This is a genomic window from Mycobacterium sp., from assembly GCF_035314665.1.
Classification (GTDB): domain Bacteria; phylum Actinomycetota; class Actinomycetes; order Mycobacteriales; family Mycobacteriaceae; genus Mycobacterium.
On record NZ_DATFZD010000410.1, the window covers coordinates 1 to 57,671 of the forward strand.

Genomic DNA, 57,671 nt, shown 5'->3' on the forward strand with positions numbered 1-57,671 from the left:
CTAATTCATACGTTACCGCAGCCATGACCTCCTGATATCCGGCGATACTGGTTTCAGTAACTACGGATGTGCCCATAAAGCCAGCTAAACCGGCATATACTGGTTTACTGATCTCCGTATCTCCGTGCTTCCTTACTTGCGGACAAATGTCAGTAAAATGCGCACAATGGTTTATTTGTATCTTTGGATTGCCCGCGCGATAGCGAACAATTTGAATGGCGATTTATAGCGCTCTATGATTTAAGTCTGTCTGCAAGCAGCAATGATCGGTAATCGTAAGGGTATAAATTGCCTGGATCGTCCCTACAGCCCAAGCCGCCCGGACGAGCCGGGCCGCTTTCCTGACCACGGCATATGCGCTGCGGACACGCCGTACGCCCGGGCAGCGCTGCGTGACTCCGCTTTGACGGACATACTTAAGTCCTGATCTACTGAAAACTCACGCCGATAAGAAGGTCACTCAGTCGCATGGAACCCAGCGGACCATCGTTTCGAGCCACGCCACCCAGGCGCGCGGACGCGGCGGCGCCCACCGAACGCCTCACCAACATCCGGCAGGCCAACGTCCGGCAGAAACTCGACCAACCATCCCGCGGCCAACGAACGCGACGGACCGTCGATCTGACCCCCGCCACACACCGAGCCCTCGACATCTGGCAGCGAGAAGCCGCCGACCGCCTCGGACTCGCCCGCGTCACCGGACAAGAGGTAATTTCCGCGCTGATCGAGCTGCTGCTGTCCGATGCCAAGCTTTCCGCCGAGGTGACCCGCAGTATCCGGGAACGGCGCTAATCCTGCTAGCTTCGCCGTCATGGCAGAAGCGCAGCGTCCTAATCGTCGCGAGCATGGCGTAGTCGATGAGCGCACCACGTTGGAGTCGTTCCTGGATGACTATCGAGACATTGTGGTGCGCAAGGTTTCCGGTCTGTCCGATACCGATGCCCGGCGCCGGCTCGTCACGTCGTCGACAACCGTGAGCGGGCTCGTCAAACACCTGCGTTGGGCGGAGTACGGCTGGTTCGATCAGTTTTTGCAGGGACGCAGCGACGACAACCGTCGTCCGCACGAACGCTCCTGGGAATTCGAAATCCTCGCGGACGAGTCACTGCCGAGATTGATCACCGAGTATCAGGCCCAGTGCGAAGAGTCCCGGCGGATCGCGGCACGGTATCCGCTCGAGCACGTCCTGCCACATCGCCGCCTCGGGACGACGGTATCGCTGCGCTGGATCTACGTGCACATGATCGAGGAAACCGCCCGCCACACCGGGCAACTCGACATCCTGCGCGAACAGCTCGACGGCACAACCGGGTTCGACGGCTGAGCTAGTCGGCTAGTCGACTTCGAGGTCGCGCAGCTCGCCTTTGAGGATCTTGCCGGTCGGGTTGCGCGGCAATTCGTCGAGGAAGACCACCTCGCGCGGCACCTTGTAACGCGCCAGGTGGTCGCGCACGTAGTGCTTGACGGTGTCCTCGTCGAGGCTGGCGTCCTGCTTTTTCACCACGAAGGCACGCAGCCGGTGACCCCACTCCTTGTCCTCGACGCCGATCGCGGTGGCCTCCACCACGTCGGGATGCCCGGTGATCAGGTCCTCGACCTCGGCCGGGAAGACGTTCTCGCCTCCCGACACGATCATCTCGTCGTCGCGGCCGCTCACAAAAAGCAGGCCGTGTTCGTCGAAGTATCCGACGTCGCCCGACGACAACAGCCCGTCGATGATCTGCTTGGAACCGCCGCCGGTGTAGCCCTCGAACGGGAAGCTGGTGCCGACGAAGATCCGTCCAACCTCGCCCTGCGGCAACACGTTGCCGTTGTCGTCGTAGATCCTGACCTTCACACCCTTGACGACCGGCCCAACGGTCGACGAATTACGTTGCAGGTGCTTGGGCTCGGCGATGGTGGCGAACGACACCTCGGTCGAGCCGTACATGTTGTAGATCACCGGCCCGAGGTCGTCGAGCGCCCGTTCGGCCAGGTCGGATCCGAGTGCCGAGCCGGACACGAAGACGATCCGCAGGCTGGACAGGTCGGGCTTCTTCTCCATCTCTTCCAGCGCGGCGAGAATGCGCGAAAGCATGACTGGGACGACGACCATTGCGGTGGCCTTGTGCTTCTCGATGTCTTCCAGCACCAACGCCGGCTTGAACCGGCGGCGCAGCACCAGCGTCGAGCCGAGGAACATCGCGATGGTGGCATGCAGATAGCCCAGCGCGTGAAACATCGGCGACGGCAACGAGGTCACCTCACCGGCCTTGAACGGGACGTGCGACAGGATTCCGCCGATCGGCGCCAGCGTCGGGGGGGTACTCCGGTTCGCGCCCTTCGGGGTGCCGGTGGTGCCACTGGTCAGGATGATGATCGAGGCGTGCTTGGTGGCCCTAGGTGCCGGTGATTTGCTGTTGCGGGCGACCAAGTCGGCCAGTGTCTCGTCGGTGCTCACCGGAGGCTCTTCGCCGGAGGCGGAGGCCGACGAATCAGTGGCGTCGGGGTTGATGCCCAGCGCCCGCAGTTTGCCCAGCGGCGGATCGGCCTTGCTGACCGCCTTGGTGTATTCGTCATCGTGAATGATCAGCTTGGCGCCCTCGCGTTCGGCGACCTCCTTGATTTGGGGGCCGGAGAACTCGCTGTTGAGCAGGATGATGCGGGCGCCGACCCGCGCACACCCGTAATTCGCGATGACGAACCAGCGATGGTTGCGCGCCAGGATCGCCACCCCGTCGCCACCGCGTACGCCCTTGGCCAGTAGGCCGTGGGCCACCGCGTTGGCGGCCTCGTCGAGTTCCTTGTAGGTCAGCTCGCCCTCTTCGTCGATGAGTGCCGCGCGGTTGGGAGTGCGCCTGGCGTTGAGCGACGGCAGCATGCCGAACTCGCCCCACCTGACGATGTCGGCGGCCAGCGCCGCGTAGTTCTGCGGGGGCTCCAACCGAAACGCGCCCGACTCGATGATCTTGCGGAGGTAATGCAGTTCGTTGGCCCCACGCTCGGCATACTGCAGAACTTTGGCTGCCGCCTGCCCAGGCAGATCGATGAGATTAGGCATGGCTTCACCCTATGTGACCCACGTCGCACCGCGAGGGGGAAACCTGCCCGGAATTACCATCAACCCATGGGGCCGGTGTCACTGGACGTGGGCGGACGCCAGGTCGAGGTGACCCATCCGGACAAGGTGATCTTTCCCGGTCACGGTGCTGACAGCGGGCATGGCGGCCTAACCAAACTGGACCTGATCCGCTACTACCTGGCCGTCGCGGATGGCGCGCTGCTGGGGGTGGCCGGACGGCCGATGATCCTGAAACGCTTCGTCAAGGGCATCGGAGAGGAGGCAATCTTCCAGAAGCGTGCGCCGGCGAAACGGCCCGAATGGGTGGACGTCGCAGAATTGCGCTACGCATCCGGAACCTCGGCCGCCGAGGCCGTCATCCATGACGCCGCCGGGCTGGCCTGGGCGATCAACCTGGGCTGTGTTGACCTCAACCCGCATCCGGTGCTCGCAGACGATCTCGACCACCCCGACGAGTTACGCGTCGATCTGGACCCCATGCCCGGGGTCGCGTGGCGGCAGATCCTCGACGTCGCACTGGTGGCTCGCGAGGTGCTGGAGGATCACGGGCTGACCGCCTGGCCGAAGACGTCGGGGTCGCGCGGCTTCCATATCTATGCGCGCATCCTGCCGGGCTGGTCGTTTCGGCAGGTGCGGCTGGCCGCGCAAACGGTGGCGCGCGAAGTCGAGCGGCGCGCCCCCGACCTGGCGACCAGCCGCTGGTGGAAAGAAGAACGCCAGGGTGTCTTCGTCGACTTCAACCAGAACGCCAAAGACCGTACCGTCGCATCGGCGTATTCGGTGCGGGCGACGCCGGATGCGCGGGTGTCGACGCCACTGCACTGGGATGAGGTCGCCGGCTGCGACCCGGCCGCGTTCACCGTGGCGACGGTGCCGGCGCGGTTCGCCGACATCGGCGATCCGTGGGCGGGGATGAACGACACCGCGGCCGGCATCGACGGTCTGCTCACGCTGGCCGAGGAACTCGGCCCCGCCGAGAAGGCGCCGAAAGGGGCGCGCCGCGGCGATGGGACGGGCCGCCGCCAGTCCGCGATGCCGCTCATCGAGATCGCCCGCACCAAGACCAAGGACGAGGCGCTGGCCGCCCTGGACACCTGGCGAGCGCGCTACCCCGCCGCGGCGGATCGCCTGGAACCCGCCGACGTGCTGGTCGATGGGATGCGCGGACCGAGTTCGATCTGGTACCGGATCCGGATCAACCTGCAGCACGTGCCCGACGACCAGCGGCCGCCGCAGGAGGAGCTGATCGCCGACTACAGCCCATGGCCGACGCGTTGAGCGACAATTACGTCATGCAGGCGATAGATCAAACCCCCGGTCTGCGGGAGCGCAAGAAGATCAGGACCCGCCAGACCATCAGGCGGGAGGCGTTTCGGCTGATCGAAGAGAACGGTTACGCCGCCACCACCGTCGAGCAGATCGCGGAGGCCGCCGAGGTATCGCCGAGCACGTTTTTCCGGTATTTCCCGACCAAAGAATCCGTGTTGCTCGCCGACGACCTGGACCCGGTGATCCTGGATGCCCTGGATGCGCAGCCGCCCGACCTCTCGCCAAGTCAGGCAGTCCGGCGCGCCTACCAGGCCGCTATGGCCAACATGTCAGAGGACCAACGGGAGTTCGAGGACATCCGGCAACGGCTGATGTTCTCGATACCCGAACTCAAGGCGGCCATGTACGACGAGTACTACCGCACCATCACCACCTTCGCCGAGGCGCTCGGCCGCCGAATCGGCCGTGACCCAAGCGATTTCGAACTGCGGGTATTCGCCGGCGCCCTCGCCGGCGCGATGATGGCGGTTTACGAGCCCGGTCCGCGGGCGACCGACACCGTCATCCGCGCGCTCGACTTCGTCGACGCCGGCATGCCGCTGACCTGAGCGAACGGGTTAGGCTCACGCGATGGCAGAGCAGCGATGGAGTCGGCGCGGTTTTCTGCGCGCCGGCGCGGCTGCGGGACTGCTCGCGGTCGGGGCTCCCGCGGCCTGCTCGTCGCACAAGCCGGCGCCCGCCGGCGCTGGCGGCGCCGCCGGGTCGGTCACCATCACGCACGTTTTCGGTGAGACGACGGTCCCCGAGCCGCCCAAGCGGATCGTCAGCGCCGGCTTCACCGGGCAGGACGACCTGCTGGCCCTCGGCGTCGTGCCGATCGCGGTAACGAACTGGTTCGGCGACCAGCCGTTCGCGGTGTGGCCGTGGGCCCAACCCAAACTCGGCAACGCCAAACCCGTTGTCTTGAACCTTGACAACGGAATCCAGGTTGCCAAGATCGCCGGTCTGAAACCCGACCTGATCGTCGCCACCGACGCCGGTGTCGACCAGGACACCTACCAGAAACTGGCCGCGCTCGCCCCCACGGTTGCACAGTCCGACGGCTACGCATTCTTCGAGCCGTGGAAGGACCAGGCGACTACGATCGGCCAGGCGGTTTTTCACCTCGACCAGATGAAGTCACTGATCAACGGTGTCGACCAGGGTTTTGCCGCCGTCGCGAATAAATATCCACAGTTCAAAAACAAGAACGTGCTGCTGCTGCAGGGCACGATGCATCAAGACAACGTGGTCGCGACAACCGGTTGGCGCACCGAATTTCTCACCCAGATGGGTCTGACCATCGCCGACAGCATCAAGCCGTTCGCCGTCGATCCGCAGCGTGCGTTCATTCCGCGGGACAAGATCGCGGCGGCCCTGGGCGCCGCCGACCTCCTGATCTGGACGACCGAAAACGACGGCGACCAAGCGGGGCTGCTGGCGAACCCCGACGTGGCCGCGCTGCGGGCGCGCAGCGTGTTCACCACCAAGGACCAGGCCGGCGCGATCGCGTTCGCGTCGCCGCTGAGCTACCCGATGGTGGCCGATCAGCTGCCCGCGCTGATCGCCAACATCCTGCACTAGGACCGGCAGGCTGAGCGTTGACTAAGGCAGCTCTGGCAGTGCTCGAAAACCTGGTTTCACCAGCCCGCCAAGGGGTTACTGTCGAGTAATGAGTGTGGCAATGGATCTGAGCGTGGCCGCCCGCCGCCAGAGGACTTGATCGCCGACTACAGTCCGTGGCCGAAGAGTTGGGGGTAGTACGAGGTCCTAAACGACGGCAAGCGCCACAGATAATCGCCCTGAGCGATGGTGACGCCCGCCAGCGCCTGCCCTTTGACACGTCCTGGTCAGTGCACCAGTGTTGGCGTGCAGGTTGCCAGAATAGGAGTTCCGCCATGAATGCTACCCCTCAGCAGGAACTGGACGCATGTACCAGCGGGGTCAGCGAGATGGTCCGACTCGCTGGAGCTGCACTGGAGCACGCGACGGCTGGCCTGCTGCAGCAGGATCCGCCGCTGCAGGAGAGCATGGCGGCGTGCGGTCGCGCGCTGCACGCGCTGGACCACGCATTAGAAGACCATGCCGCAACGGTTTTGGCGGCTCGCGGCCGCCTGGGGACGGGCCAACTGCCGATGGTGATCGCGGCGGTGCACGTCAACGCCGAGGTCGAAGCGCTGGGCGCGCTCGCGCGGCAGCTGGGCGATATCGCAGTCGACCGGTGTTCGCGACCAGCGTTCCCGACCGAGGTGTCGGCCGTCCTCCGCAAGATGGAGGACGCGTGCCTCGACGCGGTCGCTCAGGCAGCCGAGGTCATGGCTTTCCCTTCCGGCTGGGCCGAAAGCGATCGGCAGGCCAAGATCGCGGAGCTGCGGCGAGAGCTGTATCGAGACTTGTTGTCTGGTGCGAACGCGGTCGATGTTGCGAGTGCATGCGAGGCCACGCTGGCCGCGCGTTACTACGAGCGCGGTGTCGCGCACGCCGCTTCGGTAATCGAACACGGCGCGTTGCTGACTGGCTATGCAGCACCCGGGTGAGTCCGGGTCACGTGATCTGCCGCCAGGCGCGCCGCCGTCTCCTAAGACACCGAGCGTCGGGACAACCGACAAGCCACACATCACCTGGTAGCAGACCCCGGCAGGAACAGGAGTCACCGTGACCGGCAACCCATCCCTACTAGACGATGAGGAGCACCGGGTGGCCGGGAGGTGGCAGTTTTGGATCGACCGTGGTGGCACGTTCACCGACATCGTCGCCCGTCGGCCGGACGGGCATCTGGTGACGCACAAGCTGCTTTCGGACAACCCGTCGCGCTACGCCGACGCCGCGGTGGTGGGGATCCGCGCACTGCTTGGTCTCGCGCCGGATGATCCGATTCCGGCCGAGCGGATCGAGGCGGTGCGGATGGGCACCACGGTGGCGACCAACGCGCTGCTGGAGCGCAAGGGCGCGCACACGGTGCTGGTCATCACCCGGGGTTTCGGGGACGCGCTGCGGATCGGCTACCAGAACCGGCCGCACATCTTCAGCCGGAACATCATCCTGCCGGAACTCCTCTACCAACGGGTCATCGAAGTCGATGAACGGATCACGGCCGACGGCACGGTGCTGCGGGCTCCGGACCTGGACCGGCTGGCCGACCAGTTGCAGACGGCGTACGACGACGGGATCCGCGCCGTGGCCGTCGTGTGTCTGCACAGCCACCTGCACCCGGCCCACGAGCAGGCCATCGGCGAGGTCGTCGAGCAGATCGGGTTTCCACAGATCTCGCTGTCGGCGGAGGTCAGTCCGCTGATGAAGCTGGTCTCCCGGGGGGATACCACCGTCGTCGACGCCTACCTCTCGCCGATCCTGCGCCGCTACATCGAGCGGGTGGCCGCTGAGCTGCCGGGGGTGCGCCTGATGTTCATGCAGTCCAACGGTGGTCTGGCCGAGGCCGGTCACTTCCGCGGCAAGGACGCGATACTTTCCGGTCCGGCCGGCGGCATCGTCGGCATGGTTCGCATGTCGGCCTTGGCCGGGTTCGACAAGGTGATCGGCTTTGATATGGGTGGCACCTCGACGGACGTGTCGCACTACGCCGGGGAGTACGAACGGGTGTTCAACACCCAGGTCGCGGGGGTGCGGCTGCGCGCCCCGATGCTCGACATCCACACCATTGCCGCTGGCGGCGGGTCGATCCTGCACTTCGACGGCACGCGTTACCGGGTGGGTCCGGACTCGGCTGGCGCCGATCCCGGCCCGGCCTGCTACCGCGGTGGTGGGCCGCTGACCGTCACCGACGCCAACGTCATGCTTGGTCGCATCCAGCCCGATCATTTCCCCGCCGTCTTCGGTCCCGACGGCGACGAGCCGCTGGATGTCGAGATCGTACGGCAGCGTTTCGCCGAGCTGGCACGCGAGATCACCGCGCAGACCGGCGACGACCGTACCCTTGAGCAGGTCGCCCAGGGCTACCTGCAGATCGCGGTCGCCAGCATGGCCAATGCGGTCAAGCGCATCACGGTGGAGAAAGGCCGGGACGTCACCGAGTACGTGTTAACCACGTTCGGCGGCGCCGGCGGCCAGCACGCCTGCGCGGTCGCTGATTCCCTGGGCATGGCCACGGTCCTGATCCCGCCTATGGCGGGTGTGCTGTCCGCGTTGGGCATCGGGCTGGCCGACACAACCGCGATGCGTGAGCAGTCGGTGGAGTGCCTCCTTTCGCCGGAGGCGATGGAGCGCGTGCGCGGGGTGATCGATGCCCTGGACTCAGTCACGCGCGCCCGTCTGCTGGAAGAGGATGTGCCCGGCGAGCGGATCCGCGTGACCCGCCGGGCATACCTGCGCTACGACGGCACCGACACCGCGGTCCAGGTGGGCCTGGACGACCTGGAGACCATGGCCGCCGAGTTCGAGGCCAGCTACCGGCGTACCTACTCCTTCCTTATGCACCGTCCTCTCATCGTGGAGGCCATCTCTGTGGAGGCCGTGGGCCTAACCGAACAGCCTGACCTAAGCGCCCTGCAGGACCCGTCCGGTCCGGACGGCTCGACGTCAGGACACATCGACACGGTCCGGATGTATACCCAGCGGGTCTGGCGCCGGGTTCCGCTGTTCCGGCGCGAGCGGCTCGGCCTCGGCGAGACGGTCACCGGGCCGGCCATCATCGCCGAGGCCAATGCGACGACGGTGGTCGATGACGGCTGGCGTGCTCAGGTGACGGCGCTGGGGCATCTGCTGCTGGAGCGCGTGCGTGCCCGCACCGGCACGGACGAGGTCGGCACCGAGTCCGACCCGGTGATGCTGGAGATCTTCAATAACCTGTTCATGTCGATCGCCGAGCAGATGGGGGTGCGGCTGGAGGCCACGGCCCAGTCGGTCAACATCAAGGAGCGGCTTGACTTCTCCTGCGCGCTGTTCGACCCAGAGGGCAACCTCATCGCGAACGCGCCGCACATCCCGGTGCACCTGGGTTCGATGGGAGCGGCCGTTAAGGAGATCATCGGCCGCAATACTGGCCGGATAAAGCCTGGCAATGTCTACGCGATCAATGACCCGTATCACGGTGGCACCCACCTGCCCGATGTCACCGTCATTACGCCGGTCTTCGGTGGCGGCGAGCGGCTGCTGTTTTTCGTCGCCGCCCGTGGCCACCACGCCGAGATCGGCGGGGTGAGTCCCGGTTCGATGCCGGCGCACAGCCGGGAGGTGCACGAGGAGGGCGTGCTGTTCGACAACTGGCTGCTGGTGGAGCATGGCCGCTTCCGGGAGGCAGAGACACGGCACCTCCTCACTGGGGCGTCCTACCCCTCCCGCAACCCGGAAACCAACCTGGCGGACCTGCGCGCCCAGATCGCCGCCACCGAGAAGGGCGTCGAGGAGGTCCGCAAGATGATCGACCACTTCGGGCTGGAGGTGGTGCAGGCCTACATGCGCCACGTCCAGGACAATGCCGAGGAGGCGGTACGGCGTGTCATCGCAGTCCTGGGGGACGGCGAATACACGTACGAGATGGACAGTGGTGCGATCATCAGGGTCCGTGTCTCGGTAGACCGGGAGAAGCGTACGGCCACAATCGACTTCACCGGGACCACCCCGCAGCTGGACACCAACTTCAACGCACCGACGTCGGTGGTGATGGCCGCGGTGCTGTACGTGTTTCGGACCCTGGTCGACGACGACATCCCACTCAACGACGGCTGTCTCAAACCCTTGCGGGTGTTCATCCCGCCGGGCTGCATGCTCGCGCCGGTTTACCCGGCGGCAGTCGTCGCCGGCAACGTGGAGACGTCGCAGTCCATCACCGGTGCCCTTTACGCAGCGCTCGGGGTCCAGGCCGAGGGCTCGGGGACGATGAACAACGTGACGTTCGGTAACGAGCGCAACCAGTACTACGAGACCGTCGCCTCCGGATCCGGCGCGGGTCCGGGTTATGACGGGGCGGCGGTGGTCCAGACCCACATGACCAACTCCCGGTTGACCGACCCCGAGGTTCTGGAGTGGCGGTTCCCGGTGCTAGTCGACAGCTTTGCGATCCGCCGCGGCAGCGGCGGGAACGGGCGGTGGCGCGGTGGGGACGGCGCGGTGCGGCGGCTGGGGTTCAGGGAACCTATGGCGGTCAGCATGCTGTCGCAGCACCGACGCGTCCCCCCGTACGGGATGGCCGGGGGAGCGCCCGGTGCGCTGGGCCGCAACCTGGTCCGCCGCGTGGACGGCAGCGTCATCGAACTCGCCGGCTGCGACTCGGCCGAACTGAACCCCGGCGACGTCCTGGAGATCCACACCCCCGGCGGCGGCGGATACGGGCGTCGCTGAATCCACTGTGTACGCCTTCATGTCCGTCGCGCTCACGCCCGGCAGCGCGTGCGACAGAATCGCTTCATGCACCGCCAGGCCATCAGGCGGGAAGCATTCCGGCTGATCGACGAGAACCGAGAACGGCTATGCCACCACCACCGCCCGGTCTGCTCGCCGATGTCGCCGAGGTGTCGCCGAGCACCTTCTTCCGGTCCCGCTGAATCGGCTGTGAACCAAACGATTTCGAAGTCCGGGTTCCTGACCCGCGCCATGATGGCCGCTTTCGATCGCGCTCCGGGCGGGGTCGGCACGGTCTACCGCGCCCTGGACTTCGTCGACGCCGGCATGCCGCTGACGTGAGGCCTTCCGCAGTGCAGGAGCAATCGAGTCGGCGTGGATTGTTGCGCGCCGCCGGGGCCGCGGGCCTGCTCGCGGCGGGGATCTCAGTGGCCTGCTCATCACGCAAACCGCCAGCCGGCACACGCACACCAAGGACCAGGCCGGGGCGATCGCCTTCACCTCGCCCTGAGCTTCCCGCTGGTGGCCGATCAGCTGCCTGCGCTGATCGCCGATATCCTGCATTAGGCCCGGCCGAGCGCCGGCCGTCTGAGCGTTGGTTAAGGCAGCTCTGGCAGTGCTCGAAAATCTCGTTTCGCCTCCCCGCCAACGGGTTACTGTCGAGTAATGAGCGTCGCGATGGATCTGGACGTGGCCCACACCGTTCTCGACTACGGCGATCAGGCGCTGCTGCTGCAGTTCGACAGCACCGCTGACGTATTGGCGTGGACGGCTGCGCTGCGTGAGGCAGCGCTGCCGGGTGTGCTCGACATCGTCCCGGCCTCCCAGACGGTGCTGCTGAAACTCGACGGCCCCCGTCATCAGAGAGTCATCCGCCGTCGACTGCGCACGTTGCGGGTACCTCCGGACGCGGTGGCGACCGCTCCACCGGATGAGTGCACGGTGATCGACGTGGTGTACGACGGTGCCGATCTCGCCGAGGTGGCCGACCGAACGGGGTTGACCACCGCGCAGGTCATCAACGCCCACACGGCTACACCCTGGCAAGTCGGATTCGGCGGCTTCGCCCCGGGTTTCGCGTATTTGGTCGGCGGCGACCCGCGGCTGGCCGTACCACGGCGGTCGGAGCCGCGGCCATCCGTTCCGGCCGGTGCGGTGGGCTTAGCCGGCGAATTCTGCGGAATCTACCCGCGTCGATCGCCCGGCGGATGGCAGCTGATCGGCCACACCGACGCGGTGCTATGGGACATTGACTGCCCGAATCCCGCGCTGCTGATGCCGGGCATGTGGGTCCAGTTCCGAGCGACATAGCGGCAGGCGTGCCAGGAGCCCGAAAGGAGAGATCCATGACAACCCTGGAGATCTTGCGCAGCGGACCGCTGGCCCTCGTTGAGGACCTCGGACGCGTCGGGCTTGCCCATGTCGGCGTCACCCGGTCGGGCGCGGCCGACCGGCGTTCGCACACGCTGGCCAACCGGCTGGTGGCTAACCCCGACGACCGCGCCACAATCGAAGTGACCTTCGGCGGATTCTCGGCCCGAGTCCGCGGCGGCGATATCGACATCGCAGTGACCGGCGCTGACACAGACCCGAGCGTCAACGGGATCATGTTCGGCACCAACAGTATTCAGCACGTCCGTGACGGTGACGTGATCTTGCTGGGCACCCCATACTCCGGGCTGCGGAGCTATCTCGCCGTCCGCGGCGGCATCGACGTGACACCGGTGCTGGGCTCTCGCAGCTACGACGTGATGTCAGCGATCGGTCCGTTGCCGCTACTACCCGGTGACGTCCTCCCGGTCGGCGAACACACCGACGAGTATCCCGAACTCGAGCAGGCTCCGGTGGCACCGATGTCCGAGCATCTGGTGGAACTCCTGGTAGTGCCTGGGCCGCGTGACGACTGGCTGGTCGATCCCGACGCCCTCGTGCACACCATCTGGATGGCCTCCGATCGCAGTGACCGAGTGGGTACGAGGTTGGAGGGACGCCCACTGCTGTACCGCTCGCCGGGTCGTCAATTGCCCAGCGAGGGAGCCACCCGCGGGGCGATCCAGGTGCCGCCCAACGGCTTACCGGTGATCCTCGGTCCCGATCACCCCGTCACCGGTAGTTACCCGGTGGTCGGTGTGCTCGCCAACGAAGACGTCGACAAGGTCGCCCAGGTGCGGCCCGGGCAGTATGTGCGGCTGCACTGGTCGCGACCGCGGGGTATACGCGCTTCCGCTGCAAGTTCGGTGACTCAGCTGGCAGAGGGCTAGTCCAGCTGGTAAACCAGCAGTGTGCGCACCCAGGTACTCACTGCTCGCCTGGTTCACACCGCCGACCTCGAAAGCGAGGCCCGGCAGCGTGCCTACGAGATGGTCACCACCGCGTTCGCCGGTGAGTTCACCGACAGCGACTGGGAGCACACGCTGGGCGGGATGCACGCTCTCATCTGGCATCACGGCGCGATCATCGCGCACGGAGCGGTCGTACAGCGGCGCCTGCTCTACCGCGGCGCCGCGCTGCGTTGCGGCTACGTCGAAGCCGTGGCCGTGCGCGAAGATTGGCGCGGCCAAGGGTTGGCGATCGCGATCCTGGATGCGTGCGAGCAAGTAATTCGCGGCGGCTATCAACTCGGCGCACTGAGCTCCTCGGACCGCGGAAGGCGGCTCTACACCTTGCGCGGCTGGCTGCCGTGGCGCGGGCCGACCTCGGTGTTGGCGCCTACCGGGACGACAAGAACCCCCGATGACGACGGCTCGGTGTTCGTCCTACCGGTCAGCATCAGCCTGGACCCCGCGGCGGCGTTGACGTGTGACTGGCGTGATGGGGACGTCTGGTAGCGGCGCCGAGCAACGCGTCAGCAATTGGTCGGTAATTCAGCCGCAATCTGGCTGGCATACATACTTCATATGGGTCACCCAGCCGCGCCGTCACTCGCCGGCTATCGGGTGGCAGTCACCTCTGCGCGGCGCTCCGGCGAGCTCTGCGCGCTGCTGCGCCGCCACGGGGCCACCGTTGTCAGCGCGGCGGCGATCAGAATGGTCGCGTTGCCCGACGATGACGAATTACGCCGCAACACAGAAGCTTTGATAGCCAGTCCGCCCGACATTGTCGTCGCGACCACGGGCATCGGATTTCGCGGCTGGATCGCCGCTGCCGACGGCTGGCAACTGGGCAGCCGGCTGACCGCGGCGTTGTCCGGCGCTCGGATCGTGGCCCGTGGAGCGAAGGCCACCGGCGCATTACGCGCCGCCGGCCTGCCTGAGGAGTGGTCCCCGACAACCGAGTCGTCGCGCGAGCTCGTGCAATACCTGCGGCAGTCCGGCATCGCGGGCTGTCGGGTCGCCGTACAGCTGCACGGTGCTACCGAGGACTGGGATCCGTTTCCGGAATTCCTCGGCGAGCTGCGGGCCGCGGGCGCCGAGATCGTCCCGATCCGGGTGTACCGGTGGAAGCCGGCACCGGTGGGCGGGGAGTTCGACCAGCTGGTCACGCAGGTCGCCCAACGCCAGTTCGACGCGGTCAGTTTCACCTCGGCACCGGCGGTGGCTGCGACGCTGATGCGGGCCGGTGATCTCGGCATCTCCGACAAGCTGCTCAGCGCGCTGCGCGCCGATGTGCGGGCGATGTGCGTGGGCCCCGTCACCGCGCAGCCGTTGGCGCGCCTGGGGATTCCGACGTCGTCGCCAAAACGAATGCGACTGGCCGCACTGGCCAGACATATCGCCGAGGAGCTGCCCGAGCTGCGGTCGCGTACATTGCAGGCGGCCGGCCATCGAATCGAGATCCGCGGTTCCTATGTGGTGGTCGACGGCTCGGTCCACACGGTGTCGCCGGCGGCGATGGCGATCCTGCGGGCATTGGCTCACCGTCCGGGCGTCGTCGTCGCCCGCAGGGAACTGCTGAGGAATCTGCCAGGGAGCGCCAGCGATCCCCACGCCGTCGACACGGCGGTGCTGCGGTTACGAAAAGCATTGGGCGACAGAAAGATTGTTGCGACCGTAGTCAAACGCGGTTATCGGTTGGCGATCGATGAAAGCGTCGACGCGGCATTGGTCTGATCGTTCACTCAGGGCGAACGCGCAGGTGGAACTTAAGCGTGGTCGACTCATGTTTGTATCTGTAGGCCGGCTAAGGAGTCGGCAACCACCAAGCACGAGGAGATACGAATGAGCAACCTGACCCTGTGGTCACGACCCGCGTGGGATGTCGACCGCTGGATGCGCGATTTCTTTGGACCCGCCCCTGCCACCGACTGGCTGAAGCCGGTAGCCGAGGGGTTGCGCCCCGCCGCCGAGATCGTCAAGGACGGCGAGGACGCGGTAGTCCGCCTGGAGCTGCCCGGCGTGGACGTCGAGAAGGACGTCAACGTTGAGGTTGACCACGGCCGCCTGGTCATCCACGGTGAGCGCCGCGACGAGCACGCCGAGCAGAAGGACGGGCGCACGCTGCGCGAGGTCCGCTACGGCTCGTTCCGCCGGTCGTTCCGGCTGCCTGCGCATATCACCGGCGAGGCCATCTCGGCGTCCTACGACGCCGGTGTGCTGACCGTGCGGGTCACCGGTGCTTACGCCGGAACTCAGGCGCAGCGCATCGAGATCACCAAGTAACCTGCCAACTCCCCAACCCACTCGAATCCGGTGGGGCCCAACGGCTCCACCGGATTCGCCTGATTAATCAGGCGAACGCCTGCTCAGCGTCGATCCCGATGACGCGAAGCAGGTTGACCACCTTGTGATCAAGCCCCTCACCGACTTTGGTCACTTCGGCGATGCCGAGGCTGCCGAATGCCGCGCTGGGCTGGTCCATGGTGAAGACCGCGTTGCCGTCGGAATCGCTGTAGACCAGCATCCGAAGCGGCGCGTACAACAGTGCCTTCGGGTCGTGGCGAAACATGGTCTCAGCGATGACATGATTGCCGATCAGATACTCGATCGCCCGGGTGCGATGTCCGGCCAAGCTCAGCAAGTCGGTCCCGCCGACCTTCGCGTAGACCATCAACTCGTTGGGCGCATTCTTGGCCACGGCAGCCCGAATGTCGTTCCAGCTGCCGCCCGCCGCGGCGATCCGCTCCATCGCCGCCCGATCGAGCGGCGGCGCGGCTTCTTCCAATTTCGCCACGAACTCGTCAAACGCCATCCCGGTGGCGATGTCGACGCGGGTCATGTCGTGCTGTTCACGGTGAAAACCGGTCATGATGCCTCCTTCGGCACGTTTAACGAACCGTCGTCCGACTAGCCCCAGCGGGTCAGGATCTCCTTGGCCCGGGATCCCAAGGCCGCCTGTAGAAACGGCCCGAAACTGATCCGCCCCACGCCCAGTGGACCGAATGAGGCGGGGTCGTCCTGATCGGGTAATGCGATCGCGTTGACCGGAAGCGGTAACTCAGTGGCCAAGCGCCGCAACGTCTCCGGATCATGGCGGCCCACGGGATAGAGGACATCGGCACCCGCGGCGGCGGCCTTCTGCAACCGCGCCACCGCCCGCTCGACGCGGTCCGAATCGTCACCGTCCTTGCGCAGGAAAAGGTCAGTGCGGGCGTTGATCACGAGATGGACCCCCGCCTGGTCGGCGGCGGCGCGCAGCGCACCGACCAGTTCGGCATGCTCATCGGCCGAACGCAGTCGCTTGCCCTCACTGTGCACCGTGTCTTCGATGTTCAGCCCTACCGCGCCCGCCGCGAGCAACCCGTCGATCAGCCGCGACGCCGGCAGCCCGTAACCGGACTCGACGTCCACCGAGACCGGGACGTCGACCGCGGCGGTGATCTGCACGACGCGGCTCAGCAGATCGTCGAATGACATGCCCTCGTTGTCGGGTTTGCCGATCGAGTCGGCGACGGGATGACTGCCCACGGTCAGTGCGGCGAAACCGGCGTCGGTGGTCAATCGCGCGGACCAGGCGTCCCACACTGTCGGCAGGATCACCGGATTGCCCGGCTGATGCAGCCTCAGCAGCGCCGCTGCCCGATCGGCCAATCCGCTGTGCGCCGGCATGGCTGGCTGCCTCCCGCTTAACGAGCGTGACCTGGCTCACGCCATCGCTGTGTGCTGGATAGTATCGGGTGACGTAATGTGATCCATAACACCATCATCGGTAGGGAGATCCGTTGTCCAGCACTACTGAACTCGCCGAGCTACACGAGCTCATCGGTGGCCTGCGGCGGTGCGTGACGTCGTTGAGCTCGCGATACCGCGACACCCCCGCGATGCGGCGGGTGGTCAACGACGTCCAGCGAATCCTCAACGACGTCGAGTTGCTCGACATCGACGCCGGTGAGCTGGATTTGGCTCGCCAAGACGTCCACCAACCGGGTGAGAAAATCGGCATCCCCGACACTCAATACGACAGCGACTTCTGGCGCGACGTCGACGACGAAGGCGTCGGCGGCCACAGTCGTTATTGACGCACCCCCCGCGAGACCGGGTGGTCTTCGCTGTGGGTACTCTCCGACGAGGCCACGCGAAGAGGATGACAATACATGAGCGCACCCACGGCGGACCGTACTGCGTCCGGTGTCTTTTCACCTACGCGCGCCCACATCCAGCAACGGACGCTACGCACCGACCGGTGGTGGATGTCGCCGCTGCGGATCGACCTCGGCTTCGCCGCATTTGTCATCTACGCAACCGCGCGCGCGTTCCAGCGTGACTACTTCTTTGTCCCGAAGTACCACTACCTGACGCCGTTCTACTCGCCGTGCGTCAGCAAGGCTTGCGGTGAGGCCAGCGACTTCTGGCCGCAGATCCTGCCGAACATGTGGTGGCTACCGTTCGCGGCGCTGACGCTGCCGTTCCTGCTGCTATTCCGGCTGACCTGCTACTACTACCGCGGCGCCTATTACCGCACGGTCTGGCAGTCCCCCACCGCCTGTGCGGTGGCCGAGCCCCGCGTCCACTACAGCGGCGAGACCAAATTCCCGCTGATCGTTCAGAACACGCACCGCTATTTCTTCTACATCGCCGTCATCATCTCGGTGATCAACAGCTACGACGCGATCGTCGCGTTCCATTCCGATGAGGGACCGGGTGGATTCGGCTTCGGCTTGGGCAACCTGATCATGGTCGGCAACGTCGTCATGCTCTGGGTGTACACGCTGTCCTGCCATTCGTGCCGGCACGTCACCGGCGGGCGGCTGAAGCACTTCTCCAAACACCCTGTGCGGTACTGGATCTGGACCCAGGTCAGCAAGCTCAACACCCGACACAAGCTGTACGCGTGGATCACACTGGGCACGCTGATGCTCACCGACTTCTACATCGCGCTGGTGGCCGGCGGTGCCATCCCGGACCTGAGGTTTGTTGGCTGAGAAGCTTTTTCACGAATATCAGAAAGTTGAGCGAGGTTCCATGACTGAGGTCGAACGGCACTCCTACGACGTCGTCGTGATCGGTGCCGGCGGCGCAGGTTTGCGCGCGGTCATCGAGGCGCGGGAACGCGGCCTCAAGGTTGCGGTGGTGTGCAAGTCGCTGTTCGGCAAGGCCCACACGGTGATGGCCGAGGGCGGTTGCGCGGCCGCGATGGGTAACACCAACCCGAAAGACAACTGGACGACCCACTTCGGCGACACGATGCGCGGCGGGAAGTTCCTGAACAACTGGCGGATGGCCGAGTTGCACGCCAAGGAGGCCCCCGACCGGGTTTGGGAACTGGAGACCTACGGCGCGCTGTTCGACCGCCTCAAGGACGGCAAGATCAGCCAGCGCAACTTCGGCGGGCACACCTACCCGCGGCTGGCACACGTCGGCGACCGGACCGGCCTGGAGCTGATCCGCACCATGCAGCAGAAAATCGTCTCGCTGCAGCAGGAGGACTACGCCGAGCTCGGCGACTACGAGGCGAGGATCAAGGTTTTCGCCGAGTGCACCATCACCGACCTCATCAAAGACGGTGACGCGATCTCCGGAGCATTCGGCTACTGGCGTGAAAGCGGCCGCTTCGTCCTGTTCGAGGCCCCGGCGGTGGTGATGGCAACCGGCGGAATCGGCAAGTCGTTCAAGGTCACCTCGAACTCCTGGGAGTACACGGGCGACGGCCACGCCCTGGCGCTGCGGGCGGGCGCTTCGCTGATCAACATGGAGTTCGTTCAGTTCCACCCGACCGGCATGGTGTGGCCGCCCAGCGTCAAGGGCATCCTGGTCACCGAGGGCGTGCGCGGTGACGGCGGCGTGCTGAAGAACTCCGACAACAAACGGTTCATGTTCGAGTACATCCCGCCGGTGTTCAAAGGCCAGTACGCCGAGACCGAGCAAGAGGCCGACCAGTGGCTCAAGGACAACGACTCGGCCCGTCGCACCCCGGACCTGTTGCCCCGTGACGAGGTCGCCCGCGCGATCAACTCCGAAGTCAAGGCCGGCCGCGGCACCCCGCACGGCGGGGTCTACCTCGACATCGCGTCGCGGCTGACGCCCGAGCAGATCAAGAAGCGCCTCCCGTCGATGTACCACCAGTTCAAGGAGCTGGCCGGGGTCGACATCACCAAAGAGCCAATGGAAGTCGGACCCACCTGCCACTACGTGATGGGCGGTATCGAGGTGGACGCCGACACCGGTGCCGCCACCGTCCCCGGGCTTTTCGCCGCGGGCGAGTGCTCCGGCGGCATGCACGGGTCCAACCGGCTGGGCGGCAACTCACTGTCGGACTTGCTGGTGTTCGGCCGTCGGGCCGGTCTGGGCGCCGCCGATTACGTGCGGGCGCTGAGCAGCCGTCCGAAAGTCTCCGACGCGGACATCGACGCGGCGGCCAAACGAGCGCTGGCTCCCTTCGAGACGCCGACGAACGGCGCCACCGGGGAGAACCCCTACACGTTGCACATAGAGCTGCAGCAGACGATGAACGACCTTGTGGGCATCATCCGCAAGGCCGATGAAATCACCGAGGCCCTCGGTCGACTCGACCAGCTTCGGGAACGGTTCAAGCACATCCACGTCGAGGGACACCGGCAGTACAACCCCGGCTGGAACCTCGCCATCGATCTGCGCAACCTGCTGCTGGTCAGCGAATGCGTCGCCAAGGCAGCGCTGGAGCGCACCGAAAGCCGGGGCGGCCACACCCGCGATGATCACCCCGGCATGGATCCGTCGTGGCGCAAGGTGTTGCTGGTCTGCAAAGCGGCCGGTGGTGACCCCGTCATCCCCGACGTCTCGGTCACTCACAAAGACCAGATTCCGATGCGGCCCGATCTGCTCGAGGTGTTCGAAATCTCCGAACTGGAGAAGTACTACACCGCCGACGAACTGGCCGACCACCCAGGACGGAGAGGCTGATGAGCTACAACGCAACCATGCGGGTATGGCGCGGCGACCAGTCCGGCGGTGCCCTGCAGGACTTCACCGTGGAGGTCAACGAGGGCGAGGTGGTGCTCGACATCATCCACCGCCTGCAACAGACCCAGACACCGGACTTGGCGGTGCGGTGGAACTGCAAAGCCGGCAAGTGCGGCTCGTGCTCGGCTGAGGTCAACGGCAAGCCCCGGTTGATGTGCATGACGCGGATGTCGACCTTCGCCGAAGACGAAGTGGTCACCGTGACGCCGATCCGGACCTTCCCAGTGATCCGGGATCTGGTCACCGATGTGTCGTTCAACTACGAGAAGGCAAGGGAAATACCGTCATTCGCGCCGCCAAAGGATCTTCAGCCCGGTGAGTACCGGATGGCGCAGAAGGACGTGGAGCGTTCTCAAGAGTTCCGCAAGTGCATCGAATGTTTCCTGTGCAACAACGTCTGCCACGTGATCCGTGATCACGAAGACAACAAAGAAGCGTTTGCCGGCCCGCGCTATCTGATGCGCATCGCCGAGCTGGAGATGCATCCGCTGGACACACTGGACCGGCGCAACCAGGCGCAGGAGCAGCACGGCCTCGGGTACTGCAACATCACCAAGTGCTGCACCGAAGTCTGCCCCGAGAGCATCAAGATCACCGATAACGCCCTGATTCCGATGAAGGAACGCGTCGCCGACCAGAAATACGATCCGGTGGTGTGGTTGGGCAACAAGCTGTTCCGTCGCTGACACGCAGCGGGTGTTAGCCGCCTGCCGATCCGGGTATCCAACGCGCAGCCGCGTACAACCCGAAAGGCGGTGGACATGGCTATCGGACGATCCGTCAGCATCAACGACATTCGAACGGCGATCCGTGAGCTCTCGGTGCGCGCCGAACTCGCCCGCAAAGAAGGACGCGAGCAGGACGCCGCGGAACTCGAGCGTCGTATCCAGGCTTACCGCGACGAACTCAGCAAGCGTCCCTAGACTCCCAGCCGACGGAAAACGCTGCGGTGAAAGACGATCGGCGCAACATTCGCGTCGACTTGGACATCGCTGACCCGCAACACCACGATCGTGTGGTCTCCGGCGGGAATGAGTTGCTCGATCGCGCTTTCCAACCAAACACTGGTGCCCTTGATGAACACCGCACCGCTGCTGTTGGACACCGTCTCCAACCCGGCGAACCGGTCGCCCGTTTTGGCGGCCAGCATCCGGACGGCTTCGTCGTGCGCCTCGCCCAGAACGCTGATACCCAGCGCCCGCACCTGCTTGAGCTTCGGCCACGTCGTCGAGGTGTTCTGTACGCAGAACGACACCAACGGCGGTTCCAGCGACACCGGGACAAACGTGCTGGCCGCCAGCCCTTCTCGGACGCCGTCGACTTCGGCCGCAATGGCGATCACGCCGGACGGGAAGTGGCCGAAGGCCTCGCGCAGTGACGACGGTGTCAGCTTGTCAGGTAGATTCACCGGGCTTCATTCGCATCAGGAGATTTTGGTATTCCTGACCCTACCCGCCCGACGAGTAGCCATGCGCGGCAGCGACGTCGGGGTGGGCCCGCAACCGGCTCTTCCACGCATTTCGGCCATACACCGAGAAGATGGGGTCGGAAGGGTCCGCGCGCCGACTCGCCCGAGCCGCCAAGTCCGAAGGCAGCGACAAGGTGGGGATCTGCGCGTCCAGTCGCGGGTTGAAGAAGTACGGCACCGAGAGCCGATCAGCCGTATGACGCAGGTTCACCCGGTGCTCGGTCGCCCGCAGATAGCCGCCGGTCGCTAGCTCCAGCAGCTCACCGATATTGACGATGAATGCCCCGTCGCGCGCCGGGACGTCGATCCAGCTTTTGCCGTTGCGGCCCGACCGCACCTGCAATCCCCGGCTGCCCGGCTCCGCGAGCAGCAGCGTGAGGACCCCGGAATCTCGATGCGCGCCGACGCCCTGCGGGCCGGCCGCGGTCGCCGGATAATGCACAACCTTGATCAAGGTGGCCGGCGTCTCGGCGAAGGCGGCGTCGAACACGTCCGGCGGACTGCCCAGCGAGGCCGCCCAATGCCGCAACAAGCTGCGGGCCACCGCGCCGAGCGCCGCGTCCCACTCCGCGATGATCCCCGGCAGCTCGGGCAGCGCTGCCGGCCACTGGTTGGGACCCTGAAGCCACAGATAGTCCGGCTTGCCCGGGCCGCCCACCGGGTGGCGCTCCGGTCCGATGTCGATCTGCTCGCGCCAGTCCACCTCGCCGCCGGTCAGCTCGCCACCAAGCCGGGTATAGCCGCGGAAATGCGGACTGTGCACCATCGCGACAGCGTCCTTCTCGGCCTGCGGCAGCGCGAACAGCCGCCGCGCCGTCGCCAGCACCCGACGCGTCAGCGCCGGAGGCACCCCGTGGCCGATCAGATAGAAGAAGCCGACCTCGTGGGCCGCCTCGCGCAACCGTTCGCGCAGTTGGCCAGGAGGGTGGCGTAGGTCCACTTCTGGCAGCGCGGTGACGGTCGACACAGTTGTCACCTACCCATCATCGCCGCAGGTGACACCGTATGCCACGGTCTTGATCAGCACGAACCCAACCGGTTGGTTAATTAGGCAATGAAATTTAGCTCACAGTCGGTTGCATCGCGTTACCGATTGGGTATAGCTTTACGGTGTTACTGGTGGGTAACTTAGCCTTAGTACCCAACCACAAGTGGCGTTCTCATCGAGGAGGAACCAGTGAGCCACTACAAGAGCAATGTGCGCGACCAGGTATTCAACCTGTTTGAGGTGTTGGGCGTCGACAAGTCCTTCGGCGAAGGCGACTACGCCGACCTGGACGCCGACACCGCCCGCGAAATGCTGACGGAGATGAGCCGGCTGGCCGAAGGCCCGGTCGCCGAGTCCTTCGTCGAGGGCGACCGCAATCCCCCGGTCTTCGACCCGGAGACCCACTCCGTGAAGCTCCCCGAGAGCTTCAAGGCGTCGGTGCGCGCGGTCATCGAAGCCGGTTGGGACAAGGTCGGCCTAGCCGAAGAGCTGGGTGGCATGCCGATGCCCCAGGCGATGCTGTGGGCGCTGCACGAGCACCTGCTCGGCGCCAACCCGGCGGTGTGGATGTACGCCGGCGGCGCGGGATTCGCCCAGATCTTCTACAACCTGGCCACCGAAGAGCAGAAGAAGTGGGCCGTGCTGGCCGCCGAGCGCGGCTGGGGCTCGACCATGGTGCTCACCGAGCCGGACGCCGGCTCGGACGTCGGCGCCGGCCGGACCAAGGCCGTCCAGCAGGACGACGGCTCCTGGCACATCGACGGCGTGAAGCGGTTCATCACCTCGGGCGACTCGGACGACATGTTCGAGAACATCTTTCACCTGGTGCTGGCTCGCCCCGAGGGTGCCGGACCGGGTACCAAGGGCCTGTCGCTGTTCTTCGTGCCCAAGGTGCTGTTCGACTTCGAGACCGGCGAGCTGGGCGAGCGCAACGGCGTGTTCGTCACCAACGTCGAGCACAAGATGGGCCTGAAAGTCTCTGCGACCTGTGAACTGACCTTTGGTCAGCACGGCGTTCCGGCCAAGGGCTGGCTGGTCGGCGAGGTGCACAACGGCATCGCGCAGATGTTCGAGGTCATCGAAAACGCCCGCATGCTGGTCGGTACCAAGGCCATCGCGACGCTGTCCACCGGCTACCTCAACGCCCTGGCCTACGCCAAGGAGCGCGTGCAGGGCGCCGACCTGACCCAAATGACCGACAAGACCGCGCCGCGGGTGACCATCACGCACCACCCGGACGTGCGTCGCAGCCTGATGACCCAGAAGGCTTACGCCGAGGGCCTGCGTGCGCTGTACCTCTACACCGCGACCTACCAGGATGCGGCCGTCGCCACGGCACTGCACGGCGTGGACGCCGACCTGGCGGTCAAGGTCAACGACCTGATGCTGCCGATCGTCAAGGGTGTCGGCTCCGAGCAGGCCTACGCCAAGCTCACCGAGAGCCTGCAGACCTTCGGCGGATCCGGCTTCTTGCAGGACTACCCGATCGAGCAGTACATCCGCGACGCCAAGATCGACTCGCTTTACGAGGGCACCACGGCCATCCAGGCGCAGGACTTCTTCTTCCGGAAGATCGTCCGCGACAAGGGTGTGGCGCTGGCCCACGTGTCCGGGCAGATCGAGGAGTTCCTGAAGAACGAGTCCGGCAACGGCCGGCTGAAGGCCGAGCGTGCGCTGCTGGCCACCGCCCTGGCGGACGTGCAGGCGATGGCAGCGACGCTGACCGGCTACCTGATGGCCGCGCAGGACGACATCTCCAGCATCTACAAGGTGGGGACGGGTTCGGTGCGCTTCCTGATGAGCGTCGGCGACCTGGTCATCGGCTGGTTGCTGCAGCGTCAGGCCGCGGTGGCCCTGGAGGCGCTCGACGCCGGTGCCAGCGACGCCGACCGGGCCTTCTACGAGGGCAAGATCGCGGTGGCGTCGTTCTTCGCCAAGAACTTCCTGCCGTTGCTGACCAGCACCCGCCAGGTGTTGGACACGATCGACAACGACATCATGGAGCTCGACGAAGCGGCCTTCTAGGCGACGACGATGCGGCCGTGAAACGGCCGAGTAGGAGTCGGCTAATTGGGCTTCTGATCCCCAACAGCGAAATCCCCCGTTCTCGTTGGAGAATGGGGGATTTCGCGTCTTGGCTATTTGTGGGGAGGGGCCGCCGCGGATCCCCTCCTTCCGTCGGCGGCCCCCATCGGCCGACACCTGTGAACAGGCCTTCGGCCGATTCAAGGACGCCCCGCGCTGCCATCGGGTCGGGGGGTCGGACGACAACACGGAGCTATCCGTGAGGTCGCATACCCAGGCGCCGTCGTTAGTAAACGGCACACCGCACCTGGCGTATCAGGCTTCCAGAATGGCGGCGACGCCTTGGCCGCCGGCGGCACAGATCGAGATCAGCCCGCGCACCGGCTTGGCTCCGTTGTGCTGGGCCTTCGCCTCGGACAGTTGCTTGGCCAGCTGCGCAAGGATCCGCCCGCCGGTGGCGGCGAACGGGTGACCGGCCGCCAGCGAGGACCCGTTCACGTTCAGCTTGGACCGGTCGATGGGCCCCAGCGCCGCATCCAGGCCCAGCCGCTCCTTGCAGTACTCCTCGGACTCCCAGGCCTGCAGGTGCGCCAGCACGACCGAGGCGAATGCCTCATGGATCTCGTAGAAGTCGAAGTCGGCAAGGCTGAGCCCATTGCGCGCCAGCAGGCGTGGCACCGCGTATGTCGGCGCCATCAGCAGGCCGTCGGCGCCGTTGACGTAGTCCACCGACGCCGTCTCGGCGTCGACGAAGTAGGCCAGCGGCGTCAGCGAGCGCCCGGCTGCCCACTCTTCGCTGGCCAGCAAGGCCACCGACGCGCCGTCGGTCAGCGGTGTGGAGTTGCCGGCCGTCATCGTGGCGTCGCCGGCCTTCACCCCGAACACCGGCTTGAGCTTGGCCAGCTTCTCCGCCGACGAGTCCGGCCGCAGGTTGTCGTCGCGATAAAGACCCAAGAACGGGGTGACCAGGTCGTCGAAGAAGCCGCTGTCGTAGGCCGCCGCCATATTGCGGTGGCTAGCGGCGGCCAACTCATCCTGGTCGACCCGCTTGATGCCCATCTGCTTGGCGGTGATGGCCTGGTGCTCGCCCATCGACAGGCCGGTGCGTGGCTCGCTGTTCACTGGGATCTCCACCCCGACGCTGGCCGGGAGCTTGCCGACCAGCTTCAGCCGCTCGACGTTGGACTTTGACCGACGCAGTCCCAGCAGTGTGCGGCGCAGGTTGTCGCCCAAGCCGATCGGCGCATCGGAGGTGGTGTCCACGCCGCCGGCGGCGGCGACCTCGTAGCGGCCGGACGCGATGCCGTCGGCCGCGGCGATCGCCGCCTGCAAGCCGGTGCCACAGGCCTGCTGCAGGTCGAAGGCGGGCGTGTAAGACGACAGCGCCGATCCGAGCACGCACTCGCGCATCAGGTTGAAGTCGCGGCTGTGCTTGAGCACCGCGCCGCCGATCACCGCGCCCAAACGTTCACCGGCAAGGCCGAACCGGTCGACCAGCCCTCCCAGGGCGGCGGTGAACATGTCCTGGTTGGACGCCTCGGCGTAGGCGCGGTCCGAGCGCGCGAACGGGATTCGATTGCCACCGAGCACAGCGACGCGGCGCATGGAACTTTCAGAAGTCACGCTTATCTCCGTCGGTTGGGGGTTATCCACCACTAGGGGTCATACTACCTACTGTTCTTACTCTGGAGTAAGTTCGCTCTTCGATACGGTAGTCGACAGATGACACGCTCGATACGGAAGGCAGCTCAGTGGCCCCCAAGGTTTCACCCGATCTATTGTCCCAAGTCGTCAACTCCGGGCCCGGCTCGTTTCTCGCCAAGCAACTCGGCGTGCCGCAGCCCGAGAAACTGCGCCGTTATCGGGTCGGTGATCGGCCGCTGGCCGGGTCGCTGCTGATCGGCGGGGAGGGCCGGGTTGTCGAGCCGCTGCGGGCGGCGCTCGATAAGGATTACGACGTGGTGGGCGCCAACCTCGGTGGTCGCTGGGCCGATTCGTTCGGCGGGCTGGTTTTCGACGCCACCGGTATCACCACGCCCGCCGGGTTGACGGCGCTGCACGAGTTCTTCACGCCGCTGCTGCGCAATGTCGGCCACTCCGGCCGCGTCGTCGTCGTCGGCACCACCCCCGACCACGCCGGCAGCACCGACGAGCGGATCGCGCAGCGCGCGCTGGAGGGCTTCACCCGCTCGCTGGGCAAGGAGCTGCGGCGCGGAGCGACCGCCGCGCTGGTCTACCTGTCGCCCGATGCAAAACCGGCCGCTACCGGCGCAGAGTCGACCCTGCGGTTCCTGCTGTCGGCCAAATCGGCCTACGTGGACGGGCAGGTGTTCTACGTCGGCGCCGCCGACTCCACTCCGCCAGCCGACTGGGACCGGCCGCTGGACGGCAAGGTGGGCATCGTGACCGGTGCTGCGCGCGGCATCGGCGCGACGATCGCCGAGGTGTTCGCCCGGGACGGGGCCCGGGTCATCGCGGTCGACGTGGAGGGCGCCGCCGAGGCGCTGGCCGAGACCGCCACCCGGATCGGTGGGACGGCCCTGACCCTCGACGTCACCGCAGACGATGCCGTCGACCGGATCAGCGAGCATCTGCGTGAGCACTACGACGGCAGGGCCGACATCCTGGTCAACAACGCCGGCATCACCCGCGACAAGCTGCTGGCCAACATGGACGACGCCCGCTGGAACTCGGTTCTGGCCGTCAACCTGCTTGCGCCACAACGGCTTACCGAGGGACTGATCGGCAACGGCAGCATCGGGGACGGCGGCCGGGTGATCGGTCTGTCGTCGATGGCCGGCATCGCGGGCAACCGCGGGCAGACCAACTACGCGACCACCAAGGCGGGCATGATCGGGCTGACTCAGGCGCTGGCACCGGTGCTCGCCGAGAAGGGCATCACGATCAACGCCGTCGCGCCGGGTTTCATCGAAACCCAGATGACCGCGGCCATCCCGCTGGCCACCCGCGAGGTGGGCCGCCGGATGAACTCGCTGTTCCAAGGTGGGCAACCGGTGGACGTCGCCGAGACCATCGCCTACTTCGCCAGCCCGGCGTCAAACGCGGTGACGGGCAACGTCATTCGTGTTTGCGGCCAGGCTATGCTGGGCGCATAGCGCAGAGGAGATACGCAGTGACGCAACCAAGCGGCCTGAAGAACCTGCTGCGCGCGGCGGCGGGGGCGTTGCCGTTCGTGCCACGCAGCGACCACCTGCCCAGCAGGACGCTGACCGTCAACGACGTGCCCATCGACCGCGGGAACGTCGCCGACTATGCAGCGGTTACCGGACTGCGCTACGGCGACACCGTGCCGCTGACCTACCCGTTCGCGTTGACCTTCCCGACCATGATGTCGCTGGTAACCGGATTCGACTTCCCTTTCGCTGCAATGGGATCCGTCCATACCGAAAATCACATTACCCAATACCGGCCGATCAAGGTAACCGATACGGTCAATATCAACGTGCACGCCGAGAACCTGCGTGAACACCGCAAAGGCCTGCTGGTCGACCTGGTGACCGATGTCAGCGTCGGTAACGAGGTGGCATGGCACCAGGTGACAACGTTCCTGCACCAACAACGCACCAGCTTGTCCGACGAACCCAAGCCACCGCCGCAGAAGCAGCCCAAGCCGCCGCCACCGAAAGCCATCCTGCGGATCACCCCGGGCCAGATTCGGCGCTATGCTGCGATCGGCGGCGATCACAACCCGATCCACACCAACCCCATCGGGGCCAAGTTGTTCGGCTTCCCCACCGTGATTGCACACGGAATGTTCAGCGCTGCAGCAGTATTGGCGAATTTAGAGGCCGGTCTCCCCGATGCTGTGACATATTCGGTGCGGTTCGGCAAACCAGTGGTGCTGCCCGCCAGTGCGGGACTCTACGTCGATCAGGTCGAGGACGGCTGGGACATCAGCTTGCGCAACATCGCCAAGGGGTATCCGCATCTGACCGGCACGCTGCGGACGCACTAGCCGGAATCGCGCTCGACAAGTAGTCGGACACCGTATGCGCTAAGGGCGGCAGCCAGGAAAACCAGCAATAGCCAAATCGGCGGCCGGGCAAGTTCCCACACGAAGATCGCCGCCCAAAACGGTGTGCCTTGACTGATCGCGAGCACACCGGCTGCACCGGCCATCGAGATCGCCTGAACGTGAAAGTGGGTCCCTGCGGCCGCATTGATGGTCAGCACCAACAGCGTCCCCGCCGCCGCGCCGGTCGCAAGCGCGGGGGTGATCAATCCGCCCGTCGCGCCGGCGCGCAGAAAAACCGCCGTCAGTAGCGGTTTCAGAATCAAGACCGCCGCCGCCGTCGCCAAGGTCATCCCGCCGGCGAGCGTCGCGCTCAGGATCGATCTGCCGTTGCCGGGCAGTTCGGGCCACCAGTGTGAGCAGACACCGGTCAGCAACCCGGCGCCGGCGATTGCCGGGATCAGCAGCCAGGATCTCCGCACTGCGGCCCGATGTGCCGCTCCCATGGCGCGATTGAACACCAGTCCCACCACAAAGGTCAGCGGGCCCAGCACCAGCGCGTAACCGATCAAACGGTAGGAAAAATGCAGGTCGGGCCAGGTCAGAATCGTCTGATTATGGGTGACCACCGAGGCAACCGCGACACCCAGGCTCGAGGTGATCAGCGCGGCACCCACCGCTCGGAGATGCCACGTTCTCAACATGATCCGCAGCGCGAACAGCGCACCACCGAGCGGCACCGCATAAACGGCACCCAGCCCGGCGCCGGCCGCACACCCCAGCAGAATCTCCCGGTCGCGGGGCGACAGGCGTTTCAGCCATCCGATCCCCAAATCGCCAAGGGCCGCGGCGAATTCGCGAGGGGCCCCTTCCCGGCCCAGCGATGCACCGGTGCCAACCACCAGCACTTGCAGTGCCGCGTCGCCGCCGAAGGGCAGCATGCGTATCCGCTCGCGGCGCTCGATCGCCGTAGAAAGTGACGGGACATCGGTTCTGGACCGCAGTGCCCACCAGCCCAGCCCTGCCAGGGCTCCGCCCACCATTGGCCCCAAAGCTCGACGCACCGGGCTGCTGCCGGTGACCCCCTGCAGCAGCGTTCCGAATGTGTAGTGGTAGGTGAGGTGCTCAAGAAAACGCAGCAGCAGCGTCGTCGACAACCCGGCAACCCCGGCCAGCAACCCGACAATCACCGTCGCGCAGAAAAACTCAACATCGCGGCGGCTCATGGGGTGAATGGCGAGGTCCCGGCTAACCGGACCCAGCGGCGGCCTCGTGCGCGTCCCGATCGGACGGCACGCCCTTGAGACCGCGCCAGAACAGGTTGATCATCAACGCAGCCGCCTCGTCGACGTCGGTATCGCCGGTACTGAGCCGGGTCGCGATCGCTTCGCCGGCGCCCACCAGCGCGACCGCTATCATCTCGAAGTCGGTGTCGGGTTCGGGATTCCGGGTGCCGGCCTCCAGTATTCGAGCAACCAAGGCGATGATCCGCTCGCGGCCCTCGCGCACGGTGTGGGCGAATGCTTGCGAGCTGGTGGCCTGCGTGTACATCACGATCCACGACGCGCGGTTGGCGTCGATGTAATGCATGAACGCGACAATAGTGTTGCGCAACAAGTCCTTTGGGCTCTGCTCCAGATTGATGTCCTCGCGCACACCATCGATGAATCGTGTCATCTCGCGATCAAGACAGGCGCCGAACAGTTCTTCCTTGGAGCCGTAGTACAGATACAGCATCGGCTTGGAGATCTCGGCCTTGGCCGCGATCACATCCATCGACGTCTCGTGATAGCCGTTGATGGAGAACATCTCGACGGCGGCATCCAGCATCTGCTGTTCGCGCACAGCACGGGGTAACCGCTTGGTACCACCTGCCATGCTGTCCCCTTCTCGCCGACCTACGGGTGCGCCCGTCTGCCTTCAGGGTAAGCAATGCGTATGCGGGCCGCCGCGTTTACGGCCCGCAGTCTGGCTTCGGGCCCTTGACCTTCGCCACCCGCAGTACCGAGGCATCGACGGCGGACATCGTCAACTCCCCTGCGGCCAATGCCTTCTCCAGACGATCCAGCACGGCGGGCACCTCGTCGGTGGTAACCCACAGCGCGATGTCGGTGCCGGCCTGCAGGGATCGCAGGACCGCTTCCGGCACGCCGTAGTGCTGGTTGATCGCGGCCATGCTGGATAGGTCGTCGCTGAACACCGGGCCGTCGAAGGCCGGGCCTTTGTAGCCGGTCCCGGTGCGCAACAACTGAATGGCGGCCTTGCTGAGGCTGGCCGGTTGATCGCCAGTCAGGCCGGGCACCTGCAGGTGGCCGATCATGACGCCGACGGGCGCCGCGGTCACCAGCGTCCGGTACGGCACCAGATCGTTGTTCTGCAACGCCTCAAGCGGCGGCGTGGTCACTCCGCCGGTGTGCGAGTCGCCGGATCCGTGCCCGTGGCCGGGAAAATGCTTGAGCACCGGCAGCAGCCCGGCGTCGCGCAGACCTCGCGCATATGCGCCGGCGTACGCGGTGACGACGGCCGGATCCGAGCCGAACGACCGGTCGCCGATCACGGTGTCGTCGGGCGCGTCGGTGACGTCGACCACCGGGGCGAAATCGATGGTGATACCCAGGCCACGCATCTTGTGGCCGCGGTCCAACGCAATGCCGTAGACCTCGTCGGCGGTGTTCGTGTGGGCCAGCACCCGCGGCGACGGCGACGGGCCGATCAGCGACGACAGCCGCGCTACCCGGCCGCCCTCCTCGTCGACGCTGATCGCCACCGGCAGCGCCGTGCTCGCGGACAGATTCTTCACCGTGCCGTTGGTCAGCATCGACAGGTCGGTCCAGCTGCCGACGAAAATGCCGCCGACGTGGTGGTCTGTCACGACGGCTTTGGCGTCGTCGCCGTTGCGTACGCCCACCATCAGCAGCTGAGCCAGCTTGTCGCGGGTGGACATTGCCGCCAGGATCGCCCCCGGCTCCCCGCACGCGGGTCGGGCCGGGGGGATCGGCTTCGCCGATGACGTGGCCGGTGCCGACTTGGGTCGTTCGGAGGTGTGGCCGCAGCCCGCCAACACCGCCGTAACCGCGGCGAGCACGGCCAGTACACGCGAGGAAGCCATTCGCCCATGCTGTCATGGGGTCGATTCGCGCGGCGCCGACGCCCCGCCCGCCGAACGCTCCACCGGCCGCGACCTTGCCTTCTGCTAGGTTTGGCCCCTAGCACGCCCGCAATTCCAAGGAGCTGCCCGATGAACCGGTTCGTTGCGCCCGCCGCCGCCAGCGTCGTGGTTGGTCTGCTGCTGGGCGCAGCCGCGATCTTCGGGATCACGTTGATGGTGCAGCAGGACACCAAGCCACCCCTTCCCGGAGGCGACCCGCAGTCGTCGGTGCTCAACCGGGTCGAGTACGGCAACCGCAGCTAGCCGCCGCCCGGTGACGATGCGGGCCGGGGAACGGCCCGTTGAGGAGCCGGGCAGTCAGAGGCGGACCCAGGCCGCCGGTGCGAAAATGGTTTCTGCTGCGACGCCCCTGTCGCGACGCTGGTTGTGGCTGGTCGCGACCGTCGCGCTGACGCTGAGCTTCGCCCAGTCGCCCGGGCGGATCTCCCCCGACACCAAGCTCGACCTCACCGCCAACCCGCTGCGCTTCCTGACCCGGGCGACCAATTTGTGGAACAGCGAACTGCCCTTCGGGCAGGCGCAAAACCAGGCCTACGGCTACCTGTTTCCGCACGGGGCCTTCTTCCTGGCCGGTCATCTGCTGGGGCTACCCGGCTGGGTGACCCAGCGGCTGTGGTGGGCGTTGCTGCTGACCGTCGGCTTCTGGGGGTTATTGCGGGTCGCTGAGGCGCTGGGGATCGGCAGTCCGACATCGCGCGTGATCGCGGCGGTGGCGTTCGCGCTGTCGCCTCGGGTATTGACGACCCTGGGGTCGATCTCGTCGGAAACGTTGCCGATCATGCTGGCGCCGTGGGTGCTGCTGCCCACCATTCTGGCGCTGCGCGGCGACGCCGACCGGTCGGTGCGCCGGCTCGCCGGGCGGGCCGGGCTGGCCGTGGCGCTGATGGGAGCCGTCAACGCGATCGCGACGTTGGCCGGCTGCCTGCCCGCGGTGATCTGGTGGGCCTGTCACCGGCCCAACCGCCGGTGGTGGCGCTACAGCGCGTGGTGGTTGCTGGCCCTGGCATTGGCGATGACGTGGTGGCTGGTGGCGCTGATCTTGATGGCCCGGATCAGCCCGCCGTTCCTGGACTTCATCGAATCGTCCGGCGTGACGACGCAATGGTCGTCGCTGGTCGAAGTGCTGCGCGGTACCGACAGCTGGACCCCGTTCGTGGCGCCGGACGCGACCGCGGGCGCGCCTCTGGTCACCGGATCGGTCGCCATCCTGGCCACCTGTCTAGTGGCGGCTGCCGGACTGGCCGGTCTAGCGATGAGGAATTTGCTGGCGCGGGGGCGGCTGGTGACGATGCTGCTCGTCGGGGTGGTGCTGCTGGCCGCCGGATACAGCGGCGGGCTCGGCTCGCCGCTGGCGCATCACGTGCAGGCCTTCCTGGACGCCGGCGGAGCGCCACTGCGCAACGTGCACAAGCTGGAGTCGGTGGTTCGGATCCCGATAGTGCTGGGCCTGGCGCAGCTGCTGGGCAGGATTCCGCTGCCGGGGACCGCGCCGAGAGTCGAATGGATCCACGCGTTTGCTCACCCGGAGCGCGACAAGCGGGTGGCGGCCACGATCGTGATCCTGACCGCCCTGATGGCCGGCACTTCGCTGGCGTGGACCGGCCGGATCACCCCGCCCGGGACGTTCAGCGCGATACCGCGGTATTGGCATGACGCCGCCGATTGGCTCTCCGAACACAACACCGGCGCACCGACGCCGGGTCGGGTGTTGGTGGTTCCCGGCGCGCCGTTCGCCACCCAGCTGTGGGGTACCAGCCACGACGAACCGTTGCAGGTGCTGGGCACCAGCCCGTGGGGAGTGCGCGACTCGATCCCGTTGACGCCGCCGCAAACCATCCGGGCGCTGGATTCGGTGCAACGGCTCTTCGCGGCCGGCAGACCTTCCGCGGGGCTGGCTGATACCCTTGCCCGCCAAGGTATTTCGTATGTCGTCGTGCGTAACGACCTGGACCCCGACGCGTCGCGCTCGGCGCGTCCGATTCTGGTGCACCGGGCCATCGCTGGATTGCCGCGCCTGGCGAAGGTCGCCGAATTCGGCGCGCCGGTCGGGCCCGGCCCGGTGTCGGGATTCGTCACCGACAGCGGTTTGCGGCCGCGATATCCCGCCGTGGAGATCTACCGCGTCGTCACAGCCACCGGCAAACCCGCCGCCCCCTACCTGACCGACACCGACCGGCTGGCCCGCGTCGACGGCGGGCCGGAAGCGCTGTTGCGCCTCGACGAACGCCGACGGCTGTCGGGTCAGCCTCCGCTGGGTCCGGTGCTGATGACCGCGGACGCCGAACGCGCCGGTCTGCCGACGCCCGCCGGGGCCGGGGTCACCGTCACCGATACACCGGTGGCCCGGGAAACCGACTACGGCCGGGTCGATGACCACTCGTCGGCGATCCGGGCCGTCGGCGACGCCCGGCGCACCTTCAACCGGGTGCCCGACTACCCGGCCCCGGGCGCTGAAACCGTGTACGGCGCCTGGACCGGTGGCCGGCTCACGGTGTCCAGCTCGTCGTCGGATGCCACCGCGCTGCCCGACGTCGCGCCGGCGACCTCGCCCGCGGCCGCGATCGACGGCGACTCGGCGACCGCGTGGGTGTCCAACGGGCTGCAGTCCGCCGTAGGTCAATGGCTGCAGGTGGACTTCGACCATCCGGTCACCAACAGCGTCATCACCGTCACGCCGAGCGCGACCGCCGTCGGCGCCCAGGTCCGCAGGATCGAGGTAGCCACCGCCACCGGCACCACGACGCTGAGGTTCGACGAGGCCGGCAAACCGGTGACCGCCGCGCTCCCGTACGGCGAAACGCCATGGGTGCGGGTCACCGCGATCGCCACCGACGACGGTTCGGCCGGGGTGCAGTTCGCGATCACCGACTTGTCGATCACCCAGTACGACGCCTCCGGGTTCGCGCACCCGGTCGACCTACGGCACACCGTGCTGGTTCCCGGTCCCCCGCCGAATACTGCGGTCGCGCGGTGGGACCTGGGCTCTGAGTTGCTCGGCCGGCCGGGCTGCGCCATGGGGCCCAAGAACATGCAGTGCGCGGCGTCAATGGCGCTGGTACCGGAAACACCGGTCACGTTCAGCCGGACACTGACTGTGCCCCAACCGGTTTCGGTGCGTCCAACGGTGTGGGTGCGCGCGCGGCCGGGACCTAAACTGGCCGACCTGATCGCCGAGCCGGACAGCACCCGGGCTCGCGGTGACTCCGATCTGGTCGACGTTCTCGGCTCGGCGTATGCCGCCACCGACGGTGATCCGGCCACCGCGTGGACGGCACCGCAGCGAGTGGTGCAGCACAAGACGCCCCCGACTCTGACCGTCACCCTGCCCCGGCCCACCGAGGTGACCGGGCTGCGGCTGGTTCCCAGCCGCTCATCGGTGCCCGCGCACCCGACCATGGTCGCGATCGACCTCGGGGACGGCCCGCAGGTCCGCGAGTTGAAAGATGCGCAGAGCCTGTCGCTGAAATCCCGCGTCACCGACACCGTCACGGTCAGCCTGCTGGACTGGGATGACGTGATCGACCGCACCGCGCTGGGCTTCGATCAGCTGAAACCGCCGGGGCTGGCCGAGATCCTGGTGCTCGGCGCCGACGGCAAACCGATTGCCCCTTCCGATGCCGCGCGCAACCGCGCTCGCGAGGTCACCGTCGACTGCGAACACGGGCCGGTCATCGGGATCGCCGGCCGGTTTGTACACACCGCGATTCAGACCACGGTGGGCGCGCTGCTGGACGGCGCGCCGGTGGGCGCCCAAGCGTGCGACCGTCAGCCGATCCAGTTGCCCGCCGGTCAGCAAGAGCTATTGATCAGTCCCGGGTCGCAATTCGTCGTCGACGGCGCGCAATTGTCGGGGCCGCTCGCAGCCGAATCACCCACCGCCACAGCGGCATCCATGACACCCGCTGCCACCGGGGCATGGGGTCCGGCCCACCGCGAGGTGCGCGTAACCGAGGCTCCGACGTCGCGGCTACTGGTCGTGCCGGAAAGCCTCAACCCCGGTTGGGTCGCACACACCAGCGCCGGGACGCGGCTCACGCCGGTGGCCGTCAACGGCTGGCAGCAGGGCTGGGTGGTGCCGGCGGGAACGTCGGGCACCGTCACGCTGACCTTCGCGCCCAACGCGCTCTACCGCGCCGGCCTGGGCGGCGGGCTGGCATTGCTGCCGCTGTTGGCCCTGATGGCATGGTGGCCGCAGCGACGGCGGGACCGTGACGACCCCGCCGCACGCCCGTGGGCGCCCGGGTCCGCGGCCGCCGTCGCGGTGCTGGCCGCCGCGGCGGTGATCGCCGGAGTGGTGGGCGTCGTGGTGTTCGGTGCCGGGCTCGGCCTGCAATGGGCGCTGCGCGACAACCCTCGACGGCGTGACGTGATCACCATGGGGACGAGCGCCGGTGGGCTGATTCTGGCCGGCGCCGCATTGTCTCGGCATCCGTGGCGGTCGGTCGACGGTTACGCCGGACATTCCGCCGGCGTGCAACTGCTGGCGCTGATTTCACTCGCGGCCGTGGCGGCCTCCGCGACGGCGACGATGCGGGCTGGGGACCGGCCCGAGGAGGAGCGGCGCCGATAAGCCGTGACCTCATGGCACAAATCCGCCCGGTAAGCAATTCGCCCAGCCGGTGAGTTGTGCCCAATCCTCAATGCTGTTACGGCATAACATGTGACGTTGCCGGTGGCCGATATTGATCGGTGGAGCGCCGAGGCTGTGCGAGAGGTGTTCCACGCGGCCGGCGCACGCGCGCAAGCCACCTTGGAGGCCTCCCGCCAACTCGGCTCGCTGACGGTATTCGACACCTGGGAGGGTGCGACCGCCGAGGCCAGAAGGCACGCCAACGCCGCAATCCGCCAAGACCTCGACGCACACGGCAACGAGTCACTGGCGGTCGCCCGTGCGGCGGGCAAAGCCGCCGACGCGATCGAGCACGTGCAATCCGAATTGCGCCTGCTGCGTCACGATGCCGCCGAACTGCAGATGACGATCGACCGGCTGACCAACAAGGTGGTGCCGAGCGCGACATTCAACGGTCCGCCGATAGAAGCGCTGATCGCCGAAATGCAGCTGCAGCCACGGCTGAACGCAATCCTCGAGCAGGCCAACGCAATTGATGCGGAGCTGGCGACCACGATCAATATGGCCGACGGCGACATACCCATTCCGCCGGGACCGCATGACAATCGGCCGCACATCTCGCTTGCGCTGTCCGAGCCGCTGCCCGATGATCCGAAGAAGTTCAACGAGTTGTGGAATCAGCTCACCCTGGAGGAAAAGGACTGGCTCTACAGCCAAGACCACAACATCGGCAACCACGCCGGGATGCCATGGGACCCAACGGATCATCTGGGGAAGGACCACTACAACCGGCTGCACCTGCTCGAGCTTGCGCAGCAGACCGAAGCCGGCGTCGACCGGTTGCAGCACAGCGTTGACCAGATGATGGCCGACCACAATGTCGACGACGGCGCGCTGTATGCGCTGCAATCACAGCTGGCGGCGGCTCGACACAACCTGGCGGGATATCAAGCGGTGCGTGCCGACTTGGACCGCAGCGATGGGGTGAGCCGTTACTTGGGATTCCTCGATGACACGGGCCATGGCGCCGTGGCCATCTGGAACCCGGACTACGCCACACGCAACGGCATATTCGTACCCGGCACCGGCCAGGACCTGGCCCGGCTGCCGTTCAGCGACGCGAGAGCGGTAGCGATGTACAACGCGGCGCGTGCCGCGGACAAGACGCTTGGCCCGAAAGATGTCTCGATAACGACGTGGATGGGCTATGACCGTCCAATGGAGTTGAGCCACGCGGCCTTCCCCGATCCCGCTCGCGCGGGCGCCGACGGCTTGGACGCGTTCGAAAGCGGGCTGCGCGCCTCACACGTCGGAAAGGCGTCAATCGACACCGTCATCGGCCACAGCTACGGCTCGACGCTGATCGGCGCGGCCGCGTCGGGCGGACATCACCTCGACGCCGACAACGTCATCGCGGTTGGCAGCCCCGGCATGCTGGTGGGCGCCGCCGATGGCCTCAGCCTGGAACCGGGCGCGCAGGTGTATGCGATGCGGGCGGCTAACGACATCATCGGGATGGCCGGCGTGGTCACCGAATGGACACTGGGACCCGATCCGACCGCGCCGAATTTCGGTGCCCGTGGGTTGGCCGCCGACCTCGAGCCACCCGGCATCCTCGGCCTGCTGACCATCGAGGCTCACAGCAGCTACTGGGATCAACGCAACGTTGCACTGGCCAACATGGGCGCCGTCATCGCCGGGGTTGCGCCCCCGCAGATCGTCAGGCCGAGGTGATGAGATGAAGGCCGGCACCTCCGCAGCAACGCGGATCGGCGTCGTCGCGGTCGTGGTGCTCGTCGCAGCCTGTGCCCGGCATGGTCCGCCCGCACCGCCCACACCGTCAGGAACCACGATCATTGGAGGACTTCCCATGGCACCTGCCCCGCCACCGCCGCCGGGTTGGAAGGTGCAACCCGTCGTCCCGACCAGCCAGCAACAAGCCCAGGACACCGTGCTCGGGTATCTGAAGAAGACCCTCCAAGCGTTGCCGGCGGGAACGGTTTTCGATCGCTCCCGCTACGCGGGTTCGGGCAATACGCCCTGCAATGACGAGCCGACCGGCGTCCCGCCGAACGAATTCTCCGATATCCGCGACGCGGTCTTGCCGCCCGACACCGATCTGGACGCGATGATCGCGAAGGCCGGTGAAATCTGGCAGGGTTGGGGCTGGTACGTGCGTGAACGCGATGGGTTCGGGAAACCGAACCGATTCGGTTATGCGCCGGATGGGTACAGTCTCCAAATCGTGTCGGCTGAGCACAATGGATATCCACCGACGATCACCGGGGTGTCCCCGTGCTTTCCAGGTGAGCTCGTCCGAGACGACATAAAAGTTCCGGTGGTCCTCAAAGCCGACTCCTGACGGGCGGTTTTCACCCGGGCCGGCTGTGCACGCGGGAGGATGAGTACCGACGTCCACCGTCCGAGGAGTACGGACATGGGATGGTTTAACGCACCCGAGTATTGGCTGGGCAGGCTGATACTCGAGCGCGGCATCGCGGTCGTCTATGTTTTCGCGTTCGTCGCGGCCGCACGACAGTTCCGGGCGCTGATCGGGGAGCACGGGCTGCTGCCGGTGCCGCGCTATCTGGCCCGGCGATCCTTCCGACAAGCGCCGAGCATCTTCCACGTCCACTATTCCGACCGGTTCTTTGCGGCCGTCGCCTGGCTGGGTGCGACGTTATCGGCGGCGATGGCCCTGGGCTTGGCGGGCGCGCTGCCACTGTGGGCCGCGGTGTTGGTGTGGCTGCTGCTCTGGTTGCTGTACCTATCGATCGTCAACGTCGGCCAGACGTGGTACTCGTTCGGCTGGGAGTCGCTATTGCTGGAGACCGGTTTTCTGGCAATCTTCCTCGGCAATGACAAGGTGGCGCCACCGCTGCTGGCGATGTGGCTGGCGCGCTTGCTGCTGTTCCGGCTCGAGTTCGGTGCGGGACTGATCAAGCTCCGCGGTGACTCGTGCTGGCGTGACCTGACTTGCCTGTACTACCACCACGAAACCCAACCGATGCCGGGTCCGCTGAGCTGGTTCTTCCATCATCTACCCAAGCCCCTGCATCGGGTCGAAGTCGTTGGAAACCATTTCGCGCAGCTCATCGTCCCGTTCGGACTGTTCGCCCCGCAGCCGGTGGCCAGCATCGCCGGAGCGATCGTCGTGATCACCCAGCTGTGGCTGGTGATCTCCGGCAACTTCGCCTGGCTCAACTGGTTGACGATCCTGCTGGGCTGCAGCGCGATCGACACGTCGTCGGCGGCGGCCGTACTGCCGATCCCCACGCGGCCGGCGCTGGTCGGAGATCCACCGTGGTTCGCCGCCCTGGTGATCGTGTTCTCAGTGCTGACCGTGATGCTGACCTACTACCCGGTGCGCAACATGATCTCGCGCCGGCAACGGATGAACATGTCATTCAACCCAATTCACCTGATCAACACGTACGGGGCGTTCGGCACCATCGGCCGAACCCGCCGGGAGGTCGTGATCGAAGGCACCGACGAGCCCGAGGTCACCGACCAAACGGTGTGGAAGGAATACGAGTTCAAGGGCAAACCCGGAGCGGTGCGCCGACTGCCGGCGCAATGGGCGCCGTATCACCTGCGGCTGGATTGGCTGATGTGGTTCGCCGCCATCTCGCCGCAGTACGCCTATCCGTGGCTTCGACCATTTGTGTTGCGACTCTTGCAGAATGATCCGGCGACGCTGCGATTGCTGCGCCACAATCCGTTCCCGGCGTCCCCGCCCCGATACGTGCGAGCTCAGCTCTACCGATACCGCTTCACCACCGCGGCCGAGTTGCGGCGTGATCACGCGTGGTGGCATCGCACGCTGGAAGACGGCTACCTGCGGCCTACTTCACTGCCGAAAGCGGCGACCGACTAGTGCCGGCCGACTACAACGTCTCGTCGAGCTCGCCGAGCCGGTCGGTCAACCGCAGGTTTTCGGAGTAATCGACCGGACAGCAGATCAGCGAAACGCCGTCGTCGTTCAGCGCCGCCTTCAGCGTAGGCAACAGCTCGTCGGCGCTCTTGATTCGATAGCCCTTGGCGCCGAAGCTTTCCGCGTAACTCACGATGTCCGGGTTGCCGAACTTCACGTAATGGTGCTCACCGAGCTCGAGATCCATCTTCCACTCGATGAGGCCGTAACCGCCGTCCTCCCAGATCAATACAACGAGCGGTATCCGCTCACGAACCGCGGTCTCGATCTCCTGAGAGTTCATCAGAAACGCCCCGTCGCCGACCACGGCCAGCACCTTCGACTCGGGCCGTGCCAACTTGACGCCGAGAGCTCCGGGTAATGCAAAACTCATGGTGGACAAGCCGTTTGAGACCAGGCAAGTGTTCGGCTCAAAGGTCGGATAGAGGCGGGCCATCCACATCTTGGTGGCGCCGGTGTCGACCAGGACGATGTCGCCGCGGCCCAGCGCAGCGCGGGTGTCGGCGACTATCCGCTGGGGCGCCAGCGGATAGCGCGAATCCTGTTGCCCCCGAGCGAATTCCTCGGCAAGCAGACCCGAACCGGGTATCTCCGGGTCAGCGTCGTAGGTGTGGCCGGCGAGTGCGTTGGTGAGTACGTTCAAAGAGTCACTGATGTCGCCGATAATCCCAACGCTAACGGAATAGTGCGCGTCGACCTCGGCGGGGAAACGGTGAATATGGATGATCTTCTTGTCGGCATTGGGGTTGATCCGGACCGGATCGAATTCCTGCAGCTCATAGCCGACCGCAATCACGACGTCGGCATTGTCGAACCCGAAGTTGACGTAGTCGTGTCGCATGAACCCCAGGGTCCCGATGCTGTTGGGGTGGTCGTCGGGCATGACGCCCTTGCCGTGGAACGTGTTGGCTACCGGGACCCCGAGTGCTTCGGAGAACCGGACCACGGCCGCGGTGGCGTCGCTGCGGGCGGCGCCGTGGCCGGCCAGCATCACCGGCCGCTGTGCCTTGCGCAGAATGTCGATGGCGCGTGCCACCTGACCGGGCGCCGGCGCGTCGGCGCGGACAACGTTGCGCGGCAACGGTGTCAGGTCGTAATCGGCCTCATCAGCATCAATGTGCTCCGGTACGGCGAGGTAGACCGCGGCCGGGCGTTCGGTCTCGGCGACTTTGAACGCCTTGCGGAACATCTCCGGTATGGCATGCACGGTCGGGATGCCGGCGGCCCAGCGGGTGATGGGGGCGAACATCGACACCAGGTCGACGTATTGGTGCGACTCCTTGAACTGGCGATTCTGGCCGACCTGCGCCGAGATCGCGACCATCGGAGTGCTGTTCGTGGTGGCATCGGCCACGCCGAGCTGCATGTTGATGGCGCCCGGGCCGAGGGTGGCCGACACCACCCCCGCGCGTCCAGTGACCCGCCCGTACATCTCGGCCATGAACGACGCCGCCTGCTCGTGGCGGGTGAGCACATAGCGAATGTTCGACGAGGCCAGCGCCTGCACGAAGCGAATGTTCTCCTCGCCCGGTATCCCGAAGATCACGTCAACGCCCTCGTTCTCCAGGCATTTCACCATCAACTGGGCGGCGGTAGTCACCCATCACCTCCTGCGGCCACGACCGGTTAGAAGGTAGCGCGGCCAAGCGCCGGCCTCAGCTCCGGGTGCGCCCACCCGAGCAGCCGACGCGAATCCGGTCCGCTGAGCGGACCGCGACCTTGCTGCCTCCGCCGTCAAGGAGGCGCAATGGACGCGAGCACGTCAGACCAGACGATGGAAGGCAACGACATGACCGCGATCAAGCCTGAAACAGGCAGCAGCCTCACCGGCTATTGGGGAAGCGACAACAGCCAGCACGTCAACTTCACCGGTCTCGACGGCCACGTTCACGAGCTCTACATCGCACCCGGCACCAACTGGGTGGACAACGACCTGACCAAATTGGCCACCGCTCAATCGCCCTCTCTTCAATCGAGCCTGAGCGGTTACTGGCACGGCGATGACAGTGTGCACGTCTTTTACAACGGAGCCGGCACCGACAACCACGTGTACCAGCTCCGAATCTTTAAGGGCGCACCCGGCTGGCTATGGGAGGACCTGACATCATTGGCCGGTGGAATTGTGCCCAAGGTCAGCAGGGCATTCAACGCTTACTGGGGCACCGACAACAGCCAGCACGTCAACTACCTCGGCTCGGACAACCACATTCACGAGCTCTACCGGGCTTCGGGTGCCAGCCCAACCGACTGGACCGACAACGATCTGACCGCGCTGGCCATTGCGGTGCAGCCGCACCCGGAAACAGCGTTGGTCAGCTACTGGGGCAGCGACAGCAGCCAGCACGTCTTCTTCATCGGCATCGACGACCACGTCCACGAGCTGTACATCGCACCCGGAACCAACGGCTGGTCCGACAACGACCTCAGCGCACTCACGGCTGGGGCACAAAGTACGCCCAACGTGAATACCGCGCTTGCCGGCTTCTGGGACGACGAGAACGGCCAGCACCTGTACTACATCGGCAACGACGGGGGCCTCCACGAGATTTACACCTATCCGGGCGCAGGCTGGACCGACCACAACCTGACGCACGTGGTGCACGCCGTCGCGCCGAACCTCGGGACGGCGCTGGACGTCTATGAGGGCAGCCCTAACAGCCGTCACGTCAATTTCTTCGGCGTCGACGGGCATGTGCACGAGCTCTATGCCACCCCCGGGGCCGCCGGCTCCGGCTGGGTCGACAACGACCTGACGAAAATGGCGAATGCGGTCGACCCTGTCGTTGGTGACCGGGAGCTGCACGGCTACTGGGGCAGCGACAGCAGCCAGCACGTCAACTTCATCGGCGTCGACGGCGACCTGCACGAGCTCTACATCGCACCCGGCACCAACGGCTGGGTCGACAACAACCTCACTGCGCTCGCTTGACGAAAATCGCATCCGACCACGGCGGGAAAGCGTGAAAGTTAGGAAACTGCCGGCTTGAGCAGTGGCGCGAAAGCCGGAGTGGCAGGCTGGACACCGGACGTTTTGCAAACCTACCCACCGAAGGATGTCAGCGTGTCCATCGCCACGATCAACCCGGCCACCGGCGAGACGGTCAAGACCTTCACCCCTGCAACAGACGACGAGGTCGAGGCGGCAATCGCCCGTGCCCACGAGCGGTTCCTCGACTACCACCACTCCACCACGTTCGCTCAGCGCGCCGAGTGGGCGAAAGCCACCGCGGACCTCTTGGAGAAGGAAGCCGACGAGGTCGGGGCGATGATGACCCTCGAAATGGGCAAGACCCTCAAATCGGCCAAGGCCGAAGCAATCAAGTGCGCCACAGGTTTTCGCTACTACGCTGAGAACGCCGAGAAGCTGCTGGCCGACGAGCCCGCCGAGGCTTCCAAGGTCGGCGCGAAGCGGGCCTACACCCGCTACCAACCGCTAGGTGTGATCCTGGCCGTGATGCCGTGGAACTTCCCGCTGTGGCAGGCCGTCCGGTTCGCCGCGCCCGCGCTGATGGCAGGCAACGTCGGCCTGCTCAAACACGCCTCCAATGTGCCGCAGTCGGCGCTGTATCTGTCCGACGTCATCACCCGCGGTGGTTTTCCGGAGGGCTGCTTCCAGACTCTGCTCGTGTCGTCCAGCGCCGTCGAGGCCATCCTGCGGGACCCCCGGGTCAAGGCGGCCACGCTGACCGGCAGCGAACCCGCCGGGCAATCGGTCGCCGCTATTTGCGGCGACGAGATCAAACCCACCGTGATGGAGCTCGGCGGCAGCGACCCGTTCATCGTGATGCCGTCCGTCGACCTCGACGAGGCCGTCAAAACAGCGGTCACCGCGCGGGTGCAGAACAACGGCCAGTCCTGTATCGCCGCAAAGCGGTTCATCGTGCACACCGACATCTACGACGCGTTCGTCGACAAGTTCATCGACAAGATGAAGGCACTGAAGGTCGGCGACCCGACCGACCCGGACACCGACGTGGGTCCGCTGGCCACCGAGTCGGGCCGCGACGAAATCGCCAAGCAGGTCGACGATGCCGTCGCCGCGGGTGCGAAGGTCCGCCTCGGCGGCAAGACCCCGGAGCGGCCGGGCTGGTTCTACCCGCCCACGGTGGTCACCGACATCACCAAGGACATGGCGCTCTATACCGAAGAGGTCTTTGGCCCGGTCGCCTCGATGTATCGCGCCTCGGGCATCGACGAGGCCATCGAGATCGCCAACGCCACCACATTCGGGCTCGGCTCCAACGCCTGGACCAACGACGAAGCCGAGCAAGCGCGGTTCATCGACGACATCGAGGCCGGCCAGGTCTTCATCAACGGGATGACGGTGTCTTACCCCGAGCTAGGGTTTGGCGGCGTCAAGCGGTCGGGCTATGGCCGCGAGCTGGCAGGGCTGGGCATCCGTGCGTTCTGCAACGCCAAGACGGTGTGGGTGGGCTAGACGGCCGCCAGCGCCTTCTCGTCCTCGTCGGCGAAGGTGTCCTCCAGCTGCACCGGCGAGTAGTCGAGGTCGATCTCGGCGACCGGACGACCGCGGGCGCTGCTGATCGTGCCGAGCCGCCGCATCCCCTTGTCGGACGCGTACTGCATGAACTCGTCCGTCGAAATGTCGAATGGCATCGGGTCGTATAGCGCGAAGCCTTCTTCGATGAGGCGCAGCCCGAGCGGCATGAGCTCGTTCATGCGCGTTTCGAAGACGCCCCAGTTGGCATCGTCGGCGGCGACGTGGCGCCGGCAGGTGAACGTGCCCCATGCCATGTGGCGTCGCTCGTCGTCACCGATCCGCCGGACCAGCTCCTGCATGCCGGGAAGAATGCCGCGTTCCACGCAAATCTTGTGCCAGGCGTAGTAGCCGGTCAGCGCCAGCATGCCTTCGACCATGTGGTTGTACGTTACGGACGCCCGGACCTGCGCGGCCGGCGAGGGATCGACCCTCAGCGCGTTGAGGCAGTCCGGCAACTCCTCGTAGAAAATCGTGCGGTAGGTAGGGATGTCGTCCAGGTAGCTGTGCAGGTCGTCGGTGATGCCGACGGCGTCGAGCCACATCCGGAACACCTGGACGTGCTTGGCTTCCTCGAACGCAAACTGCGTCAGGTACATCTCGTCGCCCAGCCGGCCTTCGGCCCGCATCGCATACATGAACGGCTGAATGTCCTCGGTCACGGCTTCTTCGCCGGCGATGAACTCGGCGCAGAGTCGGGTGGCGTAGTGGCGTTCCTCGTCCGTAAGCCGCTCCCAATCGGCGCGGTCGCGGGAGAAGTCGATGTCGGCCGGGTTCCAGAACTTCGCATTGCCGCCGGCAAATAGCTTGAGCGGCAAGCTGTCCCAGTTGAGCCCGCCCGCAACCATCGAGCCGGTGTGTGTCCGTGTCATGTGGTGACCTCCTTTGTGTCAATCCGGTGAGCTTGCGGTAGCGGGGCAAATGCAGCAGCCAGTACCGCGACGAGCCGGCGCACCGCCAGTGCCGGTTGGTCCGGCGTGGGCTCGTCGAGTCCGAGGATCGGATCCAGTCCGCGCACATACGGCGCCAGCGCCAGGTGCGGAAAGATCATCAGCAGCAACGACATCAGCACATCGGTATCGGAATCCGCACGCAGGTCCCCGCGGACGTGCGCGTCGCGGACAAGCGGCCGCAGCACCTCCAGGTAGTGGCGGTGAATGACGTTCTGCACGCTGACCCGGGCTTCGGTGTCGACTTCGAGAGTCGCCGCGGCGTGTAGCGCGCGTTCATGCGGATTGTCGGCGAAGTAGGCCACCCACGCGTCGAGCCAGTCGGTCAGAAAGTCGAAGAACGGGCGGCTGGGGTCGAGCTCGCGGATGCGGTCCTCCATGTAGGCCCGCACCCGCTGGCTGGCAATGTCGGCGATGAACGCGTACAGATCGCGCTTGTCCGCGAAGTACTGGAACAGGCTGCCCTTGGCGACCCCCGCGCGCCGGGCGATGACGTTCAGGCTGCCGCGCGAGAAGCCGTGCGCTGAGAACTCGGCCTCGGCGGCGTCCACGATCGCCGCGCGGCGCGCCGGGTCAATGCGAGCCCACGTCACCGTCGGCATTCGGTCCTCCTCGCGTCGATGACCACTGGTCACTCTACTGTGAGCCAGGTCACTCTTCAAGGTTCGGCACATGGCCGACACGCCAGAGCACTCGATCCCGAGGCGACCGCGGGTTTCGGCCGCTTCGTCGCCACAGACGGCGCGACGTCCGAAACATTGGAAATAGCCACGGAAAACGGCAACAGCCGGAGATACTTGCAACCCAAGGAGGGATCCATGGGGCATTACAAAGCGAATTTGCGCGACATCGAGTTCAACCTGTTCGAAGCGCTGGAGTTGGGACCCGTCCTGGATTCAGGATCGGTCGGCGAGCTCGACAGCGCCACCACGCGTGAGATTTTGGCCGAGGTTGCCCGCTTCGCCCAAGGCCCGGTCGCCGAATCCTTCGTCGCCGCCGACCGCGAGCCGCCGGTGTTTCTGCCGGACTAGCACACCATCACCGTGCCGGACCCGATCCGTGCGACGGTGCAAGCGATCTGGGATGCGGAATGGTGGCGGCTGGGTGTCGCCCCCGAGATCGGTGGCACCGCGGTGTCCAGGACGACCGTGTGGGCGATTCTGGAGATGATCATCTGCGCCAACCCGGCGCTGTTCTTCTACTACGCCGGCCCGGCGATGGCCGACATCCTCTACGAGCTCGGGAATGAACAACAGCGCGCGTTAGCCCAGGCTGCGGTCGAGAACCGTTGGGGGGCAACGATGGTGCTGACCGAGCCCGATGCCGGCTCCGATGTGGGTGCCGGACGCGCCAAAGCGATCGACCAGCCGGACGGCTCCTGGCACATCGAAGGCGTAAAGAGGTTCATTTCCGGCGGCGACCTCGGCGACACCGTCGAGAACATCCTGCACCTGGTCCTCGCCCGCCCCGCGAGCGCCCGACCGGGCACCAAGGGGCTGAGCCTCTTCGTCGTGCCGAAACATCTGTTCGACTGGGACACCTTCGAGATCGTCGGCCGCAACGGCGTTTTCGCCACCGGTCTCGAGCACAAGATGGGATACAAGGCATCCCCGACGTGCGAGCTGACCTTCGGCGCTCACGGCATCCCCGCCAAGGGCTGGCTGGTCGGCGACCAGCACGACGGCATCGCCCAGATGTTCAAGGTCATCGAAAACGCCCGCATGCTGGTCGGCATCAAATCGTCCGGCACGTTGTCGACGGGCTACCTCAACGCCCTTGACTACGCCAAGACGCGGATCCAGGGTGCCGACATGACGAAGATGCTGGACAAGGGTGCACCGCGGGTGCCGATCACCCGCCACCCGGATGTGCGGCGGTCCCTGATCACGCAGAAGGCCTACGCCGAGGGACTGCGCGCCATTTACCTGTACACCGCGGCTCATCAGGATCCCGTTGTCGCCGCGGCAGTCTCAGGGGCTGACGAAGACATGGCAACCCGCGTGAACGACCTGCTGCGGCCGATCATCAAAGGCGTGGGCTCCGAGCGGGCCTACCAGCACCTGACCGAATCGCTGCAGACCCTGGGCGGCTCCGGCTTTTTGCAGGACTACCCGATCGAGCAGTACATCCGCCACGCCAAGATCGACTCGCTGTATGAGGGCACCACGGCCATCCAGGCGCAGGACTTCTTCTTCCGAAAGATCGCGCGTGACCAGGGCGAGGCGCTGACGCACATCGCCGGGCAGATCACGTCGTTCATCGACAGCGACGTCGCCGACCAACGGCTGAAGGTGGACCGCGACTACCTGCGCACCGCGTTGGAGGACGTGCAGGCGATGACGGCCACCCTGACCGGTTATCTGTTGGGGTCGGCCGAAACGCCGACCGAGCTGTACAAGATCGGGCTCGGCTCGGTGCGGTATCTGCTGGCCGTCGGCGATCTGCTCATCGGCTGGCAGCTGCTCTTCCACGCTGAAATCGCGCTGCGGGCACTGGATTCCGGTGCGGCCGGTAAAGAGCAGGCCTTCTACGAGGGCAAGATCGCCGCGGCCCAGTTCTTTGCCGCCAACGTGCTGCCGGAGATCACCGCGACACGCGGCATCTTGGCCCGCACCTCGACCGCGTTGATGGACCTCGACGAAGCCGCGTTCTGACCCGGGCATTCGGATGGCGCGCACGTTCGACGAGCTGGTCGCGGAGGCCGATTCGGTATCGGTCGCGGGGTGGGACTTCTCCTGGCTGGATGGTCGGGGCACCGAGCAGCGCCCGTCGTGGGGTTACCAACGACTGCTGCGTAAACGCCTGGCGCAGGCAACTTCTGGGTTGGACCTCTGGACCGGCGGCGGTGAGGTCTTGGCGGGGGCCGGCCCCTTTCCCCCGACGATGGCTGCCACCGAGCCCTGGCCGCCGAACATCGCGCCGGCCACCCGACTGCTGCATCCACTGGGAGTGGTCGTGGTCGCCACTGGCGAGAAGCCGCCGCTGCCCTTCGCCGACGCGGCATTCGACCTGGTGACCAGCCGGCATCCGTCCGAAGTGTGGTGGGACGACTTCGCGCGGGTGCTGGCACCTGGCGGTACCTATTTTGCCCAGCACGTCGGCGTCATATACCTCCGCACATTGACTGAGCACTTCACCGGGCAACCGCTTCGGGTTCCGATCCGTGGGCAGGTGAACCCGGATACCGTCAGCGCCGATATCGCCGCGGCCGGACTGGACGTGGTCGATCTGCGACACGAGCAGATACAGCTCGAGTTCTTCGATGTCGGCGCGGTGATCTACTTTCTGCGCAAGCTGAACTGGGTTGTCCCGGACTTCACTGTCGCCAAGTACCGCGACAAGCTGATGGAACTGCACCGGCACATCGAGGCCGCGGGAGCCTTCGTCACCGTCTCCTCGCGGGTACTGATCGAGGCTCGCAAGCCGGGCTGACCCAGTCTCACCCAAGCCCGTCATGCGCGAGCCGCAGACCACCTAACATCGGCCCCATGTCGCTACTGAATACCGCTCGAGGACCAATCAATACCGCAGACATCGGCGTCACGCTCATGCACGAGCACGTGTTCATCATGACTACCGAGATTGCCCAGAACTACCCGGAAGCGTGGGGCAACGAAGACGCCCGGGTGGCCGACGCCGTCACCCGGCTCAACGAACTCAAGTCGCGCGGCGTGGACACCATCGTCGACCTCACCGTCATCGGGCTGGGTCGCTACATTCCGCGCATCGCGCGCGTCGCCGCGCAGACCGAACTGAACATCGTCGTCGCGACCGGCCTGTACACCTACAACGACATACCCTTCCGGTTCCATTACGAGGGACCGGGCGGGATGCTGGGCGGGCCGGAGATCATGACGGACATGTTCGTCCGTGACATCGAACAGGGCATCGCCGACACCGGCATCAAGGCCGGGATCCTCAAGTGCGCCACCGACGAGCCGGGCATCACCCCCGGCGTCGAACGGGTGCTGCGCGCGGTGGCCCAGGCGCACAAGCGCACCGGGGTGCCGATCTCCACCCACACCCACGCGGGGCTGCGGCGCGGGCTCGAGCAACAGCGCATCTTCGAAGAAGAGGGCGTCGACCTGAGCCGGGTGATCATCGGCCATTCGGGTGACAGCACCGACGTCGGCTACCTCGAGGAGCTCATCGCCCCCGGTTCCTATCTCGGAATGGACCGCTTCGGCCTCGACGTGCTGTTATCGTTCGAGGAGCGGGTCGGCATCGTGGCGACGATGTGCGAGCGCGGGCACGCGGACAGGATGGTGCTCTCGCACGACGCCAATTGCTACTTCGACGCGCTGCCCGAGGATCTGGTGCCGCAGATGGCGCCGAACTGGCATTACCTGCACATCCACAATGACGTGATCCCAGCATTGAAGGAACGCGGCGTGACCGACGAACAGCTGCACACCATGCTCGTGGACAACCCGCGGCGCATCTTTGAGCGACAGGGCGCCTACTCGTGACCCAGCCGGTCCCGCCGATCGGCACCCAGATTTCGGCGCTGGCCGCGCTCGCCCCCGACGAGCCGGCGGTTACCTGCGACGGGCGCACGCTGACCCGCGGCGAACTCGATCGCTCGACCAACCGGCTGGCCCGCGCCTACGCCGAGCGCGGCGTCGGCGTCGGCGACTATGTGACCATCGCGCTGCCCAACTCCGTCGAGTGTGTGCAGGCCATGGTGGCGTGCTGGAAGCTGGGCGCGGTGCCGCAGCCGCTGTCCGCGCGGCTGCCGGACGCGGAGTTCGAAGGCCTGCTGGAACTGCGGCCACGCGCGCTGCTCGTGGGGCGAACGCACCCCGAAATACCAAGTGTTCCTAAAGGTTTCGTCCCCGACCCGTCGTTGTTGGATGACCCGTTGCCGGAAGCGGTGTCACCATGCTGGAGGTCGATCGGCTCCGGCGGCAGCACCGGCCGTCCGAAGCTCATCGAGGCGGGCGGCGACAGTCGGCTCGGGCCGGCACTGGGGTACGCCGTGGGTAACCAGGAGGGCGACATCGCGCTGGTGCCGGTGCCGCTGACCCACACCACCGGCTTCACCGCCGCGGCGATCGCGTTGATCATGCGCAACCACCTCGTGCTGATGGGCCGGTTCGACCCACACGAGTTCCTGCGGCTGATCACCGAGCATCGCCCGCAGCTCGTCACCGCGGTGCCGACGATGATGCAGCGGGCGCTGCCGATCTACCACACCGATCCGGATTCCTATGACCTGTCGTCGATCCGGCGGTTTTGGCACCTAGGCGCGCCGTGCCCACCGGCCATCAAGCAGGCCTGGATCGACCTGCTGGCCCCTGAAAAGGTCTGGGAGCTGTACGGCGGCACCGAATTTCAGGCGATGACCTTCATCTCCGGCGACCAATGGCTGACGCATCCCGGATCGGTAGGTGTGGTGGTCATGGGCGAGATGAAGGTGCTCGATGACGACGGCAACCCGTGCGCGCCCGGTGTGGTGGGCGAGATCTACATGCGGCCCAACCCGGGCAGCGTGCCGTCGTACCGGTACATCGGCACGACGGCGAAATCCCGTGATGGCTGGGACTCGTTGGGCGACTTGGGACATTTCGACGAGGACGGGTTCCTGTTCCTGTCCGATCGCCGAGTCGACATGTTCACCGTCGGCGGCCGCAACGTCTACCCGGCCGAGATCGAGAATGCCCTGTCGGCGCACCCGGATGTGCTGTCCTGTCTGGTTGTTGGTGTGCCCCATCAGGATCTCGGCCAAGTGCCCTACGCACTGGTTCAAGCGGGGGCGCCGCTGGATGAGCAGACGGTGCAGGCGTTTCTTCGCGACCGGATCGCCGGCTACAAGGTGCCGGCCACTGTCGAGTTCGTCGACACCCCGCTGCGTGACGACGCCGGCAAGGCCCGCCGCTCGGCGGTCCGCGCCGAAATCATGGCGCGATTGCGTCTTCCTGACGCCGGCTGACAGCGCCGTCGGGCGCCGGCGCGGGCTGTTGCCTTCTGCGAGATTCCCAGCGCCGCAATGCTTCTCGGCATGGTGATTCGACGAGCGCATAGCTCACCGCGGCGATGGCGATCGCGAAGATCGGCGTCAGCACCAGCACCTCTGGCATGCGGCCCCGGAAGGAGAATTCGCCGATCACCGGGAACACCATGGTCAGCGCCGCAAGATGCCAGATGAAGATCCCGTACGACCAGCGACCCAGCGTCACCATCGGCCGGGTACCCAAAAACCGATGGCCGGTGTCGAGCCGGTCCAGCACCAGCGGCGCCACCAGGCCCGCCGCCACCAGCGCACCCATCGCGGTCTTCACCGTGAACTGCGCGGCACTGCTCGGGACCAGCCCCGCGGGCCCGGCCAGCGGTGAGGCGGCCACCAGATACGCCACCACCGCGACGACGGCCATCAGCGTCCGGCGTCGGGCCAGCCGATGCGGCCACCCAAGAGGGCTGTGCACCCACTCCGCGAGCAGCATCCCGGCGGCGAACCAGGAGAAGAATGCCGGCGGCCAGTTCAACGGATTGAGGCCAGCCGGAGCGGCGAACGGAATCCAGCCCCAAAACCAGCTGGCGACACCAAGACCCGCGATTGCCGGCACCCGGGCGCGGACCGGCAGCCGCGCCGCCAGCAGCGCAAGGATCGGCAACGCCAGATAAAAGGTGACCTCTACCGACAGGCTCCACATCTGGGTCAACCCGTGCGTCAACGTCAGCGGCACGTACACCTGGGTAAGCGAGAGATTCGCCAGCCACACCGTCAGGCTCGGGTGATCGGCGTCCGGCAGCAGGGTCAAGATCACGACAACGGCGACCACGTACGCCGGCATGATGCGCACCACCCGCGATCGCAGGTAGTGACCGGTCGACGGGCGTGACCCGAGGCCGCGTGCCGTCGCGGCATGCCCGCGCCACAACAAAAACCCCGACAGCGCGAAGAACACCGCGACCGCCAGATCGAAGCGACCGAACAACCGACCGTCGACGCCAGTCGAGTGCCCGGTCTGGAATGCAACGTGGGTGACGACGACGCCGATGGCCGCGCATGCCCGCATTCCTTCCACGGCGGGCAGGAAGCTGCGAGTTCCACCCACCTCGTCGCCGGCGCGCATGACGACAGTCTGCCTGTGATCGGCTACGAACAAATCGGGTACACCCCGTTTGCCCACCTGGGCACCTAAATCGCAACCTTAGATTCTGCTGTTAGGGTCGAACGAGTTTTGCTTCGCTGGCCCCAGGTCGGGGCGGTCGCGACGGGCGGGTTAGTGGTCCCGAACCGAATGAGACCTGAAGGAGGTCACGGCAACGTGAGCCGAGCAGTCATGTTGCGGATGGCCGCGTGCGGGATCATGGGACTCGGAGCCGCCTTGCTCGTCGCCGCGCTGCTGCTCTGGACGTACACCACCAGCAGGATCGCCAAGATCCCGCTCGATCTGAATGCCACGTTGATCAGTGACGGCACCGGGACGGCGCTCGACCCGGCGTCGATGAACAGTCAGAAGTTGGTCGTCAACAAAAACGTGCCGCTGGTATCCCAGCAGCAAATCGACGTCGAATCCCCCGCCAACGCCGACGTCGTCACCCTCCAAGTGGGCAGCTCGGTTCGACGCAGCGACAAGCAAAAGGACACCGGTCTGCTGCTAGCACTCGTCGACACCGTCACGCTGAACCGGAAAACCGCGATGGCGGTCTCCGATGACACCCATCCCGGTGGCGCCGTCCAGAAACCCCGTGGCTTCAACGACGACAACCCGCCCACCAACATCGCGTTGCCGCACGACGGATTGTCCTACCGATTCCCGTTCCACACCGAGAAGCGGACATATCCGTATTTCGACCCGATCGCGCAGAAGGCCTTCGATGCCAACTACAGCGGAGAAGAAGACGTCAACGGGCTGACCACTTACAAGTTCATCCAGGACGTCGGCTATGACGCCGACGGCAAGCTGGCCGAGCCGATCAAGTATCCGTCGCTGTACGCCAACGACGACGACAGCAAGGTGACCGCGAGCGCGGCGATGTGGGACGTGCCCGGCGATCCGGACGAGAAGATCACCATGACCCGCTACTACGCGGCGCAGCGGACCTTCTGGGTGGACCCGGAGTCGGGGACCATCGTCAAAGAAAGTGACCACGCCAATCACTACTTCGCTCGCGATCCGTTAAAGCCAGAGATGACGATGGCTGAGTACAAGGTCACCTCCAACGAAGAGACCGTCGAGGCACAGGTGAACGCCGCGCATAACGAGCGCGACCGGTTGGCGTTGTGGTCCCGGGTGCTGCCGATCAGCTTCACGGCGTCCGGCGTGGTCGCGCTGATCGGTGGACTGCTGCTGGGCTCGTTTAGCCTGCGGACCGAGGCGGCGCTGCTCGACCCCGGCCTGGACACCGCCGACCACGGCTTCTTCGGTCGCGGCGAGCCGCCGCCCGAACGGGTATCCGGCGCTGAGGCCGAAACCGAGAAGCTGCCAACACCGCCCAAGGACCTACAGCGAGATTCCGGGCCACCGGGCGCGGGTCCGCCGAGTTCGGGAGGCCCGCCGACTTCGGGTCCACCCGACCCGTCCTAGCCGGGCCGCGTGAGGCCGGTACCCCGCTGGGTTCTGCAGTCGTCTCGTCCGGGGTATGCACTGGCGTTGGTGATGCTGGTGGTTGCGCCGCTGATCAGCCCCGGATACTTGCTGCTCCGCGATGCGGTGTCCACACCGCGGTCGTATCTGACCGATAGCGCCCTCGGACTGATGTCGGCCCCGCGGGCCACGCCGCAGGATTTCGCCATCGCGTGGGCGTCGCACTGCGTCGATGGCGGCATCGTGGTGAAAGCGTTGCTCGTCGCGGGACTGTGGCTGGCCGGTTGGGGCGCGGCCCGGCTGGTCGCGATGGTGTTGCCAGAAGCCGGTGCCGCCGGTCAGTTCGTCGCGATCACGCTGGCGATCTGGAACCCGTATGTCGGTGAGCGGCTGCTGCAGGGGCATTGGAGCCTGCTGCTCGGCTACGGCTGCCTGCCCTGGGTCGCGACGAACATGTATGCACTGCGATCAGTCGACCGGCCTGTCTGGCGGCCGCTTTTCGGGTTGGCGTTCTGGATTGCGCTGGCCGGGCTGACCCCGACCGGGCTGATCCTCGCCGCGACGGTCGGATTGGTCTGCATAGTCGCACCGGGCTCCGGCCGTCCGCGCTGGCTGTGCGCCGCCGTCCTGGCCGGTGGCGCCGTGCTGGCGGCGCTGCCGTGGTTGACGGCTGCGGCACTGGGCCTGTCATCGCGGGACGGCATCTGGACGCAGACCCCGGACGTAGCCGCGTTCGCCGCCCGTGCCGAGCCCGGCCTCGGCACGCTGGGTAGCTTGGCCAGCCTGGGTGGGATCTGGAACGCCGAGGCCGTACCCACTTCGCGAGCAACACTTTTCGCAGTCGTGTCGGCAGCGGTGCTGCTTGCCGTGGTGGCCACCGGGCTGCCGACCGTGCTGCGACGCCGGGCCGTGGTGCCGTTGGTGGTGCTGGCGGTGGTGTCCGTGCTGGTACCCGCCGCACTCGCGACGGGGCCGGGTCTGGCCGCGCTGCACGAGGTGGTCAATGCCGCGCCCGGTCTGGGCGTTCTGCGCGACGGGCAGAAGTGGGTCGCGCTGGCGATGCCCGGATACGCGTTGGCAGGTGCGGGCACGGTGCTGACGTTGCGGCGTTGGTTGCGGCCCGCGGTGACCGCGCTGGTGTGCTGTGTCGCGCTGCCGCTCTCCCTTCCGGATCTGGCGTGGGGCGTCGCGGGAAAGGTTGAGCCGGTGCATTATCCGGCCGATTGGGCGAGCGTCGCGGCGGTGATCAACCGCGATCCCGCAGCGGTCGCCGTGTTGCCGGCCGACACGATGCGGCGCTTCGCCTGGTCCGGGCCGGCGCCGGTGCTGGATCCGCTGCCGCGCTGGGTGCGCGCCGACGTACTGACTACCGGCGATCTGAACATCTCGGGTGTGACGGTTCCCGGTGAGGGAAACCGGGCGCACCAGGTGCAACGGCTGCTGCTGGCGGGCGCCGATCCGGTTGCGCTTCGCCGCGCCGGCGTGGGATGGCTGGTGGTCGAGGCCGGCACGCCCGGCGATATGGGCTTGGCTGCAAGGACTTTCGAGCGGCTGCCGGTGGCCTATCGTGGGCGGGATCTAGTGCTGTATCGGGTCGGCGGCGCAGCAGCAGGCGCGCCCGCCGATCGTCGACTGCTCGCGGTGATCGCGCACCTGGTGTGGTTGGCGATGCTGATCGGCGGAGGCATCGGCACGACGGTAACCGGCTGGCGCGGGCGCGCCCGATCAAGGTGAGGTGTCGCGAAACTACCCCTTGTGAACAGGAGTGCTGCGATAAATGTCTGTAAACGGATCCTGGCCGGCCTGGCGGCGGCGCTCGGCTTCCGTTTGCAGCAGCTTTCGCGCTTCGTCCTCGGTGGGTGCAGACACCGACCAGCCCGTACCGGGATACCAGGCCCGCCAACCTGTTTCGTTCTGTTCGGTTTCCGGGCGGACGCGAAATGCCCACCGCTTGATATCGATCTCGTCCGGCGTTGTCATCATCGCCCGACCACTCCGGTGACGTGATCGCCGGCCACCACCGACTCGAGCACGGTGCGCATCGCGTCAGCGCTTTGTGGCCAAGAGAATTCGGCGCTGCGCACTTGCGCCTTGGCGCCGAGCTGATCACGCAGCACCGGGTCATCCAGTAACTGCTGAAGCCGATTCACCAACTCGGCATGACTGTCGACCAGCACCCCGGTCACCCCGTCGATGATCGAATCGGCCAGTCCACCGGAAGATCGGTATCCGATCGTTGGTACCGCATGCTGCGCCGCCTCGACCACGGCCAAACCCCAACCTTCTTTGCGGGATGGCAACACGTGCACCCAAGACTGTTGCATAACATGGTGTTTCGTGACGTCGTCGAGATGGCCGTGGAATGTCACCGCGTCACTGATGCCCAGGCGCGCCGCATAATCGACCAGGCGCCGCCACCACCACCCGCCGCCGAGGATGTCGAGATGCAGCCCGGGTATTGATGGCTGCAACCGGGCCACCGCAGCCAGTGCGTCCTCGATCTGCTTGTGCGGCACCAGCCGGGACAACACCAACACCCGCGGGGTGGCCGCCCGCGGACCACGCAGCGATGCCTCTGGTGCTTCGTCAAGACCGTTGCGCACCAGTGCGATTCGCTCGTTGCCGACACCCAGGCCGACCAGATCACGAGCCGACGGCAGCGACACCGTGACGTACTGATTGCGTCGGTGCAGCATCGGTGACAACCGCGACTCGATGAACCAGCCCAGCCGACCCAGCACCCAGCCCGCCACCGGCCACTGTTCACGATGGCAGTGGTGCACCAAGACCGCGACCCGCCGCCCGTAGATCAGCCTGGCCAGAAACGGCAAACCGTTCTGCGTGTCGACCACCACATCCGGGCGGACTCGCCGGAGCGGGCCCACCCCCAGACGCGCCGCCGCCATCGCCAGCAGTGCCCACACGTAGACCGAGTACCGCCCGCCCGCGCGGCTGATCCGCACACCGTCGATCACTTCCCGCCGCGCCGCGCCGGGATAGCGGGCGGTGCGCAACGTAACGGAGACCCCCGACGCCGCTAGCTGGGCGCCGATGCGCTGCAGGTAGGTTTCACTCCCCCCGCCCTGCGGGTGCCCGACGTCGCGCCAGCTCAGCAGCAGTACCGAGCGCACACCAGACATCGGGTCAGCCTAGCTGGAGACGATGCGCGCCGCGCAGCGGCGGCTGAGGAGTCCAGCAATCATTCCAGCGGGCCGTAGGGTTGGCCGGTGGCCGTGACTGGTGTGTTTGCCCGGCGAGCGACCCTGCGCCGATCGGTGCGGCTGTTGTCAGAGTTCCGCTACGAGCAGCCGGACCCGGCGCGGTTCTACCGCACGCTGGCAACCGACACCGTGGCCATGGTGAGCGACCTGTGGCGGTGCGCCAATGGCGAGTCTCCGGCTGGTCGCACGCTGCTCGACGTCGGCGGCGGCCCGGGTTATTTCGCCGCCGCATTCGCCGATGCCGGTGTTCGCTACATCGGTGTCGAACCAGACCCAAGCGAAATGCACGCGGCCGCAACGCCTTTGCCGTGGGCAACACACACGTTCGTACGGGCATCCGGCATGGCGCTACCGTTCGCCG

The 57,671-nt window shown here is 66.2% G+C and carries 48 protein-coding genes and 2 pseudogenes (1 of these 50 running past the window's edge); 35 read left to right on the top strand and 15 right to left on the bottom strand.

The features are described 5' to 3' along the window. The first annotated feature begins 468 nt into the window (after positions 1 to 468). Positions 469 to 792 carry a hypothetical protein gene (locus VKI00_RS29080; protein ID WP_324444401.1) on the top strand — a complete coding sequence of 108 codons (324 nt, stop codon included), beginning with the start codon at positions 469 to 471 and terminating at the stop codon, positions 790 to 792. 19 nt (positions 793 to 811) lie between these two features. After that, positions 812 to 1,324, top strand: a complete 513-nt coding sequence (locus VKI00_RS29085) for a DinB family protein (protein ID WP_324444403.1) — start codon at positions 812 to 814, stop codon at positions 1,322 to 1,324. 9 nt (positions 1,325 to 1,333) lie between these two features. Here VKI00_RS29085 and fadD2 read toward each other — a convergent pair whose 3' ends face one another. Further along, complete coding sequence (gene fadD2 / locus VKI00_RS29090) at positions 1,334 to 3,040, bottom strand: long-chain-fatty-acid--CoA ligase FadD2 (RefSeq protein ID WP_324444405.1); 1,707 nt, start codon at positions 3,038 to 3,040, stop codon at positions 1,334 to 1,336. Positions 3,041 to 3,106: 66 nt separating this feature from the next. On the opposite strand from fadD2, the gene VKI00_RS29095 reads away from it, so the two are divergent. The 11 genes and pseudogenes from VKI00_RS29095 to VKI00_RS29145 all read left to right on the top strand — a co-directional run bounded on the left by VKI00_RS29095 (position 3,107) and on the right by VKI00_RS29145 (position 15,264). Next, on the top strand, positions 3,107 to 4,339 hold the full coding sequence (locus tag VKI00_RS29095) for a DNA polymerase domain-containing protein (protein WP_324444406.1): 1,233 nt from the start codon (positions 3,107 to 3,109) through the stop codon (positions 4,337 to 4,339). Beyond that, positions 4,324 to 4,938, top strand: coding sequence for a TetR family transcriptional regulator (locus tag VKI00_RS29100; RefSeq protein ID WP_414687327.1), 615 nt, complete (start codon positions 4,324 to 4,326; stop codon positions 4,936 to 4,938). Before VKI00_RS29095 ends, VKI00_RS29100 begins: the two co-directional genes overlap by 16 nt. A gap of 22 nt (positions 4,939 to 4,960) precedes the next feature. After that, positions 4,961 to 5,953: an ABC transporter substrate-binding protein gene (locus tag VKI00_RS29105; RefSeq protein WP_324444408.1), complete on the top strand. Its 993-nt coding sequence runs from the start codon at positions 4,961 to 4,963 to the stop codon at positions 5,951 to 5,953. Positions 5,954 to 6,267: 314 nt separating this feature from the next. Then, positions 6,268 to 6,906, top strand: a complete 639-nt coding sequence (locus VKI00_RS29110; RefSeq protein ID WP_324444410.1) for a hypothetical protein — start codon at positions 6,268 to 6,270, stop codon at positions 6,904 to 6,906. Between the two features lie 160 nt (positions 6,907 to 7,066). Beyond that, positions 7,067 to 10,666: a hydantoinase B/oxoprolinase family protein gene (locus VKI00_RS29115; RefSeq protein ID WP_324444498.1), complete on the top strand. Its 3,600-nt coding sequence runs from the start codon at positions 7,067 to 7,069 to the stop codon at positions 10,664 to 10,666. Between the two features lie 231 nt (positions 10,667 to 10,897). After that, positions 10,898 to 11,008: pseudogene (locus VKI00_RS29120) on the top strand (TetR family transcriptional regulator); the annotation flags it as partial. A 324-nt stretch (positions 11,009 to 11,332) separates the two neighbouring features. After that, positions 11,333 to 11,977, top strand: coding sequence for an allophanate hydrolase subunit 1 (locus tag VKI00_RS29125; RefSeq protein ID WP_324444414.1), 645 nt, complete (start codon positions 11,333 to 11,335; stop codon positions 11,975 to 11,977). Positions 11,978 to 12,012: 35 nt separating this feature from the next. After that, positions 12,013 to 12,927 (top strand): 5-oxoprolinase/urea amidolyase family protein, encoded by a 915-nt coding sequence (locus tag VKI00_RS29130; RefSeq protein WP_324444416.1) that lies wholly within the window; start codon positions 12,013 to 12,015, stop codon positions 12,925 to 12,927. Positions 12,928 to 12,948: 21 nt separating this feature from the next. Beyond that, entirely contained in the window at positions 12,949 to 13,494 is a 546-nt protein-coding gene (locus tag VKI00_RS29135; RefSeq protein WP_324444418.1) for a GNAT family N-acetyltransferase, read from the top strand. 69 nt (positions 13,495 to 13,563) lie between these two features. Beyond that, positions 13,564 to 14,715, top strand: a complete 1,152-nt coding sequence (locus tag VKI00_RS29140; RefSeq protein ID WP_324444420.1) for a uroporphyrinogen-III synthase — start codon at positions 13,564 to 13,566, stop codon at positions 14,713 to 14,715. A gap of 108 nt (positions 14,716 to 14,823) precedes the next feature. Further along, on the top strand, positions 14,824 to 15,264 hold the full coding sequence (locus VKI00_RS29145; RefSeq protein ID WP_324444422.1) for an Hsp20/alpha crystallin family protein: 441 nt from the start codon (positions 14,824 to 14,826) through the stop codon (positions 15,262 to 15,264). 67 nt (positions 15,265 to 15,331) lie between these two features. Here VKI00_RS29145 and VKI00_RS29150 read toward each other — a convergent pair whose 3' ends face one another. Then, entirely contained in the window at positions 15,332 to 15,850 is a 519-nt protein-coding gene (locus VKI00_RS29150; protein ID WP_324444424.1) for a DUF302 domain-containing protein, read from the bottom strand. Between the two features lie 38 nt (positions 15,851 to 15,888). Next, entirely contained in the window at positions 15,889 to 16,650 is a 762-nt protein-coding gene (locus VKI00_RS29155) for an isocitrate lyase/phosphoenolpyruvate mutase family protein (protein WP_324444426.1), read from the bottom strand. 113 nt (positions 16,651 to 16,763) lie between these two features. Here VKI00_RS29155 and VKI00_RS29160 point away from each other — a divergent pair, with 113 nt between their 5' ends. The 5 genes from VKI00_RS29160 (at position 16,764) to VKI00_RS29180 (ending at position 20,903) form a co-directional block, all read left to right on the top strand. Next, entirely contained in the window at positions 16,764 to 17,060 is a 297-nt protein-coding gene (locus VKI00_RS29160) for a hypothetical protein (RefSeq protein ID WP_324444428.1), read from the top strand. 75 nt (positions 17,061 to 17,135) lie between these two features. After that, entirely contained in the window at positions 17,136 to 17,963 is an 828-nt protein-coding gene (locus VKI00_RS29165) for a hypothetical protein (RefSeq protein WP_324444430.1), read from the top strand. Positions 17,964 to 18,003: 40 nt separating this feature from the next. After that, a complete protein-coding gene (locus tag VKI00_RS29170) occupies positions 18,004 to 19,920 on the top strand; it encodes a fumarate reductase/succinate dehydrogenase flavoprotein subunit (RefSeq protein WP_324444432.1) in 1,917 nt (638 codons plus the stop codon). After that, positions 19,920 to 20,666 carry a succinate dehydrogenase/fumarate reductase iron-sulfur subunit gene (locus VKI00_RS29175; RefSeq protein ID WP_324444434.1) on the top strand — a complete coding sequence of 249 codons (747 nt, stop codon included), beginning with the start codon at positions 19,920 to 19,922 and terminating at the stop codon, positions 20,664 to 20,666. The genes VKI00_RS29170 and VKI00_RS29175 overlap by 1 nt, the downstream gene beginning before the upstream one ends. 75 nt (positions 20,667 to 20,741) lie before the next feature. Then, positions 20,742 to 20,903, top strand: a complete 162-nt coding sequence (locus VKI00_RS29180) for a hypothetical protein (RefSeq protein WP_324444436.1) — start codon at positions 20,742 to 20,744, stop codon at positions 20,901 to 20,903. On the opposite strand, the gene VKI00_RS29185 is transcribed toward VKI00_RS29180, so the two are convergent. Then, positions 20,900 to 21,388, bottom strand: a complete 489-nt coding sequence (locus tag VKI00_RS29185) for a flavin reductase family protein (protein ID WP_324444438.1) — start codon at positions 21,386 to 21,388, stop codon at positions 20,900 to 20,902. The two genes, VKI00_RS29180 and VKI00_RS29185, sit on opposite strands and share 4 nt — an antisense overlap. A gap of 40 nt (positions 21,389 to 21,428) precedes the next feature. Next, entirely contained in the window at positions 21,429 to 22,415 is a 987-nt protein-coding gene (locus VKI00_RS29190) for an isopenicillin N synthase family dioxygenase (RefSeq protein ID WP_324444500.1), read from the bottom strand. A gap of 210 nt (positions 22,416 to 22,625) precedes the next feature. On the opposite strand from VKI00_RS29190, the gene VKI00_RS29195 reads away from it, so the two are divergent. Beyond that, entirely contained in the window at positions 22,626 to 24,461 is a 1,836-nt protein-coding gene (locus tag VKI00_RS29195; protein WP_324444440.1) for an acyl-CoA dehydrogenase, read from the top strand. A 315-nt stretch (positions 24,462 to 24,776) separates the two neighbouring features. On the opposite strand, the gene VKI00_RS29200 is transcribed toward VKI00_RS29195, so the two are convergent. After that, positions 24,777 to 26,066 (bottom strand): acetyl-CoA C-acetyltransferase, encoded by a 1,290-nt coding sequence (locus VKI00_RS29200; RefSeq protein WP_324444502.1) that lies wholly within the window; start codon positions 26,064 to 26,066, stop codon positions 24,777 to 24,779. Positions 26,067 to 26,212: 146 nt separating this feature from the next. Here VKI00_RS29200 and VKI00_RS29205 point away from each other — a divergent pair, with 146 nt between their 5' ends. Together VKI00_RS29205 and VKI00_RS29210 are read left to right on the top strand one after the other, a co-directional pair. Beyond that, entirely contained in the window at positions 26,213 to 27,577 is a 1,365-nt protein-coding gene (locus VKI00_RS29205) for a 3-oxoacyl-ACP reductase (protein ID WP_324444442.1), read from the top strand. A 17-nt stretch (positions 27,578 to 27,594) separates the two neighbouring features. Beyond that, positions 27,595 to 28,437: a MaoC/PaaZ C-terminal domain-containing protein gene (locus VKI00_RS29210; RefSeq protein ID WP_324444444.1), complete on the top strand. Its 843-nt coding sequence runs from the start codon at positions 27,595 to 27,597 to the stop codon at positions 28,435 to 28,437. On the opposite strand, the gene VKI00_RS29215 is transcribed toward VKI00_RS29210, so the two are convergent. The 3 genes from VKI00_RS29215 to VKI00_RS29225 form a co-directional block, all read right to left on the bottom strand. Then, entirely contained in the window at positions 28,434 to 29,660 is a 1,227-nt protein-coding gene (locus VKI00_RS29215) for a chloride channel protein (RefSeq protein ID WP_324444446.1), read from the bottom strand. The two genes, VKI00_RS29210 and VKI00_RS29215, sit on opposite strands and share 4 nt — an antisense overlap. Before the next feature lie 22 nt (positions 29,661 to 29,682). Next, positions 29,683 to 30,312, bottom strand: a complete 630-nt coding sequence (locus VKI00_RS29220) for a TetR/AcrR family transcriptional regulator (RefSeq protein ID WP_324444448.1) — start codon at positions 30,310 to 30,312, stop codon at positions 29,683 to 29,685. Between the two features lie 76 nt (positions 30,313 to 30,388). Beyond that, positions 30,389 to 31,543 carry a glycoside hydrolase family 3 N-terminal domain-containing protein gene (locus VKI00_RS29225; protein ID WP_324444450.1) on the bottom strand — a complete coding sequence of 385 codons (1,155 nt, stop codon included), beginning with the start codon at positions 31,541 to 31,543 and terminating at the stop codon, positions 30,389 to 30,391. A gap of 129 nt (positions 31,544 to 31,672) precedes the next feature. Between VKI00_RS29225 and VKI00_RS29230 the strand changes: the two genes are divergently transcribed. From VKI00_RS29230 to VKI00_RS29250, 5 genes are all read left to right on the top strand, one after another. Next, complete coding sequence (locus VKI00_RS29230) at positions 31,673 to 31,846, top strand: DUF2613 domain-containing protein (RefSeq protein ID WP_067342410.1); 174 nt, start codon at positions 31,673 to 31,675, stop codon at positions 31,844 to 31,846. 85 nt (positions 31,847 to 31,931) lie between these two features. Then, complete coding sequence (locus tag VKI00_RS29235; RefSeq protein ID WP_324444455.1) at positions 31,932 to 36,173, top strand: alpha-(1->3)-arabinofuranosyltransferase domain-containing protein; 4,242 nt, start codon at positions 31,932 to 31,934, stop codon at positions 36,171 to 36,173. 90 nt (positions 36,174 to 36,263) lie between these two features. Next, positions 36,264 to 37,907 (top strand): alpha/beta hydrolase, encoded by a 1,644-nt coding sequence (locus tag VKI00_RS29240; RefSeq protein ID WP_324444457.1) that lies wholly within the window; start codon positions 36,264 to 36,266, stop codon positions 37,905 to 37,907. Positions 37,908 to 37,911: 4 nt separating this feature from the next. Further along, positions 37,912 to 38,535 (top strand): hypothetical protein, encoded by a 624-nt coding sequence (locus VKI00_RS29245; RefSeq protein ID WP_324444459.1) that lies wholly within the window; start codon positions 37,912 to 37,914, stop codon positions 38,533 to 38,535. Positions 38,536 to 38,610: 75 nt separating this feature from the next. Then, positions 38,611 to 40,050 carry a lipase maturation factor family protein gene (locus VKI00_RS29250; RefSeq protein WP_324444461.1) on the top strand — a complete coding sequence of 480 codons (1,440 nt, stop codon included), beginning with the start codon at positions 38,611 to 38,613 and terminating at the stop codon, positions 40,048 to 40,050. Between the two features lie 10 nt (positions 40,051 to 40,060). Here VKI00_RS29250 and VKI00_RS29255 read toward each other — a convergent pair whose 3' ends face one another. Next, positions 40,061 to 41,707, bottom strand: coding sequence for an acetolactate synthase large subunit (locus VKI00_RS29255; protein ID WP_324444463.1), 1,647 nt, complete (start codon positions 41,705 to 41,707; stop codon positions 40,061 to 40,063). A 147-nt stretch (positions 41,708 to 41,854) separates the two neighbouring features. Here VKI00_RS29255 and VKI00_RS29260 point away from each other — a divergent pair, with 147 nt between their 5' ends. After that, positions 41,855 to 43,036 (top strand): hypothetical protein, encoded by a 1,182-nt coding sequence (locus VKI00_RS29260; protein ID WP_324444465.1) that lies wholly within the window; start codon positions 41,855 to 41,857, stop codon positions 43,034 to 43,036. 132 nt (positions 43,037 to 43,168) lie between these two features. Next, complete coding sequence (locus VKI00_RS29265; RefSeq protein ID WP_324444467.1) at positions 43,169 to 44,545, top strand: NADP-dependent succinic semialdehyde dehydrogenase; 1,377 nt, start codon at positions 43,169 to 43,171, stop codon at positions 44,543 to 44,545. Here VKI00_RS29265 and VKI00_RS29270 read toward each other — a convergent pair. Further along, positions 44,542 to 45,477, bottom strand: a complete 936-nt coding sequence (locus VKI00_RS29270) for a R2-like ligand-binding oxidase (RefSeq protein ID WP_324444468.1) — start codon at positions 45,475 to 45,477, stop codon at positions 44,542 to 44,544. The genes VKI00_RS29265 and VKI00_RS29270 overlap by 4 nt on opposite strands. Then, positions 45,474 to 46,157: a TetR/AcrR family transcriptional regulator gene (locus tag VKI00_RS29275; RefSeq protein ID WP_324444470.1), complete on the bottom strand. Its 684-nt coding sequence runs from the start codon at positions 46,155 to 46,157 to the stop codon at positions 45,474 to 45,476. Before VKI00_RS29275 ends, VKI00_RS29270 begins: the two co-directional genes overlap by 4 nt. Positions 46,158 to 46,373: 216 nt before the next feature. On the opposite strand from VKI00_RS29275, the pseudogene VKI00_RS29280 reads away from it, so the two are divergent. The 4 genes and pseudogenes from VKI00_RS29280 to VKI00_RS29295 all read left to right on the top strand — a co-directional run bounded on the left by VKI00_RS29280 (position 46,374) and on the right by VKI00_RS29295 (position 51,487). Next, positions 46,374 to 48,209, top strand: a pseudogene (locus VKI00_RS29280) (acyl-CoA dehydrogenase). 13 nt (positions 48,210 to 48,222) lie between these two features. Next, complete coding sequence (locus tag VKI00_RS29285) at positions 48,223 to 48,987, top strand: methyltransferase domain-containing protein (RefSeq protein ID WP_324444472.1); 765 nt, start codon at positions 48,223 to 48,225, stop codon at positions 48,985 to 48,987. A 56-nt stretch (positions 48,988 to 49,043) separates the two neighbouring features. Continuing rightward, positions 49,044 to 50,024, top strand: a complete 981-nt coding sequence (locus VKI00_RS29290; RefSeq protein WP_324444474.1) for a phosphotriesterase-related protein — start codon at positions 49,044 to 49,046, stop codon at positions 50,022 to 50,024. After that, positions 50,021 to 51,487, top strand: a complete 1,467-nt coding sequence (locus tag VKI00_RS29295; RefSeq protein ID WP_324444476.1) for an AMP-binding protein — start codon at positions 50,021 to 50,023, stop codon at positions 51,485 to 51,487. The genes VKI00_RS29290 and VKI00_RS29295 overlap by 4 nt, the downstream gene beginning before the upstream one ends. Here the strand turns inward: VKI00_RS29295 and VKI00_RS29300 are convergent. Then, the gene (locus tag VKI00_RS29300) at positions 51,453 to 52,631 is read right to left on the bottom strand and encodes an acyltransferase (protein ID WP_324444478.1); all 1,179 of its coding nucleotides are present in this window, start codon (positions 52,629 to 52,631) and stop codon (positions 51,453 to 51,455) included. The two genes, VKI00_RS29295 and VKI00_RS29300, sit on opposite strands and share 35 nt — an antisense overlap. Before the next feature lie 195 nt (positions 52,632 to 52,826). On the opposite strand from VKI00_RS29300, the gene VKI00_RS29305 reads away from it, so the two are divergent. Beyond that, complete coding sequence (locus VKI00_RS29305) at positions 52,827 to 54,089, top strand: DUF3068 domain-containing protein (RefSeq protein WP_324444480.1); 1,263 nt, start codon at positions 52,827 to 52,829, stop codon at positions 54,087 to 54,089. A 33-nt stretch (positions 54,090 to 54,122) separates the two neighbouring features. Next, on the top strand, positions 54,123 to 55,823 hold the full coding sequence (locus tag VKI00_RS29310; RefSeq protein WP_414687328.1) for a hypothetical protein: 1,701 nt from the start codon (positions 54,123 to 54,125) through the stop codon (positions 55,821 to 55,823). 12 nt (positions 55,824 to 55,835) lie between these two features. Here the strand turns inward: VKI00_RS29310 and VKI00_RS29315 are convergent, their stop codons facing one another. Then, on the bottom strand, positions 55,836 to 56,069 hold the full coding sequence (locus VKI00_RS29315; protein WP_324444482.1) for a hypothetical protein: 234 nt from the start codon (positions 56,067 to 56,069) through the stop codon (positions 55,836 to 55,838). After that, positions 56,069 to 57,229 carry a glycosyltransferase family 4 protein gene (locus tag VKI00_RS29320; RefSeq protein ID WP_324444484.1) on the bottom strand — a complete coding sequence of 387 codons (1,161 nt, stop codon included), beginning with the start codon at positions 57,227 to 57,229 and terminating at the stop codon, positions 56,069 to 56,071. Before VKI00_RS29320 ends, VKI00_RS29315 begins: the two co-directional genes overlap by 1 nt. 87 nt (positions 57,230 to 57,316) lie before the next feature. On the opposite strand from VKI00_RS29320, the gene VKI00_RS29325 reads away from it, so the two are divergent. Next, positions 57,317 to 57,671, top strand: partial view of a class I SAM-dependent methyltransferase gene (locus VKI00_RS29325; protein ID WP_324444486.1) — the beginning only. It continues 413 nt past the right edge of the window; the window shows 355 of its 768 coding nt (coding positions 1-355); its start codon is at positions 57,317 to 57,319; the stop codon falls past the right edge of the window.

Coding starts and splice junctions, on each gene's coding strand:
- VKI00_RS29220 (WP_324444448.1), bottom strand. CDS start 30,312: ATGGCAGGTGGTACCAAGCGGTTACCCCGTGCTGTGCGCGAACAGCAG.
- VKI00_RS29150 (WP_324444424.1), bottom strand. CDS start 15,850: ATGACCGGTTTTCACCGTGAACAGCACGACATGACCCGCGTCGACATC.
- VKI00_RS29110 (WP_324444410.1), top strand. CDS start 6,268: ATGAATGCTACCCCTCAGCAGGAACTGGACGCATGTACCAGCGGGGTC.
- VKI00_RS29285 (WP_324444472.1), top strand. CDS start 48,223: ATGGCGCGCACGTTCGACGAGCTGGTCGCGGAGGCCGATTCGGTATCG.
- VKI00_RS29225 (WP_324444450.1), bottom strand. CDS start 31,543: ATGGCTTCCTCGCGTGTACTGGCCGTGCTCGCCGCGGTTACGGCGGTG.
- VKI00_RS29175 (WP_324444434.1), top strand. CDS start 19,920: ATGAGCTACAACGCAACCATGCGGGTATGGCGCGGCGACCAGTCCGGC.
- VKI00_RS29130 (WP_324444416.1), top strand. CDS start 12,013: ATGACAACCCTGGAGATCTTGCGCAGCGGACCGCTGGCCCTCGTTGAG.
- VKI00_RS29315 (WP_324444482.1), bottom strand. CDS start 56,069: ATGACAACGCCGGACGAGATCGATATCAAGCGGTGGGCATTTCGCGTC.
- VKI00_RS29215 (WP_324444446.1), bottom strand. CDS start 29,660: ATGAGCCGCCGCGATGTTGAGTTTTTCTGCGCGACGGTGATTGTCGGG.
- VKI00_RS29105 (WP_324444408.1), top strand. CDS start 4,961: ATGGCAGAGCAGCGATGGAGTCGGCGCGGTTTTCTGCGCGCCGGCGCG.
- VKI00_RS29290 (WP_324444474.1), top strand. CDS start 49,044: ATGTCGCTACTGAATACCGCTCGAGGACCAATCAATACCGCAGACATC.
- VKI00_RS29245 (WP_324444459.1), top strand. CDS start 37,912: ATGAAGGCCGGCACCTCCGCAGCAACGCGGATCGGCGTCGTCGCGGTC.
- VKI00_RS29270 (WP_324444468.1), bottom strand. CDS start 45,477: ATGACACGGACACACACCGGCTCGATGGTTGCGGGCGGGCTCAACTGG.
- VKI00_RS29320 (WP_324444484.1), bottom strand. CDS start 57,229: ATGTCTGGTGTGCGCTCGGTACTGCTGCTGAGCTGGCGCGACGTCGGG.
- VKI00_RS29300 (WP_324444478.1), bottom strand. CDS start 52,631: ATGCGCGCCGGCGACGAGGTGGGTGGAACTCGCAGCTTCCTGCCCGCC.
- VKI00_RS29125 (WP_324444414.1), top strand. CDS start 11,333: ATGAGCGTCGCGATGGATCTGGACGTGGCCCACACCGTTCTCGACTAC.
- VKI00_RS29200 (WP_324444502.1), bottom strand. CDS start 26,066: ATGCGCCGCGTCGCTGTGCTCGGTGGCAATCGAATCCCGTTCGCGCGC.
- VKI00_RS29165 (WP_324444430.1), top strand. CDS start 17,136: ATGAGCGCACCCACGGCGGACCGTACTGCGTCCGGTGTCTTTTCACCT.
- VKI00_RS29100 (WP_414687327.1), top strand. CDS start 4,324: ATGGCCGACGCGTTGAGCGACAATTACGTCATGCAGGCGATAGATCAA.
- VKI00_RS29095 (WP_324444406.1), top strand. CDS start 3,107: ATGGGGCCGGTGTCACTGGACGTGGGCGGACGCCAGGTCGAGGTGACC.
- VKI00_RS29235 (WP_324444455.1), top strand. CDS start 31,932: ATGGTTTCTGCTGCGACGCCCCTGTCGCGACGCTGGTTGTGGCTGGTC.
- VKI00_RS29080 (WP_324444401.1), top strand. CDS start 469: ATGGAACCCAGCGGACCATCGTTTCGAGCCACGCCACCCAGGCGCGCG.
- VKI00_RS29140 (WP_324444420.1), top strand. CDS start 13,564: ATGGGTCACCCAGCCGCGCCGTCACTCGCCGGCTATCGGGTGGCAGTC.
- VKI00_RS29155 (WP_324444426.1), bottom strand. CDS start 16,650: ATGCCGGCGCACAGCGGATTGGCCGATCGGGCAGCGGCGCTGCTGAGG.
- fadD2 (WP_324444405.1), bottom strand. CDS start 3,040: ATGCCTAATCTCATCGATCTGCCTGGGCAGGCGGCAGCCAAAGTTCTG.
- VKI00_RS29260 (WP_324444465.1), top strand. CDS start 41,855: ATGGACGCGAGCACGTCAGACCAGACGATGGAAGGCAACGACATGACC.
- VKI00_RS29230 (WP_067342410.1), top strand. CDS start 31,673: ATGAACCGGTTCGTTGCGCCCGCCGCCGCCAGCGTCGTGGTTGGTCTG.
- VKI00_RS29275 (WP_324444470.1), bottom strand. CDS start 46,157: ATGCCGACGGTGACGTGGGCTCGCATTGACCCGGCGCGCCGCGCGGCG.
- VKI00_RS29250 (WP_324444461.1), top strand. CDS start 38,611: ATGGGATGGTTTAACGCACCCGAGTATTGGCTGGGCAGGCTGATACTC.
- VKI00_RS29085 (WP_324444403.1), top strand. CDS start 812: ATGGCAGAAGCGCAGCGTCCTAATCGTCGCGAGCATGGCGTAGTCGAT.
- VKI00_RS29180 (WP_324444436.1), top strand. CDS start 20,742: ATGGCTATCGGACGATCCGTCAGCATCAACGACATTCGAACGGCGATC.
- VKI00_RS29145 (WP_324444422.1), top strand. CDS start 14,824: ATGAGCAACCTGACCCTGTGGTCACGACCCGCGTGGGATGTCGACCGC.
- VKI00_RS29170 (WP_324444432.1), top strand. CDS start 18,004: ATGACTGAGGTCGAACGGCACTCCTACGACGTCGTCGTGATCGGTGCC.